Here is a 57,671-nt window from a genome sequence, read left to right on the forward strand (position 1 = left end):
TTTATTTATTATACTAAAAACAACTAAAATATTTTAGTTGTTTTTAGTATAATAAATAAAAAACTTAACAACTTTGATAGTTTGTTAATGATAAATCTCTATATCCTAATTCCTACTAATCGTCAGACTTCTTTATAGAATTTACCTTTACACCAAATTTCTCAAAGCTTTCTGGCATAAGCACAACATCAATACCTGAATTTAAGGATTTTTTAATTGCATCTACTAAACTAAAATTATTCACAATTGCTCCCATATCATACGCATCTGTAATTATAACACTACAAATATTTAAATTATGCCTTATAATATTTACAATATCTCTTGACATACTAGTTACATCTCCAGAAATTTTAGGTACAAGTACATGCGCAAGCATAATAAATTTTGCTTCCTTTCCAAAAATAAATGGTACAAAATTATTTATCATCAAAAAATTTTTACTATAAGGCAGTAAAGCTAAATCTTTATGAGTATCAACTTTTGTGCCTCCAAGTCCAGGAAAGTGTTTCACTGCAGCAAAAACACCTTGTCTTTGAATTCCATCGATAAATGCCTCTATCATAAGACCAATATTATAAGATGAATATCCAAAGGTCCTACTACCTAAAGGACTATCGGGGGAAAATTTAGCATCTGCTACAGGTGCCATATTTAAATTGATACCAAGGCGTCTAAGCTGTTTGCCAAGAATTTCTCCAATCTTATATGCAAGTTGAGCATCTCCAGTCTTACCAACAGACTCCATAGCAGGAAATTTATAAACCCCTAACTTCTCATTCTCACCAGTCCTACTAACCAGTCCTCCTTCTTCATCAACAGCAATAAAAATATCAGAACCAAGATATTTCTTTAATTCGCTAATTAATTTTTTGGTTTGTTGAGCATCCTTAAAATTTTCTCTAAATAAAATAATTCCTACTGGGTTTATCTCTTTTAGCTTATCAATCGCATCTTTACTAAGCGATTGTACAGCGGTAGGATTAGAAACATTTCTAATACCAACAAAAAAATAACGTTCCCTCAAAACGTTACTAAAATCAACCCTTCCTAAAAATACATTAATATCTACAAGATCAGACTTATCATTTTCAAAATAACTATATTCTATTTCAGGAACAGCCCCTAATAAAACTAAACTATGAAATAAAAGTCTAAATACTAAAAATCTAAACATTCCATCTCCCCCCTCCAAATACCAAACCACATTTATTCTTTAACACATTACTAAGAGCATTATTCAAATATTTGGAAATATCAGAAAGACTACCTAACAAAAACTTACCATTTATATAATCACTCATAATAAGAACATCAACAAACAATTTTGCAGGCAAGAATCTATCGCCTCGATCGACCTCAAAAATCAACGGATTATCTACTATCTTTATAACTTCCCAAGTTATCTGTTCAATTGCAGTATATTTGCCAAACTCTTTATTCTGTTCAACAACCCTTATAGGCATATTTAATATTATTTCATCGATATGTTTTATCAAATATTCTAAATTAAAAAGACCGGTAGCACAATTAAACAAAATCTTGTTCCCACTATACTCAGCTTGTAGTATAATTTCTTTAGAAATTGTACTACCAATATCAACACAAGCCAAATGATCATCATCTAAGACTAAAACCCCTCCTTTTGTATCCAATGAGGTTTTAACACTAAATTCAAAGCCAGCAGAATTGTTTGTTATAGCCATTATAGCAAGGGCTTTTAAGTTAACAGTAAAACCAATATTATCAACATTACCAATATAAACAAATTTTTTTCCGGAATTATAAAGTTTTAAATAAACATCCCTTAGAACTTTAAAATTTTGACCATGACCAGCAGGCAAAGCTAACAGAGTTTTCTTACCATGATTATTATAATTAAAATACTCATATTGACCGTTGTCTAGTTTTTTATAACAATAAATCAAAGGCTGAATAGCTGTAAAAATATCTTCCTTTTGCAAGCCACAATAATTTAAATCTTTAATCAAGGAATCATCAAAAATATTATCAAAAAAATTAGAAATCAATTTATAAGTCTTAAAATTTGTCATCTGAAAAATAGAAGGCTTAATAGTTTTACCATAAAGATCACAATACTTCTTAGAAAGCATTAAAAGATGTCGTATTTTTAATGCTAAGAATGAAAATCCATAACTACCATCTTTATTAATATATGCAGGTGTTATTCCCTTTGGCAAATCTCCAAAAGACTCCCTAGCCTCAAGTATTTTATCTTTGCACAAAAAATATAATTCTTCATGAAAATCACTATTTTTCAATATATCAAAATAACTAGTTGCAGAACCCCCATTTAGAATACCAAATGAAAGATAAGGATAAAGCAATAAGCCTAGTTCTTCTAGCTTATCACCAGTAAAAACATAAAAATCACCTTCTGATGACAACACAAATCTTGTAAAATCATCAATATATTTCCTTAAATTATATTCAACAAGTTCTTTCTTAAACTTTAATTTAATAGGAGTATCAGCAAGATTTAAAATATTACTATGATTCTCATCAGGAAAATTTTTAAAAGACATGTTTAAAGTCTCAAGTTTATGCTTATTAAGCATATCAAGCATTCTTTTCGAAAAGATCTTATCTATCACTTCACACATACTAAAAACCTCATCTAACACAAGGTAAACAACAACTAATATTTTAAAGCATCATAAGTAATGATTCTTATAATAGAATATGTTAATATAATTATGCTACTACAATAAAGAAAAAATATAAACATATAATAATAAAAAGGAAAATATGCTAAAACACTATGTCTTAAACATGCTAAACTTAAAACATGCTATCAATGAAATGATATTTTCACCTTCAGGATTTAGAAAAATATTTGCAAAATCAAAAGATGAAAATTCAACAGATTATGAAATAAATGATGATGACAAAATACTAATTGCTCTTATAACCTTTACAATATCAAATTATCTCAAAGACAAACCAAAAGAATATATCAATATAGGACTAGATTCAAGAGCAACTGGAAATATAATCTCAGAGATAACAATCAAGACACTAATCTTAAATAATGATAATGTCAATTTTTTTGGAATACTCCCAATACCAGAAATCCTAGCTCACACAAAGATAAGCCAAAATTCAAAAGGATTTATATACATTTCCGCAAGTCATAATCCCAAAGGATATAACGGCATTAAAACAGGCTTAGATGATGGAGGAGTATTAAATTCAAATGAAATAAAGAAAATAATATCTCAAATCAAAGTCAACATTAAAAATAAAAATCTAATAAATAATCTAATAAAAAAGCTACAAAATTTTAATACTAATGCTTCGCACTTAAAAACATATGAAACAATTATCACTACACAGAACCAAAACAAACTAAAATCTTATAACTCATATAAATCACTAATGCAACAAATAATATATTCAGATAAACATAATCAAAAAAATATTGATATCTTAAAAGAAAATATCAAAAAAGAACCCATAGGAATAATAGGTGAAATGAATGGTAGCTCTCGTATTAACTCAATCGATAAAGAGATAATTGAATCTCTGGGAATAAAATCAGAATTTCATAACACTGAAATTGGTATCTTTAAACACGGAATGACTCCTGAAGGAACCTCTTTAAATATGTGCAAACAAATACTAGAACAAAAGTTTAAAAAAGACAATGATTTCCAATTAGGATATGTCCCTGATTGTGATGGAGATAGAGGCAATTTGGTTACTATTCAGAAACAAGAACAAGCAACTATTATTGCACCACAAAAAATATTTGCACTATCAGTACTCTCAGAACTTAGCTATCTATACTATATGGATATTAAAGATAACTTGGCCGTCGTAGTTAATGATGCAACCTCACTAAATATTGAAAAAATTGCCTCTTTATTCAACACAAAAGTTTACAGAGTTGAAGTCGGTGAAGCCAACTTAACTGAAATGGCCGACATTTTACGAAACCAAGGATTAGTAGTAAAAATTTTTGGAGAAGGCTCAAATGGAGGAAATATTACATACCCCTCAAAAGTAAGAGACCCACTAACAACTGTCCTTAGTATCATAAAACTTCTTAAAATTAAAGATCTTTATAAAATATGGTGTAAACTTTCCAATAATTCATATAATGAACACTACACTCTAGATGATATATTACAAACAATCAATTTTTATAGCAATGTAGAAGTATCATCAGAAAAAGCTATACTCCAAATAAACGTAGACAATCAAGAAATATTAAAAACTAACTATGAAGAACTATTAAAAAAAGAATTCATAAATCACAATAACATATTACACAAATTACCAATACATAATTACGAAATTATCAATTATGAAGGTATTACACAAAACATCATCAGAACAGGTGACTCCTCAGGAGGTTTTAAAGTTTTATTTAAAAATAATAAATGGGATATAATTGCAACTTTATGGATGCGAGGTTCAAAAACAGAACCAATATTTAGAGTACTAAGTGAAGTCATATCTGAATACAAGGACTTACTATATCCTCTCTTAGAGTTTCATAAATCTTTACTACTCTCTGCTAACTCACATTATTCATCTTGACAACAACTTATTAATGAACAAAGATTTGAAAAGACCGATACAGACTATAAATATAAACTCAAAAAATAGATTGTATAAATATCTAAGTTAAACTTTTAAATACTAATTAACCTAATTAACAAACAATAACCCCCATAAAGGGGGTATTAGATTATTATCTCAATTTTAGACCTACGCTTACACTAACTTCCTCTCAATGCATCCTTGCCTACTGAGCAATTTTCTTAAATTCAGCTTCAGCAGTACGATTCAAATTAATAAATTCATCACTACCAAGCTTATCATATAGTAAGTCTAAATTCTTTAACGCAGCCTTTAAAAACTGATCATACAAAGCTTTCTGTCGATCAAACCGTTTTCTCAACAAAGTCTCTCTTGCAGGATCACCTATTTCTACCTTATCAACAAATACATCAGCTATGTATAGTTGCCGCATAACACCTCTCATATGTTTCAAACAATTTTTAATATTAGCAGCACCAAAAGGAGGAGCAACTAGTAAATCATAAAGCTTATATTTAGTGTATGGTTCTATGGTTAATCCAGAGTAATCATAGTTATTAACAAGCAGATATAAATGCAACATATATCGAATAGCTCTTTTATCATAAATATCTAGATTAAAAGTATCATATATTTTAGAAGCCACCTCTGCAGATTTTTGAATTTCTTTAAATACATCCTTTACCTTTACACTCCGTTCAACAAGATCATTATACGCCTTTGAAGGATCATCACAAGCAACTTTTAACACTTTTCTATACCAATTTTCGCTTAACTCTATCTCAAAAAAATATCGTTCAATTGCATCTTTTATATTACTCACAGCATCCTCTGCTTCAGCTTGTGACTTTAAAACTTCTAAAATACTTCCAGCAACTGTCTTAAGACCGCTCTTACCAAAACTATCTATCAAACTATAAAACTCATCTAAAGCATACATTTTATAAAATTCTCTATATAAACCATATACACCCGGTATAAAATATTTAAAGTTCATTAACGTATCTTTTAGATATCTTATAGCTATATTTTCTTCATATTGTAACCCAAAATCCTCATAAACATTTTCATCAGACTTAATCTCTTCAATATCATCCCTTTTGATATCTGCTTCACCTTTATCTTGACATAAATTACAACTACCTAACAATAAAAGTAATAATAATATTTTAATTTTATCTATCCTCATATCTAATTCCTCTATTAATTCTTTAGCACACTATACACAAAAATTTCTTAAGGTTTTATTATATAGTCATAGGACTACATAATGCTATGCAATAATACCGCTACCTTCATAAATACCCTCCCCCTAAATCAGATAATACTCAAATTAATTACTTCTTATTACCGTAAAAATTTGACTAAAAAATCACGATTCAGACTATTCAATTTACTATCAGCAAGCTTAGCATATAAAATCACCACATATAGATTCATTGCATGCTTTTGATTAAAAAAAAACCGTAACCAATTAAGATTACAAACACCATTTTAATAGTAGCCAATTCATAAATATCTCCTCTATTTACTTCAAATATAATTAACACATTAAATATTGATAATTAGTTAAAAACTTTTAAATAATACATTGATTATAATCAAATAAATACTAAGTTACAATAATACAGATATCCTAACAAATCTCCGACTAATTAAAAGATTTAGAATTTTAATAACCCGACAAACACAAGCAACACTAAAAACTTTTATAGTGCAACCTCACTGATATATTTTGATTCTATAATATTTATGTGACATTAATGAACATTATACCCTTAAAAAATGAACACCTCGTAAAAAACCCCTTTAAAAAAAGGGAACATTTACAATAATCAATAAAATATTTTGAATAAACGATCTTCCTTTTGAAAAATTAAAGTATTTGGTAATTAATTATTAATTCAAAAGCTATTTATTTCAAGTTATTTGAAAAAATTTTAAAAGCTTTTTAGGGAACTCACAACACCTGGGAACTAGATATTATATAAAATGAATAAAATAGCTAATTGATATTTAATCCCATTCAATTAAGCATCATTAATAATGACCTTACTTTTTCCTTCCACCATATTGATATTTAAACAAAAAAACATATAATATCAAATAACACATAATATCACTTGAGAAAATATTACTAAATTATTTAATTAAAATTTGTTAAAGTTAATAAACAAGGAGAATATTGTGAGAAATTATTTCTTTATCAAATCTTTTTTAATAATTTTTTCTTCAACCTCTTGCAAATCAGACCTTAACGAGAACAAAACAAATCTATTTAATCAAAAAAATCAAGCAAATTGGACACAATCAATACAAAAAGACGATAGAATAGAATCACTACAGACAAACATAAAAGACAAACGTCAAGAAAAAGTCCCAACTAAGGAAACACAGATATTAGTAGATTCTTTAAAAACACAGATTCAAAATGTCACAGCCTTAATAGAGAAAGACAAAGAAAATATTCAAAAAAATGAACCCGCAGATCAATTTGGAATGAAAAATGGAGCATTTAAAATGATTACAGGCAATCCTAGCACGAAAGCTTACAACAATCCTGATAGTCAATGTAATAGAAGGCAATTTTATTCATCTATAAATTATGACGAAGAAAAAATTAGACAGCTTGGAATGATTCTTAATCAAATAACGGCCGATACCACTAACAGAGGACAATTGCATATAGATATTACAAATGCAGGAAGAGCCTATTCCCAATTTTTATTTGAAAGAGTAATCGATAAAACAAAAGAAGTTCAAGAAAAGTTAAATTTATTGCCCCTTAAAGACTTAAAAAAAATTACAATTAAAATTGATGCAATTATAAAACTAAAATTGTTGTGGCAAAACACTGTGGATAACATTATAAATGACTATAATAATGACACAAATGGAATTAAAACCGACAGCCAAAAATTAATTGAACATATAAAAGAAAAATATGGCAAAATACTTAAACAAAAAATTCCTAGAATCGGCATAATAGCTAGTGAAATTAACAAAATTTTAAAAACACTAAAATAACAACACTAAAGTTTTCTTAAAATGTTTACAATATTTTTACTTATTTGATTAATTTTATATAACTCAACTGTAAGATCAAATCCATAGTTACTAGTTATGTGGGATACTATTTTAGTTTTGTCAGTTTTAATATTGTTTTTATCATTAATATAATCGTTGATAAGACCCCCAACAATTCGTCTCCAAATTTTCCTTACCATTTCAAGTTGATCAAATTTGCTCTTAAGTAATGCTAAGTCATTGAAACTTAAAGACTCAAGTTGATCTTTTTTAGCAATAAGTAGTGAAAATAAGATTTCAAAGTAATTATAAACATACACTACTGATACATTTGTGATCTTTGTAAGCATATCATTCTTTATATAAGCAGTAGCTGCTGCTACTTGATTAAGAACTGTTCCGAACTCTCGAATTGTTTTTTCATCATACTCTAAAGATAAATAAAATCTCCTCCTAAGAGACTTATTAACATCATCACTTGCTTTTTTATTATTTATCTTATTATAAAGTATATCAAATGCCTTACTACCATTACCTGTCATACCAAATTGAGTAGCATCCTCGACCCAAGAAGAATTGTTATGTACATCTAATATAGGTTTAATATTACGAGCCCTTTCCATTAGGTCATCTATGAAGGCTTTTCTTAATTTTCTTACCGTTTCTAACTCTAAGCTATCAAGAAATTTACGCAAGCCTACTATGCCTGTCTCTGGAAATAGTTTAAGGTCTGCTTCGCAATTAGTTAATGTAAATATTAATACAATAATAATATTAGTAATATTAAAAGACGTGATAAAAAAATAAATTTTCAAAACATTCTCCTTGCTTTTTAAAGACAATAATAAATTAGCTTAAAATCAAAAGGTTGTTGTTTTAAAAGTTTATTTTAAGGTAACCATATTAAGATAATCTTCTTAAAACAGTTATCTCAATCCTAAAGAAAAAATAAAAAGATTAAGAGTTTAATAGAAGAAAATAAAAAACTAAACTGACAACATTAAGCATATATACAACATACAAAAAGATAATAAAATAAAAAATTTCTCAATTTAGTACAAAAGAGATAAACCAATTATTTAATATCATCACATATGTAAAAGTATAACACAAAAGAATCACACAAATTAACAATATCTTAAAAATAAATACAATACCTTAATCAAATTTAATATTTATTATAATATAATGAATAAATCATAATGCTTGCAAATACGGTCATATTGATATTAAAACCAAATCAATATATAATAATATAATATTTTTTATAATTAATAATTAATTACACAACAAGCATTATTAAATAAGTATAAACATATTATCAACGAATCAATATTGTCAAATAAATATGTTTAATCTTAAAAACAAGGAGAGTATTTTGAAAACTTATTTTCTAACCACATTTTTTATTTTAACAAGTTTAACTTTTATTGCTTGTAATTCAAATAAGGAATCAGACAGTAGTGATAGCAATACTATCATCAAAAAATTAAAAGACTATCTTAAAGAAGAAGAAGCAATATTACAAAAACATGCTGATCAAAATTGGATAGAACCTGAAAATCAATATGGCCTATCAGACCATATTGATAAGAATAAACTATTTGATGTAATTCAGTATGCCGCTGATAATCAAACATCTATAGCTTACAGCACTCATGATGCTATGTCTCTAAATGCTAGACGAGAAATATACCTAGCCTTTGAATATGATTCACACAACATCAAAAGCGTATTTAAACAATTTGCTAATAAAATCGCAAGACATATAAAACAAATTGAAATCAGCACGACAAGTAATGATATTGAAAAACTCAATACAAGAATAATAAAGTCTCAGTTAAGCCTTCTCTTAGAATATATTAGAAAATATGCTAAAAATTACTACATAGAAATATTTGGTACATTAAATGATAAAAAAGATAAGCTCAATCAGTTAAACCTCAACGATCTAAGAGAACTAGAAGCCAAGTTTGTGACAGTTAGATCAGCAAAGGCAAAAATCAAACAAGAGGCAGAAGTAATCAAAAATGAATTCGATAATAATATAGAAATTAACTCCACTTCAAAGCATAGACTTAGAAGTAATGCTAACGCCAATGAAATAGCATCTTATCTACAAAACAAACAATCAAAATTTGAAAATAATGCGCAGAAGATAGAAGATACAGTTGCTGACATTAAGAAGATCTTAAACAGGATAAAGTAATATTATTATATACCCATATATAACCATATATATAACCATTTTGTAATAAAGAGAAGAACACTGTTTCTTCTCTTTATTCATTAAAAATGAGCACTCAAATACAGTTATGTAAAGTAAAGAGAATATTTGAATTTTTATGAAAAAAGATTAAAAAATAGTGTATTTACTTGCTTCTAGTAGAGTTAGCTTATAGAAATTTTGTATTTCATCCAAATAATAAAATCAGATTGATTTTAAAATCAAAATGAATGTATAATATTTATTATAACACTAAAACATTAATTCGTATTTTTAACAAAAACAAGGAGGACGTTTTGAAATACAGATTTCTAACTCCTTTTCTTACTTCCATCTTATCACTCTTAACTTTAGGTGCTTGTAATTTAGACCCTACCAAGCCAAATGACACCTTAAATAATCACCCAAAAAACATATCCATCAACAAATCAAAAATAGAAACTAACGCTTTAAGTATAAAAAAGAACTTAATACATAAAATAAAAAGTAAAGTCACAATCAACTTAGAATTAATAAATAAAAAAATAGCAATCAGCACCAATAAAATTGGAATACAAAATGCTATCTTTGATGAAAATTACTATAAAAATATGTACCATCAGTTAACTAAAATACATTCCATAGACAAAGACAAAATAAGATTATTTAGCGCATCTTTAAACCACAATTTAACAAGATTGAAAGAAATGGAAAAAATTCTTATTCAAATAAGATCTATTAATACCCAAGACGGTAATAAACTCTACAAAGAAATTTTAGAAACAGGAATAGAATATAATCAAAAGACGTTCGAAGACTTAATACAACAAATAAACAAAGAACAATACAAGCTACCTTATTTTAATACTGCACAACTAAAAGAAGTTACGAATAATCTTGAGACAATTGAAAACTTAAGAAACACTTGGATAGAATTTATAGATAGTATCATTAATGATTACAAAAATGATACAGCAATTCAAAAAGATACAATAAAATTAATAACGCACATAAACACGCAACATAAAGCAAGAGAAAATAAAATTCACAGTATCAAAGATGTAGTTCAAAAGACTAAAAAAATGTTAAATGTATTAAAATACCAATATTACATCAATAAACAAATTAAACAAAATTAAGATAAAATTTCTTAAAAATACTCTTCTTCTCAATCAGACTTTACATCAAACCATCAATAAAAAAATCACTAAATGATAGACAAAAATTTTCTTATTTCTATACAAAATTAACTTGACACTAAAATTGTATAGTATATAATCTAATAAAAGAATGATTATTAAATAATAATCAAAATTAAATAAGGAGAAATATTTATGAGAAACAATATTACAAACAAAATTTTCATTACATTTGCTTTAACAGCACTTATACTAACTGGATGTGATCCAGGCAGCAGATGTGATCCAGACAGTAAACTTAACCAAAAAAATAACTCACCAAATATCGCCACAAACTCAATTAATCAAAAAGATAAAGCACAAAAAAACAACGTAATAAGTATTCTTAAGAAAAAAGTTACAGACGAACAAACCCTACAAAAAGGAAAGACTGAAGACCCTAATCAATATGGAATGAAAACAAACTTATTTCAAAAATTAACTCATACTAAAAATCAAAAAACCTATGATGATAAAGCTAATGATACTTTAAGAAAGCAATTCTATGCATCCTTGTCTTGGGTTAAGAAAACAATCGAAGATTTTGGAAAGATTATTGCTCAAATTGAAGGTGATAGCACTCACAAAGGTACTTGGCCTCAAGACCTCATAAACTCAGGACAAAATATCCAAGAAGAACTTGAAAAAGCAATCAACAAAATAGATTTAAAAAAAGACAAGCTTGAATCTTTAAGTCTTGAAAAGCTAAATGAAGTTAAAACCAAAGTTGACGAAATTGAAAAATTAAGACAGACTTGGGCACAATTTGCAGAGGATATTATCAAGGATCACACCGCTGATACAGGTCAAATTAAAAATGACGTTCAAAAACTAGTAGCTCATATAAAGACAAAATACGACACAAACATTAAACCTGAGCTTGATAACATTAAACAAAAAGGCAATGACATTCAAAAAATATTAGATGAAATAAAATAGCACAATAATATAAATTTAAAATATCACCATAATCTAAAGGGAAGAAAAGATATTTTTTCTTCCCTTTCTAATTAATAAACTTACAACTAATACTTCAGATAAACACAATAAAAAGGAAATTATAACATTTTTATTAATTAATAATGATTTTTTAAGTTATATAATTTATATTATTATATTATAATAGTTATTAAATAATAACTATTATAATATAATAATATAAAGGAAGGAGATATACTTATGAGAAACAATATTACAAACAAAATCTTCAGTATATTTGCTTTAACAGCATCTATACTGTTAAGTTGTAACCCTTACCCCCTGGATCACATAAACCTTAAGACAAATGAAACTCAAAGTAATGACACAACAAAACTGAAAAATATAAATACAAATCCACAACTATCTAATATCAGTGATAAAAATGCAAAGCAAGCACAAGATCAATCAAGAAAATCACAAGAAATAGAATCAGAAGTAGACAAAACAGCTCTAATAAATGAAATAATAAGCAAAGCTCAAACTAACTTAGCTTCAATAAAGAAATATAATAACAATACCGAAGATCCTGAACAATATGGAATGAAATGGGGAGCGTTTAAAATTTTAACTAACAAGGACAATAAAGAAACAATAAATTCTAATCAAAATACACACATGAGAAAGAAATTTTATTCATCCTTAGAGTGGAAAGAAGAAAGAATTAAAAAGCTTGGCAAAATCATTAACATAATAAGCAAAACTAACACCAGCGAGTTGGCAAAAATACTCATACTAACAGGAACAAATTATGCTTACATACGTTTTGAATGGGGAATGGAAATAATAAACAGAAAAAAAGACAATCTTAAGACCTTGACACTTACAAAACTCAAAGAAATTAAAAGTAATATTAATCAAATTGAACAACTAAAACAGAAATGGATAGACACTATAGATAAACTCATTGCCGAGTATGAAGATAATACTAATGAAATACAAAATAACAACCAAGAATTAATAAATTACATAAACTCTCAGTATAGAACTATACTTGAAACCGAACTTCCTAACATTCAAACACTAGCTAACAATATTCAAAATATTTTAAAATAAGACTTTAAAAATAACATAAAACTTAGGGAAGGAAATTATTTTTCCTTCCCTAATATCTAAAAACTATAAGTTTAAATTAAAGTGTCATCCCACATATCAATCAGCTATTATTATCCTAACCAACATCTAAATTACACATAAATACAAGTTAATTTGATTAAATAATAGCTTAATCTCTTTATCCTCATATAAAACTCTTAAGAAGTAGTTTACCCTTCATTAATTAACTTGTATACCTTGCTCCCCTAAGGATAAACTAAACCTTACATCAAACATCCAAACAATCTCACTATATCAATGAGTTCAATTTTTCAACTACTGATTCTCCTATTGCTCTAAGAGCAGTGATCATTATTCTGCTTTATTCAACTGATTAATCATTTCAGGTCACAAGATAAAATGAGAACAGATAATACAAAAAATATATACCGAATTTTCATCGATATTGCTCCCTTTTTTAAGATTTTCTACTATACAAACAATAATTAATCTTATATAATACATATTACATTATGATATTTATACACATAAAACAAATATATCTAAGAGTTGAGGATTTTTGTTTTGTCCATTCACAAAAAGTAAAGATTAAATATCAACTTGGATACCCAAATTGGTAGGTGGCTTAACCTCTTTCTTTAAATCTTTACTACATATCTCAAATATATGAAACAAGCATATCAATAAAAAAATTAATTAGGCCTATTTAAGGCCTTCCAAATAAAAGTATTTTTTTAAAAAGATACTTTTATTATTATAATTTTGATGATTATATTATTCATGTCAATACTTAACCTTTATACAAAATATCAAATACCATACAATATCTCTTAAGCTTAAGTTATTAACACATTACATAATTTATGCTAATCACATACTACAAAAGAATTATATTATCACTCAAACCTAACTACTTTACAAAAATAAATTAGAATAAATCAAATAATTAATTGCAGCTAACATTATATTGAGACGATTAACTGAAGATGCTATCAAACCATTCGGATCAACAATTTTCCCCAATGCTACCACCATGCTAGCTTTATTATCTTTACGTCTTTGTGCCAAATACAAGCAATCACATATTTCATCAAAAATGTTATTTTTCAACTCCATAAACTCATCCAACTTAAATCTAATTTTATTAATCTCATCTAAAGACTTTTTACCAATTAAATCTATATTTTTATCACTGAAATTATGAGCTAAGTTCATATAGACAATATTTGAAACACCACATAACTGATTTAACACACGTACCATAAACTCTGTTTCACTATTTTCATAGTTACTATCTCTAATGTTAACTGATAAATTAAAATTTTTAAATATACTTTGTAGAATTTTAATCTTTTCAATATCTTTTCCTAAGATCAAATAAATTCTCTCTCTTACTAACGGCGTATTATAATAGAGTAATTCCTCAGAGACATTTTGTCCACCAAATAAAGAACCTTCTGGATCGAATCCTGCTCTTTTAGACTCAACTTCATCTAACGTAGAATAAAGATCCTCCTTACAAAATTCTAATCTAATCTTAAGTAGTCTATAAGCTTCATTCCTATCCGATGGTTGTCGCTTATATTGAAAATCAACATCTCTAGCACCATCTCTAGCACTTTTATTATCACACACATCATCACCTGTCTTAATCACATCATTTGGCACTACCACTACTTCCGAGTTAGATACTTTCTCAACATCTTTATTACCACTTATTCCTGAATTCACATCTCTTTTAGAGAGTATATTACCTAAATCTATATTACCATTCTTTTGACGCACTGCTAATGATTCTGGATCGCATCCTATCATCATACTTACAACACAAATTAAACAGATTATACCCAATCTTTTCATTCACTTCTCCTTATAACATTAAAATTACATTGATCAACTTGTAATTAATATAATTAATAAATCAATTTATAATTAAATCAATTTATTATTTTATAAATTTATAGATTGATAAAATAATTTACGCATCACTCAGAATTTAATGACTAAATAAATTCATTGAAAAATTTATCTTCAAATTCTTATTCACCTAAATCCTATAATCTTACACAGAGATACATTGATATACTAAATCAGAAAAACGTTTGAAATAAATAAAACTTAAATCTGGTCATATATAATTAATATTTTTAAATTCATCATTACTTTTTTAATTAACACTTTGGCAAATGACAAAATAAAAACTATGTTCTATATCTTCTCCCAAGGATTACATTCCAAATAGATCCAGTTTCGCCTGCATCAGTAATCTTTTTAAGTTCCTACAATAAAGCTAATCATCCAAATTTTTTGCAGATAACAATAATTAAGCCTTAATCTTAGCAATAGAATCATCCCTTATCTTCATTATTGTCTCCAGTTGGGGAAACTTTTAAGTAAATTCTTCTATAAACTAAAAATTAGCCAAATTTTCCTTATCTAAACACTCATGTAAAATCTTATAGTCAAAACTCACAATATCAAATAAAATGACAAAGAAATCACTAAGAATCCATACTTAATTGAACTTAATTTATGAAATGTTGTATAATCGACTGGCCGAATTTCTCTTACAAATTTACTATGTATGACTTCCAATCGATCCTTATATTAATCTAAAATTAAAGATTTAACCCCCCGATTTAAGCTTAATTCCTTGCATAGACCCCATAAATTTATAATTCCGACGGAACAACTCGTAGGAATTACAAATTTATCTGGAATACTAAAAAACCTGTAAAAACAAAGATCTCTAATAGAATCTCTTTCGCTCTATAATTTCACTTTTATATCCCTACTGCTCCAATCTGTTAACAAGCCACCCCCATCTCCAGATTAACTTATTTACGATAATGAAAATTTTAGCATTAGCAATCTTAAAAAGAGACATCAACATACACCTGACCGTATATCATAATATAATTCCCCATATATCCTTATTTTGTCAATAAAATTAACAATTTACTTTATAAAGTTAAGCCACCACCTGAGCAAAACGACTTTCTTAAAAAACCATAAAAAGACACTTTTTATTACTAACTTTTATTCCTAACCAAAACTTATCCAAAAGATCGTAATAAATTATACACCGACTATTATATAATTACTATTACATAATACATAATACATCTTTATATTTATTATTATATACGAATTAACATTAATTATCACAATTAATAGCACCTTAGTTAATATTTTTGATTAATTTCTTACTCAAGTACCTTGAAATGTATCTCTATTTTAAATATTTGCTGCGCTTTTCATTAAAATATCACTAGTTCCTACTACTTTCTTTAGAGTTAATATTAAGAAATCTTCTATCAAACTTTATTACAATTAACTAGACATACCCTTTTGATAACTGTTACATACATCTTATGCTGAAACATATATTCAACAGTTGAATATACAATAATCAATGTTAGAGATATTTATTATTTAAGTCTTTTACTTTTACTTTTACTTTTATATCTTTTGATATACGTTAATTAACAATGATAAACAAGCAAACAATATTATAATAATTTAATATGATAAAAAGCCAGCCTACGGCTTTAAATTAAACTTTTAAAATACGTAAACTGGATCAGGTGATGGCTTAACCTTTATATTTATTATACTTAAATAATATAAGATTTGCAACCCAATCGCAGTTAATATCGAATTAAAAAGTTGCAGTTAATGCAAATCACCAAATATAAGCAAGTAAACTTAAGCTGTAATGTTATACGCTTATATATTGCTTTTCAAGTTAATACCAATAACATAAATTGGACTATCATGAGTACCAATACAAATATTTCTTAATTTTTTACAATTTACCTTATTCAATACACAAAGTCACACTGGAGGCTGAATAAATACAATGCTCCAAATAATAATTATTCTTATTGTAAGTTTAGAGCTTAATGAATCTTTAAGCAACCTTAAGTTTGCAAGTAATACAGATTTCATATCAGATCTTATCTTTCATTCATCAAAGCATATAAAAAACTAAATCCATGCAAAAACCTATGCATATACAATGTTTGTAAAATCATAAAACATTAATAACTAATAATCTTAATAATCTAACTAAAATAAATTCTCCATCAATTTTCTTATCCTTTTTACTAAAAATAAAAAGGCCAGCCTACGTCTTCAATTGACGTTTTAAAGTACGCAAGCTGGATCAGGTGGTGGCTTAACCTGTGATATTTATTATACTTAAACAATACAAAATCTGCAATCAAATTTAATTTAAAATTGAATTTAAATTTAAAACTGCATTAAATATCAAATAACAATTAAACAACTTTAACCAATTAACACATACACACTGACTAAGAAAGTTAGTGTATTAATTTATAAACTTGCTTCTTAATTAAGTTGTTCCAACCTAGCAAACCTAAATTCACTTCATCAGTAGAAAAGATTCTCTCATAAAGAAATCCTCCTTCTAAAAGAACAGATTGAAGATACAAAACCAATGCTTGAATATTAGCATCTGATGCTAGATCTATGACAGCCAATCCCGCTGCTCCATGCAATACTTTCTTAATTTTTTGTATCAAATCATTACGGTCTGATAACATAGTATCTAACATATCCTTAAGAACGAGCATACCTTTTAAATCTTTGCTAGCCTTAATTGCCGCCAAATTATCTTTACTTAAAATTTCACCCTCATCATTTACAACTTCACTTACACATTCCCCACTATCATTTAGCCTCAGCAATACCAGCAAAGCAATACTCCAATTCACAGACTGATCACCAGAACTCATTAAAGCATTTACTATCTTGGCCAAGTCACTCAGAGCAGAAACATCTCGCTTTAAACTAACATAGAGTTTATGCTTATTTTCTTCTAGCCCTCCCATATTATCTTTTAAATAAATAGGTGGAACATCAACTAAAACCCGAAATATACTATCAAATTGCGATCCATCAAATCCTTCAGGTATGAAATTCAAGGAAACTTTAATTTCATCAACACTTTTGAGTAACTCATCATAAATTTGATCTACTAACGACTTATATTTCTCTTCCTTACTCTCAATTATCTCTTTATTATATTTCTCCTCCTTACTCCCAACTATTTCTTTATTATATTTCTCTTCCTTACTCCCAATTTTTTCTTTTTGATTTAAAGATGATGAAATACCACTACCTTTATTAACTGAGTAAATATTATCTGTCAATCCAGTACCCGTTACATCAGTACCCACTGAACAACCTAGTATTAAACTTAAGAAAACTAAAATATAAAATCTAATAATAACTTTTTTCATTAAATAAACCCTCCTTTCTTAGCTCCAAACACTAAAAAGCAATACCGTAACACGCAGCATATAATACAAATAAGATATAAAATAAATATACCGCTATTATTAAATTCATACAATTAATATATTGTTAATTAAAAAAATTTATTAATATACAATTTACTAGACATACACTGGATTAAAGAAAAATATTTAAAAGGATTGTAAAATCAATAACAATTTTTCTAAATAGGCTTGATGCATAAATTCCTTTTTTAGCAAATAAGCCAAAGTTTTTATCCTAATCCTACTTTGATATGCTTATAAATATTCATTTTTATATAATTTGACTCAATTATGCTATACTAATATTAAAGGTGGTAATTAAGTAAATATTTCAAAAAACTTATAAAAAAGGAGAAATATATGAGAAAGTTTAATTTAATATTTTTATTGTCATGTCTATTAAGTATGATATCTTGTGATCAAGAACAAAGTGATTCAACATTTTCAACCCTAGATGCAGATTTCAAGTTAAGGAAAATCAATATTGCAGAAAATAATCCCTTAAAACCACACAAAATTGATAGGGCAAACCCGAATGAAAAACTGCAACCCCAAAAAGGACAACTTCAACCAAACAAAAAAGATTCTCTAGAATATAATCCAATCGAAATAAAGAAGGCCCACACCAAACTTTCAGAAAGTGTGAGTAAATATAAATCGGAACTTATAAATGAAAAGAATGAATTTTATCTACAAAGCAACTTACTAAATATTCCTTTCAAAGATATAGATTCAAGATTTATTTCTCCAGAGGAACAATCAAATATCTATCTTTCCTTGGGATATAATATTGAAGTTAGTAAAAAGCTGAAAGTACTCTTAGGTAAGCTAAACTTAAAAAAGGATTTTAGTTTTGGAAGTAATAATGATATTGAAATTGCTAATAACTTATTAAATCTATTATGGCAAATTGGTAGTTACACCAAAAAGACTATCTATGTTTATTTAGATAGTGACAATCTTAATCAAATTAAGAATAGAAAGACTGTAACGGAGATAAATGAAATTTATAATTCTTTTGAAAATTTTATTCAAGAAAAAAATAAAGCAATAAAGATAATTCAAGATCAAATAACATCACTAGCATTAAAAAAAGATAAGCAAGCCATATTAGATGAATTAAAGAGAACTGTTGGCTTAAATGGTTCTAATGGTGCAGACATTCAGAAAGCGTCTTACTCTATTGTAACTATGGCAGATACAATAAAAGCATTTCTTCAATAATATTATTTTATTAGATAAATTGAGGGAGTTGATACCAACTCTCCTCTTTGTATATAGTAATTTATATTTTTACTATATATAAACTCCCATCTTTAGATATTGTTTATTACTCTTTTGTACTTTTTATACGAAATAAAAAAGTACAAATTTTTTTATTTTTTTATATAAATAATTCAGTAAATGTAATTATATTGAATTATGTTTAATAGTAAATATTGATACATCTCCTTAAAAAGGGAAAAGTCTATGCAAAAATTATGTACGATATTTTTATATATCTTTAGTCTAATATCTTGCAAACAAGGTGAGCTATCAAGTAAAATAATCACAGCTCTTCTCATTGCCCATAGATCGGAAGTTAAACCTTCAGTTATAAATAAGTTAAAAGATAAAGATCATAAGGTTGGAGGTAAAATGAACGAGTTACAACAGCCTGATATTAATACAGAAAATATAGAAGAAAAACAAAAACTGATTTTAAAAAAGAAGGCACAAGAAGCTTATACTAAGTTTGAAGATAGATTAATAAAATATAAATTGCAACTTATAAATGAGCGTAGTCAACTTAATCTAAAGAATTATGAATTAAATATTCCCTTTAAAAAGATATCACCAATCTTTAATGAAACAGAGCAACAGGAAGACATTTATGCTGCTTTAGGGAATGACATATCAATCATTACAGACTTAGAAAAGATACTAAATATATTAGATTTAAAAAAGTCTGCTTCATATACCTATGGCGACACAAAAGTTGCTATTCATTTTCTTAATCTTCTACTGAAGATTTCAGAATATACCAAGAAACTTATTAACACTCATTTAAGCAGTACTACTCTCAAGCGCATTAAAAATAGCAAGAGTGTGGAAGATATTATTGTCATTTATGATCTTTTAGAAGAATTTATTAAGGAAAGAGAAAACGCAATAAAGACAATTCAAAATCAAATAACATCACTAGCATCAAAAAAAGATAAGCAAGCCATATTAGATGAATTAAAGAGAACTGTTGGCTTAAATGGTTCTAATGGTGCAGACATTCAGAAAGCGTCTTACTCTATTATAAAAATAGTGGCTTGCATGGCATATTTAGTTAAATAGTCTACTTAAAAGTATGTATCTCCTACGCATACACTTTACTCCAAAAAGATGTACTAATCCTTCAATCAACTCTCCTTTTATTTCAAAATATGAAGATTCCTTTTCCACTTAACTAAGACTCCAAATAGTGACTGCAATCTTACCCATTAAGCTAATTTCCTGTCCAATTTCTCCTTCATTATTAGTAATTTCCTTCATTCCTGATAACACAGCTTCTCTAGTAATCCTTGATTCTAAGAGTGCTATGTGAGATTTAATATTCGATATACAAACTTTTCTTAAATTAATAAATTCTTCTAGGTAAAAATAAATCTCATTAATTCTTACCTCATCCTTATTAACTTTAATTTTAACCAATTTTTCACCATTTAAATAATAATTCACAAGCGTTGTAGTATAATCTGAAATATGATTTAAAATCACCAATAAACCATTAGCAATAGCTGCATCAGTATTTATAAAATAAGAATTATTTAAATCTAATTTACCAAAAACTCTCCCTAATTGCTCAATAACTTCACTATCATATCCCAAGCCAGCATAAATCTTATCTTGTTTATCTAAAGTAGTAAAGTCTTGAGAGATTTTTTTGAAAGGAATATTAAACAAAAGCCCACCTAAATTAAAACTATTGTGTGCTTCTTCAAGTTCTTCTCTGTAAGCAAGTAATCTCATCTTTAATGCATAATAAGCTCGGTCTTTAGCACTTATATCAAATGCTTGTTGCATAGATGGATTATATTCTTTATCTTTTGAGCAAAATTCATCTTCATATTCCTTCCCAACTTGTCTATCCTTTACAATTTCTCCTAAGTTACAAGACATTACACTCATGATTAAATTGTACCTTTTCATATACTTCTCTCTATTATAGATTACATACTAACATAATAGTTAATACCATATGATATGTAATACATATTTATACTAAGTATAATATCTATAATAAAATTTATCCATAATTTCAATAAAACTAAATGAAAAACTGGCATTTCAATTACAATAAACCTGATTATAATCTTCCCAAAATCCTTCTACTACACCCAACTGCACTATAAAACATCAAAAAAAAGACTTAAAACAGCCTATTTTAGATCTTAACTCTTGAACAAAATCTCAAACATCATGCTAAGTTCTATCAAAGTATTAACTTTCCGCTTAATATATCCATATTCACCAAAATCTTTATTTAACACAGCTATTATTTTCTCTTATTCAGTTATTAATTTTAATAATTCTACACTATCCTTAACTACAATTATTAAAGTATCTCTAATTTCTATAATGATTATAAATGCTATTCAACTTATTACCACTATTCCTATCTATAGACCCTACTTTATACCCATATTTACCTGTATCTCTGTTTTTACCTTCAATCATATGCTTTTAGTTGTGCTTATAACTCCATTTTTAACTCTATTCCTACTATAGCCTAGCTAATCTGACTTTAATTGCACATTTAACTTAATATCTGAAAATACTGCCTGACCTTTATCACCGACTGTTTATTGCTTTCAGACCACATCCCATAAATTCATACCTACATGTACCATAATTCATATGCAATAATAATTTTACACTAATATTTGAGCTAAAAACCACTCAAACTAAATATTATCAACAAAACATGAAACTATCTCTACTCTTGACTTCATAATGGAATAATATAGCATAATTTTTTCTAGCCTTGGAGTATATCGGCTAGAAAAAATATGTGGATCAATATAATCACCACGCCTAAGCACATTGCTTTCCCCAACAATATTATTCGTAAGGTTTTCTAAAATAACATCCCTACTAAAACTAGTTGATGCTATGAACATTAATGCACTTGAAAGTTCACTTATTAATCTATCCCTACCAACTACAGCTGCTTGAAAATAAGCAACTATTTTATTAAGATCTTCATTAGTTTTACTAAACCTAAGTTTCTCTAAAGTTGCCTCTCTTAACTTTTCATTTACAAGTGTCTTAAGCAAAGATGCAGTATCTGATAAATACCCTAACAATTTAGAAGTCTTAATTAAATCTCGATTAAATAAATTAATCTTTAAGTTCAACTTGTTAAGTATAATCTCCAAACTATTAATAGCCTCATTATTATAACCTAAACCTTCATAAATGAAATCTGCATCCTTATAGACTGGAAATATTTCTGATATAGGAAAATTAAATACGGGCTTTTGTCCTCCTTCTAAGACTTTAAATGTTTTACTATTAAGGCTTTCTCTACAACTATTTACAGCCTTATAAAGTTCATAAAAAGCTACATGTCTAGGATACTGAACTGATGGTTTTGGCATCACTTCTCGATCACATGGACCTAAATTTTTTATCAAGTTGAGTGAATCTATAGTATAAAACCCGGGACCGTATAACTTCCTTTGACCACAAGCCAAAGTTACCAATACCCATAATATCACACTAACCTTTCTCATAGAATTACCTTCATATACAAACGCAAATACAAACTACCACACAAACAATAACTGAGACATAACCTAATCTATAACTATATCTTTATATCCTCCTCCACAGCTCCTACCAACTGACCAACTAAATCTCGAATATCTTTTACTAAGTAATCTATAGCACCTATTTTTTTCCTAATTTTTCCATCATTAATAATCTTCTTAAGTTCAGCTTCCATCGCTTGTCTATCACCTCTTACTATTGCTGCTCTCCTTATAACCTCTTTAAAGTCTCTTACTAAATCATCTTTTGCCTGCATAAACTCTAATAGATAAGAAGTAATCAGCACAATATGATCAGCCATTACTACGTTGCTATCCTTCATAATTATAATTATATTTTCATCACTCAAAGTCTTCTCTAGCAAGGAAACAGAACTCATCAAACGTTCTAAATTGAATAATAACATAGAAACTATCTTGCTATTTCTAGCCTTCTCATCAGACCCAGAAAACCTTGAGTTAAAGCCTAAGTCAACAAGTACAAGCATTAATAAATTAATAATTTCATGATCATATCCTAAAGACATGTAAACATTATATTTCTTCAAAGCATTACTATTTTCTAATCTCTTTACAATCCCACCATAATTTTCTAATTTTGGGGCAATCAAATAAACAGAATCACTAGCTAAAAGCGAAATACCGCACAACTCTACTACATTATTTAATTGACTTGATAAACGTTTACTTTCAACACTTTTAAAATGATCTACTAATAACTTGAAATCATCACAAACCTCATTTTTCATACTTTTAACAAATGGTTCTAACTCACTTTCTGACAACAACAAGTCTCTCGATCCATCACTGTACAATTTTATTTCTCCATGATTAGCAGCACATCCTAAAACCAAACTCATAGCATAATATACTACCATACTAAACTTCATCCATTATACCCCTCACAACCTTACTCGTAACTTCTCCTTGAACTCATAGAAAAAGAAAAAGAGAAAAATATTATTTTCCCTTTTTCTTAAACAACAACCATCTCAAGATCAACCAAATTTATAATATCAAATAAAGAATCATGAAGATTACGAAGAAAAGTCCTAAGCCTCACATCACGACTATTAAGAATACTTATCTGTAATGTCCTTATCACATCATCCTCACTAGTTTCTGACGCAGCTGATATAATGCCATTCCTAACTTCCGGTGTCAAACTTTTTACCATATCTATAAACTCAACTAAATTCGCAGTAATTATCACAAGGACATCTTCTTCTCTAGACTTAAGCATCTCTAATTTGGAATTATTAAAAACATCTTCAAAGAGAGTTTCAATTGAATGCGCTACATGTTTAAAACTGTTTAATAAATTAACTACAACTCTTGTACTTCTAATACCTATAGTAGGAAAACTTACTTTCTCAATTATTTCACCCAAGCTACGAATAACTTCACCATCATATCCTAATGCTTTATAAACTTCCTCCAGATCTGATGGATAAAAAATTTCATTTAATACTCCCTCAAGATGAACATTAATTTGCTCCTTTGTAGAAAGAAATGCAGCACGTTTATTTTCAAGTTCTTGTTTAAATCCCAATAATACCTTTTTAAGTTCATCAAAAGCTGGATTATTTTTATTCATATATTTCTCCTTTTATTACACATAACACCTTGCATCACATACATGGCATAATTAACACAAATATCTCTCATATAATTAACTTACATGAAAAACAATTCTTTAAAAGAAAATCACATCTACAAAAAATCAAAGGAATAACATTCATCATTAACAGATTATTATAAAAGATCAACTAACTCTATAATATCAAATAAAATATAATGAATATTACGCATACCCCTATTAAGCCTTGCATCTGGACCAGAAATAATTCTATTTAATTCTTTTAATATATCGTCCTCAGTAGTTTTCGACGCAGCAGATATGATAACATCTGTAATCTTAGGTACCAAATCTTTTACTGCATCTCTAAAACGAACTAAATACTGAGTAATTTTTTCAAGATCACTTACATCTCTAAACCTAAGCATCTCTAATTTTGTCTTGTTAAAAAGATTCTCAAAGAGAGTCTCAATTGAATGTGAAACATGCATTAAACCGTTTAACAAATTAGCAACAATCCTTGTATCTCTATCACCCAAATACCTAAAATTCAAATGATCAAATACTCTACCCAAGCTACGAATAACTTCAACATCATATCCTAATGCCTCATAGACCTCCTCCAGATCTGATGGATAAAAAATTTCATTCAATACTCCCTTGAAACGAATATTAAGCTGTGCCTCTTTGGGAGAAAATGCCGATCGCTCATCTTCAAGTTCCTGTTTAAATCCCAATAATACCTTTTTAAGTTCATCAAAAGCTGGATTATTTTCATTCATATATTTCTCCTTGCATTACATATAACACTACTCATTAGTACAAACATAATATATGATTGATTATACAATATAACTTACATTATATAAATAAAACTACAATAAAAAATATCAAATAATTAACGATTTTTATTTTTGGATTAAAACTTTAATTTTTAATCCAAAAACATAATTTAAAAAAAGGAAAAATACTTATTAACAGATTATTATAAAAGATCAACTAACTCTATAATATCAAATAAAATATAATGAATATTACGCATACCCCTATTAAGCCTTGCATCTGGACCAGAAATAATTCTATTTAATTCTTTTAATATAGCGTCCTCAGTAGTTTTCGACGCAGCGGATATAATAACAGCCTTAACCTGAAACATCAAATCCTTTACCATCTCTATAAATCGAACTAAATACTGAGTAATTTTTTCAAGATCACTTACATCTCTAAACCTAAGCATCTCTAATTTTGTTTGATTTAAAATATCCTTAAAAAGAGTCTCAATTGAATATGAAACATGCATTAAACCATTTAATAAATTAATGACAATTTTAGTATCTCTATCACCCACATGTTTTAGGTTTAACCTATCAAATATTGCACTTAATTTACCAATAAGTTCAGCATCATATCCTAACATAGCATAAATTTCATCCCGATCCGATTGATAATAAACAATGTTTTCCAATTCTCCCTTAAAATTAATACCCAACTCAGCTGCCCTGGAAATAAATGCAGATCGTTCATTTTCAAGTTCCTCTCTAAACTCAAATAAGGTTCTTTGAAGTTCACTAAAAACTTGATCTTTATTATCCATATATCTCTCCTTATCTTGTACACATACCATCCATACTAAATGTACATATTATGTCATTAATCACGTTATATAATTAACATTATAAATTATAATGTTAACTTAGTATTAAAGAGATAATCTTTTAACTAAGACTAGCATTAATTTAAATTAACAGCAAAAAATATCTTTAAAAAAGGATACTTCTTTACAATAATAAAAAAGGTCCTCCCCCACCCCTAAAAAATAACCCTCTTGCAAAATATTAACCGTTATTTATAACCTATAGTATTAACAAGCAAAGCTGATACAACAACTATAGAGAATGCACTTAGAAAGATCACTTATTAAGTTAAGATCAATCTGAGAAGATTAAGGAGTTCAAAATACCTATTCACATCAAATCTTATCTTATTTAATGTGAATAGACAAAGCCTATTTACATTAAATAAGATAAGATTTTTATTTTTTGAGTAATGAGCTCAGTGACCCCGAATACATATGTCAACGCAAATTAAACACCAAAACTCTTAATCGCATCAATATTTAATTAATTATAAATAACATCTTCAAGTAAAAGCAATATACATAAAATTACATATTATACTTACATACAGCAAAGCTCACGTAAACTATAAACAAAGGAATAATACACCACTAAACAAAATAACCTTCAGATATAAATATATTATAATTACAATCTAATACTGCCGCATCACACAACTTTCCTTATACCTTATAATATAACAAAAACCTCAAGATGGGCATTATCATAATTTTATATCTTTATTTTGTATCTTTCATTAGCTTCAATACGATTATCACAATCCTTAAGGGATTCTAATAATATTTTAAGAACTCTTGCATGCTCTTGCATATTATCAAAGAAACCAGCAATCTTCCTATCTGAATCAAAAGTTTCTTTTAATAAATCTCCTCCATCTGAAAGTTGCAATTTAGACTTATCTAAACTCTCTGCAACCTTAACCACCCTAAACATAGCCAAGCGTATAAAAGTTTCTCTAGCCTGTAAAAAAAACATCAGATTTTTACCAATAGAAGCAACAACTCCTTTATCTTTAGAACGTTTAATTTTCTCTAAATACGATTTACTAAAATATTCATATACTACCTTCGTGGTAAGATCTGACATCCTATCTAAGAGGGAGACAAAATCATCTACAACCCTAAAATCCTGAGAATGAGGCTCATCTAAGTTTACTGCATCTAATATTTCCATAAATTTATATAAAGGCTCTTCTTTATATTGTAATGATGCAAGAATATTTTCATATGTAGCTAAACTATCTACTACCAAGCTCAGTTTATGAAAAGGAAATTGAAGAGGACGCTCTACTATACTAACCAATTTCTTAAACTCTTTTTTATCATATTTCATCGAATTTGTATAATTATTTAACAAAGATAATATCTCAGAAACTTCAGGAAATTGTTCATTGAGATCCACATCACCATCAAAACAACTTAAAAGTCTGGAAGAAGGGTTATTTAAACCACTGACAGATCTTTCTTGGTTCGCATCATCACCTCCTACAGGACCTCCTACAGGAGTAACTTCTTCTAACTGCCTACAAGCTACTAAAGCTATAATAAACAGCAAAATATAAATAAAATTTAATCTAAATTTTTTCATAATAATCTCCTTTACTTAAAATAAGTAAATAATTATCAAGTAATAAAACTAAAATAATTATAATAATACTTATTAAGTAATAAGTATTATTATAATTTAATTATTATATTAATCAACAGTTTTAATAAAAAAAATATAAAAACATTAATTTATATACTTTTTTGTAGTATATTTAATGAATACTACAAAAAATATCTCTGTTAAAAATCATCAAACTAAACACAGCAAGAATCACACACAAATTCTCCCATAATAACAAAAAATCAAACTTAAATAAGGCATGCTATAACTTTAATTAATAATTTTAATTAAAGTGTCAACCATATCTTTTATCAACTCTGCCTTTCGTTGAGTAAAGTTAACTGCTGCAATGATATCTCCTTTATCACTCATAATTGCTCCCAAATCAGTAAACATGCTTTGTCTATCACCTATTTTGAAGCCTAATATCACATTTTTAATCTTCCCTATAAACTGAACTCTGTTCTGAATAAATTCATCTAGATGATTCTTAAGCTTCTTAAGATCTTTCTCAGACTGACTTTGTGCAAGCTTATTTATAACTGAATTATTTAAATAATCATTTGTAAGCTGTATAGCTGAACTCGTAATATTACTTAAAGTAACCAACATTCTTCCCAAGTCCTGTCTAAGCGTGGCTTTAAATTCACTGTCTGGCATATTATCCAAGTCAAATGAACCAACTATTTCTTCCAACTTATTAACGACTCGAACATCACATCCTAGGGTAGAATAAATATTATTTACTAAAGCTAAATTCAGGAATTCATTACTTACTTCACTGAAATGACTAGGTGATACCAGTGCTTTTAGCTCATTTCCTTTACCATCAACTAATGCTTGTCCGCCATTTTCGTAAATTTTTCTCTCAATTTCTGCGATACAAATTTGAAATTGATCTATTTCATCTACAAGTTGTCTCCTGTACCTTAGTATACTTTCTTTAAGCATAGAATAAACATTACTGTCTTTTATTAGATCACGATTTGAGAGATCTACTGGAGCTAACACAGAAATTACTTCTTTATGGGATACCAAATTGCTCTTCTTGGTATCCCTAATTTCACCCCCAAGCTTTTCCGGTTGCTTAATTTCTTCAACTACTTTTCTTTTTAAAGAATTATACTCACGATCGCCTGATGATTGTGAATTGCAAGATACAACAAGCAAACAGAATAATAAACTGCAAATAAAAATCATTATATTAAACTTTTTCACAGGCACTCCCTTAATCAGAGCTATATACTACACAATATCAACTCTTATATATTAAAATGCAATATTACTATATTTTAATATTATATTAACATACTTAATATTAAGTAAAAACAATATAATTTTAAATCATATTTAAATATTTTTAAACATTAGTCACAATCCAAAAATCCATCTCACCAAATCATATATATGCCTAGCTAACTATTCAATCTGGCCTGAAATATTACTAATAAGGTCAACTTACCGTTTAATCTTGCTATCTTAAGCAAAGATACTACTTAATTTATTCAATATATAAATAAATACTTACTTCTACATACACCTTCTCTACCTGCACCACAAAACCCATAATCACATCGCTTCTTATTTTTACTAACTCATCTAAAAGACAATCAATCTTAGCAATAACACTCTCATTATTGTGCGTGATAACTTTAGTCAAACGTAACTCACTTAGATAATCATTTAAGATGACTTTAACTGAATCTGTAGCATCTTTTAAAAGAGCTAATAACTTAATAGCAACAGCAGTATCTTCATTATCAGCAAGAGAATCTTGCTGATTTAATTTCCCAAACAACATATCTAATTTCTTAATAACATTAGAATCATACCCAAAACTTACATAAATATTGTCTTGTACATCCCCATTTTCATGATCAAAGACTTACGATACATTAAAGAAAGGAATACCAAATTGATAATCTGCCTTCTTAAACTCAATTTCTACAATAATAATCCAAATCCCTTATTGATTTCATAAATTTATTCTCCTCAGTCAAGTTTAAATTATATGTTTATATTACATATATGCAACAAATATAATATAATACATATTATATAGTAATACTAAATACTAAATGTTTATTATACATACCTAACCAATATTAAAAACAAAAAAGGAATCACAATAGACCCCCCTCATACACTCATTTAACAATATGCCTGCTTCATACAGCATAGGCAAGATCACCATTTCTATCCAACAGATTAATCTTTTTATATGGTTAATTTCGAAGGAATGCTGCAAAGATATAGAGATGGGCTTGTAAATGCAAGAATTAAAGTTAAAGAAACTGGATATTAATTTAATATTTAATTTAATAATTTATATAAGCATAGTAATGGTAATCTTTTTATATAATGCTCCCTTTTTAAAATCAAAAAACACTTTAATATTAAATAATACCTAGTATATTTTGATATTAAATATTATACAATAAGATTGTGTTTTTGCAATACTTTCAAGAAAAAATACCTAAAAGATATAAATCTTAGCATACTTTTAGGCACACATAAAACAGAAGGAAAACAACAAAGTAAAGGACAAAAACACTTTCAATCACATTGCATGTGTTTAAAAGGACTTAATTAAAAAGCTCTAGAGTAATAACATTTTTGCTAATCAAACATTATTTAACTAACTTTAAGATCCTCTTAGACATTTCCCTTACTAAACGAATATCTGAATTGATATTCCCATTATTAACAATACTCTTTAATGCCTGCAAAATGGTCTGTTTTTCACTAATCAGATCTATTAGTAAAATTTGTCTTATGATTTGTAAAACCAAATCTTCCTTTCTAGCTATTGCTCTTTTTAAATTGAAAGTGATTAAAGAAATAGTACCTGCATCCTTACTGGCGCTAATCTTAGTTAAATTTGAATCACTCAAATGCTCATTAAGTATTTCATCAATTGGCACTATAATTTTCTTTAAAAGGTATAATAAATCATAAACAACCTTTATATCTCCAGTCATGTCATTAGAGGTTAAATCCAAACTATTTATAATTTTTGATAATTTGTTTACAACTACAGAATCGTATCCCAATGCAGCATAAACATAATTCTTGGCATCTGGATAGCTAAAGATTAAAGAAAATTTATCAAAAGGAATATTAAATCCATAATTGCTTCTTTGAAAATTATTGAATGCCCAGGTAAGTTCATCTTTATATGTTCGTACCGTTTGCTCAAGTATATCATAAGCTCTATCTCTTTCCATAAACTCACTAACACCTATTTTAGACATAAAATTATAAAATAGCATAACTAAAATAATTGTAATGAATGAGATAACAAAACCCGAAAGTATTATAAATATCGTTTTCTTCATCAAACATTCCTTTTTGCAAGACCATACAATATACTATTTAAAAAAATAATGTGGAAAAACAAAACATATAATCATTATTATATAATAAAATTATATTTTTAAAACAATTTAATTTAAAAAAATTACTATAAAGTAATACAAATTTACTAATTTATTAATCATTTTAGAAAATAAACAAATAGATTAAGAAATAAATAAGATAAATCCAACAAAACTTGCTTATCAGAAGAATTTTAGATTTTAATTAAATTAGAAAAGTTAAAAATTATTTAACCAAAAATTAAAATCCTTTTTTTAAAAAAAAGATTTTGCTCAAAATAACAAATATGAAATTAAAAATAATAATTTACACAAAATCATCATCTTCTAAAGGCTCAAATCTCATAGGCTTGATGTAACCATTACCTTTAGTAGAGAAAAAATCATGAGTCTTAGTATTGGTTCTCAGACCATTTAAAACCAAAGGATTAACCTCAATATCTTGGATATCAAAAATAGCATCAAACCCTAAATTCATCAAAGCTTTGTCAGCATTATACCTTACAAAAATATCAACGGCTGCCTCAAGTCCAATAGATGAATATAAGTCTTTAGTATATTTACTCTCTAAATCATAAAGTTTCTCTAAAATAAGCTTGGCTTCCTTTTGCGCAAATGCTTGTTCTTGAAAAGTCATCTTATTAAACTCTTCTTGTGCCAAAAGACCAACAAAAACTCCATGCACAGACTCATCTCGCAATATTAAATTAATAATCTCACCGCTATTAATCATCTTACCCTGACCTGCAAGATAGAGGGGATAAAAAAATCCAGAATAAAACAAAAAAGTCTCAAGGAATACAGAAGTACATAAGGCCTTATATAAACTCATCCTATCGTTTATACTATTATATTTACCTAAGATCAAATCTAACTTATCTTGTAAATTTCTATAAGTTTTTATCCACCCAAATATACGATCTATCCGGTCCATGTTGGAGAGACTTGAGAATATGCTACTATAACTCTTAGCATGCATATGCTCCATAGCACTCATAAACCCAAGAACTGGTTTATAATCTAAATTATCTATTGCTAAAGCTATACGTGGCATACCAACAGAACCTTGTTCTGTATCCAATAACGTAAGTCCACCTAAAACCTTCTCATAAACGTCCTGTTCTTCGTCATCTAAAGTCTTCCAAACCAATTTATCATCAGAGATTGGAATCTCCTCATCTACCCAAAATTGCCTTACGTTTTGATCCCAAAACATCTTGGTATAACCATTGTTTAACCTATTCCAGTTTATGGCATTTCTATTTTTCACTAATAACTCTCCTATATTGCACAAAGAATACATTCATCTACTGAGAGATTTTTATTGCGCGTATAATATAAACTCTTAAGTCCCTTATTTTTAGCATAAATGTAAAGTTTCACAAGTTCCCTAGTAGTAGTTTCATTTGTCACATAAAGCAAAGTACTAATTCCCTGATCAACATGACGCTGAGCCTCACTTACAAGATCAATCAACTTTTTCATGTCCATATAATATGCTGACTTAAAAAGTAGAGCATTCTCCCTACTAAGATATGGCATTGGATAATAAGTTGTAGAATTACCATAAACCCTAGCCTCAACAGGTTCAACAATAGGCATAAGAGATGTCGTTGCATTTTGAATATAAGATATACTCTGAGTTGGTGCCACGGCCAGACGATAAGAATGATAAAGCCCATGCATTTGTACATCACGCTTAAGGTTTTCCCAATCACCCTTGCCAGGAATTTTTAAAACACTAAATATCCTTTCTACTGTTGCTGTCCTGGGAAAAAACTCTTCATTTAGATACATATCAAAGTAATTACCATTATAATACTCACTTTTTTCAAAATCCTTAAAAGCTTGACCCTTATCCTTTGCAATATTCATACTACTCTTTAGGGAATAAAAATTTAATAACATAAAAAAGGTACGAACAAAATCTAAAGCCTCTTCGCTCTCATAAGGAATCTTATTTTTAATTAAAAAGCCATGTAAATTCATAACCCCAAGACCAACGGAATGATAATCATTATTTGCCTTTTTTATACTTGGAGCATTTTTAATCTCAGTCTTATCAACAACATATGTTAATGCCCTCATAGCAACATCAATAGTATATTCCAAATCGCTATTAACCACATTAACAATATTTAATGAACCTAAAATACAACTAATATCATATCCAATCAAATCTCCCTCACCATAATCACCAATGACTGATGGAGTTTGAATTTGAAAAATCTCTGTACAAAGATTAGACATCTTAATCTTTCCAAGACCTTTTAAAGGATTTCTTAAATTACATGCCGTTGAATACATTATATAAGGATATCCAGATTCAAATTGTAATCTAGCAATATAAACTAACATATCTCTAGCTGAGATCTCTTTTTTTAAAATATCAGGATTACTTGCAAGAGCATCATACTCCTTATCAAAATCAATCTCATTCATCAAGCGACCAGTTGCCTTGTAAAGCGAATATGGTGCAAAAGCATAATAATTTTGCCCCATTTTCGCAATATCAAAAAACTTATCCGGGATTATTACCCCTAGCGATAATGTCTGAACACGACTCTTCTCATCAGCATTAATCTTTTTTGTGTCTAGGAAATCTTCTATATCATAATGAAAAATATTTAAATATACAGCCCCAGCACCCTTTCTTTGTCCCATCTGATCTGCATAGCTAAATCCATCTTCTAAAAGCTTCATAACAGGAATAATACCTTTTGCAATATTACAAATTCCCCTTATCTCCTCACCTCTGGCCCTAATATTTGAAAGATTTAAAGCCACTCCTCCACCAATTTTCGAAAGCTGCATAGCAGAAGAAATATTAAAAGTAATACTATTAAGTGAATCTCCAACTTCTAACAAGAAACACGATACTAGTTCACCTCGAACCTTTTTCCCAGCATTTAAAAATGTAGGAGTTGCAGGTTGATATCTTTGCTTTATCATCTCCAAAGCAAGCTTTAAAGCAAAATCAAAATTACCACTAGCAAGAGAAAGACTAACTGCAATTATTCTATCTTCATAAGATTCCAGATAAGTATCTCCATCATTCATCTTAAGTGCATAATCTTTATAAAACTTAGAAGCACTCATATAAGATTTAAACTTAAAATTTTCACCCCTAACAAGTTCATATATCTCTAGTATTTGCTCTTCAGAATAGTTTTCATAAAAATCTTCATATAAATTATTATCAATAAGATAATGCATTCTTTCATTTGGACTTTTAAATTTTAAAGACTTGCTCTTGACCTCCTCTAAAAAAACACTCAAAGCCTCAAGATCTTTCTCTAACCTGTAAAATCCATCTTTTAAAACCATAATTTCATTATTTAACTCTAAGTGCCTCATTTCTAATCCTTCCTACAAAATTCTCAACATCACGAGATGTACCTGAAAGTTCAAATTTTAATATTTCTTCAACATTATATTTACTTTTTATTAAGTTAACGGCATTGCAAAAGGAATCACCCCAATTTCTATTTCCACTCCCAGCAACTCCAACCATAAGTTTAAAATTACGCTCTAAAAATTTTTCTACCTCAGTTGGAATTCTGCCAAACGAAATTGTATATGTAAGCAACACATAAGACTTATCCACTATCTCCTCACCCGTAACTATTCGAAAAGTATCTTTGATTCCCGTCTTAGCAATAAAACGTTCTATATTTCCTGTCTTTGAAGCATAAATCACTAAAATATACCTACCCTCTTATGGTCAATTATAAAATTATAAATTTAAAAATTAAGTTTTTTATAAATTAAGTTTTTCTTTTAACCTGTTTAAATTTTTCTCTGGCAAATCCAATTTGGTCAAATCTAATGCCTTTCGGATCTCACACACCTCTTTATTTGAAAGCATAACTCCTTCCAAAATATGTTCTTTAAAACTAGCAGTTGCTAATGGCACTACCAAACTTACAATATCTAATATAACACTAGCATATTCTCTAATTTCCTTTTGTGCATGCATTGATATCCTAAGTTTAATAAAACGAAACAAATTATTCAGATCAATTTGCCAGTACCACTCAGTATATAAACTTAAAGGCAAAGTTATCCTTGCAAGTTCTCGAGAGACATCTCTCTTAATCATATCGTCATAAATCTTATAAGCAACTTTATAACCATCATCTAACCCACCTAAAAACGATACAGCAACATCATCATCAACATCATCATCCGAGCGACCCTGCTTATTAACCAAACTTTGCTTCTTAATATCTTCCTTACAAGGAATATAAAACTCCTCTCTCATTAAGCTATAGCGCCCCGAGACTTCATTAATCCTTGATGTTCTATGCCTCATCCACTGCCGTGCTACAAATATTGGTGCTTTAACATGAAAGGTCAAAACCACTTGCTCAAGTGGACTTGTATGTTCATTTCTTATTAAATAGTCAATAAGAGCAGCATTATCTCTTTTTGCTTTAGAATCTCTATAAGAAACCCTAGCAGCATTTACTATTCTATTATCACTACCCATATAGTCAACAAGTCTTAAAAATCCTTTATCTAAAACCTTATATTCCTTGTCTAATATTTCTTCCGCTGTCTTCACGTAATCGTGCATATACCCATCCTAATTAATTAAAATTCTTCCCCCCAAAATACTCTTTGAAAATTACGCCCTCAAGTGGCCACACAGATTATAAACAAACCAGATATCAAATACTACACATAAATGCTCTATATATGATTTAAGAATAATATCACAATAATATCACAATTGTTCCCATAATATCAAAATAAAAGTTAACAGATAAATGTTAGCATAAAACTACCGATTATTAAACAAGCATTTTCTGCAGAGTCTGTTCATCTGAGCACTAATAAACCCAATACAACAACATGAATAAGAAATAAATACAAATGAACATTAAAATGAAAAACATATTTTTTAGTGATACACTTCTATGCTTGGGAGGCCCAAAATTGAGAAAAATAATTATTTTGATACCGTTCTTTATAACATGTTGTTCTTTTAGTGATGATAATACAAACATACAATCACAAAATCAACAATCATTAACTTACAGTGACAACTTCAATACATCAAATGAAATGTTATATGACAATAACTCAAAGTATGCAACATTAATAGAAGATCATTCCAACTTTGAACTACTTGAAGGGACCCAAGAAAGATGTATGTGTCTACTCTGCACATGTTGTTATGGGTACACTCACAAAAAATGCCAAATCACTTGGATAAAAATCAAAGCTAAGGAAATCCTTGGAAAGAATGTAAAACCAATAGATTCACTGAAAAACAAGCTCAGATACTCATACTCAGTATCACCTATCAAGTACAATGGAAATTATAGCAAATACGTCATGCCTTTAATATTGTTCGAAAGTTTAGTTGATCATATTGAAGTAACCTCATTTAAATTAACACATCACAAAGATCTAGACTTCAACAACAAAAACGTTTTAGGTGGAATTATGCAAGGTATACCAAAAGTAGAAAAATCATCTGAGAATGGATATAAAAACGTATATCCCTATGGAATACTAAATACAGTAAATCCAACTGGTGGAGAAGAACTAACATCTGCTTTTGCAACTCTTTACAGGAATGGCAAATGGAACTTCATGGAAGCAGAAATAAAAGTCAAAGATACAAACACCAATCAAGAGACAACCCATAAAATACTCCTAAACAGTAAATTATTCTATAAATTTTTAAAAACAGTTATAACAAAATACCCAGAGACAACAAATGCAAACAATAAATTTCTAGTCCCAATTAACTAAAGTGCCAATTAACGGTACTATCAGACAACAATTAAACAAACCTACACTCATTACTTGAAGTTTAAAAAGTAAGTTTAGACATATTCACTTAAAATAAATTTCAAATAACAAATTTTTAATAACTTTTAATAATTTTTAATTATTATTCTAAATATTTAGACTTATTGAATACCATATAAACTAATTTGTTTTATTAAAGAAAATAAATTATATTATATTAACTAGGATAAATAAGTTTTAAATATTTTTTAGCAATTAAAAGGAGACAAGGGATGAAGAAAATAATCTTTATATTACCAATTTTTATAACATGTAATGTATCACAAAATGAGAAATCAAAATATCTCTCTGATAGCAATAAAAATAATAAATATGCCAAAATGACCCTCAAATATAATATTACGGAAGCAAATCCCAACACCACAGATTCATATCAGTACAAACCAGCAGCACTTAAAATATCTGAAGGTACCCTAAATGTATGTTTACAACCACATTTCCACTGGTTTCATATCAGTAATGAGTCATGTAAAATTACTTGGGCAAAAACTAATGTGCAAAAGATTATTGGACCAGATACAAAACCACTAAAAGAACTACAAGGCAAACTCAAATACTCATATGCAATAGCACCGATTAAGAACAACGAAAATTACAGCAAATACGTCATGCCTTTAATATTATTTGAAAGCTTAGTTGATTACATTCAAGTAACCTCATTGAAATTAACTTCTAACAAAGACCTAGATCTGGATTTCCACAAAGGAGATTACCAACATCTTAGAAATAGTATCGTCAAGCAAGTAAAACAAGCAATTCAAGATTTAGGATATAAATCTGTACACATTTACGGAACACTACATGCAAGTAAACCAAATGGTGGAGAGGAATTAATATCTGCTTGTGCAAATCATTACAACAATAACATATGGAGCTTTATGGAAGCCGAAATAACTATTTATGACAAATTAACTAGGCAAACAACTACTCATACAATACTTCTAGACAGTCAGTTATTTAATGAATTTCTAAAAATAATTATAACAAACCATCCAAGAACAACCAATGCAAACGATAAATTCAGAGTACCTATTTATGAATAGGAAATGTAGCATATTGTCATCGATCTTATGGTAATTACTAAAACTAATTGTAAAAGAATCTCCACTTAAGTTTTTGTGAATTATAGGTAGAGATTCTTCGATAACTTTAGTTAATAGATAAAATTTAATACTCATGCAAAGTATCATATATCTGCCTTTTCAATAATGTAAAAAATGCTGAACAATCAGACGATTTAAGGACCCGATATACTTCCTTATAACTACAACACCCAATACAAGACATTTTCAAAATTTTTAAATATTCTTTCTCCTTAGCAGCAAGTTGGACTTCAAAATTATTCTTTTTAGGATACTTATCTGAAAGCCCATAGATAATGTCTAAGATTTCATCTCGTACTCTCAAAGTCGAAACTATATCAGCAATTATCTCTTTAGTTTTAAAAGCATCAAGTACAACCAAAAACTCATAAAACTCATCATCACTGAACGTATATACATCTAGCATATCTGCTGCAATTGTAGGATCTGTTAACGCACTTCTTAAAAATCTGACTGCTATCCTTTCCTTACTTGTTAAGTTAAAATCTGAAATCAAATTTTCTAGTGAAAAATAATCAAAGGTAAGCCCAATGTCCATGTCAATGCTAGCAATATCATCAAAATTATCATCTATTTCAAAATCACTGACATTGTCTTTACCCTCACAATAACAAAAAAGAATCATCAACAAGATAAAAATCTTTGAATTTCTCATATTGCCCATAATTTAACATCTCCTTCTAAATGAAAAAGATATCCCACTAATTAATTAAAACTTAAAATAATAGCTCTATCTATTAATAGAGCTATAAAAATACAAATTTATCAACTCAATAAAATAATTTTTTCAGATTTATAAAACAAAGATAAAATTGAAAGGTACTTAAAATATTAATAAAAATACAAATATTTAAATTCAAGAAACACCTGCAGTATTTCCCGTTGCAAGAGTAGGAGATCCACTGGCATTTACATAAGTTATGCTACCAACACCATGCGTATGACTCTCAAATAATTTACCATTAATATACACATTGCCTTTTAATTGAATGCTATCTGCCTCAATAACTAAAGATTTCACAGAAATCCTGGTATTCTCTCCCTTGAATACTAAATGCTTAAAATCCAAAGAAGTATTCTCACTAGTCACATCAAATTCTTTCGAATTGAAACTAAGCTTATGCACATCAATGCCCGCATACTCAAGACTCACTGCATTTAAGATATAAAAATAGTGTTTATCAAAATAATTATTGTCTCTTTCATTAAAGATATTTATGCTGCTTTGAAGTAGTATTACCTTATCACCTTCCTTAAGATCAAGTTTAAGGCTTGAGATATTGCGACTCATAATATCAAGATCTTCATATTCTTCAATTGTCACAATCCCTTCTTGTATCTTAAAATCAAATTCTTTAATAACTCCAATTCGACAAATAAATACATTATCATGCAAATACATCTTAGCATCCTCAAGTGCCAAATCATTACTCAAACTTCCCAACTTTCTGGAAACTTCATAGTTCTTATCCATAAATTTATCCTACCTATAAAACATTAGATTCATCATAAAGCCTCAATTTTAATGTACAATCACCAACGTTGCTTAAACTGGCACCGGTCTCTTGGACAACAGCCTTAACAGATCTCCCATATCGATCCACAAACTGCACACAATCTCCAACCTTAATCTTGTTTGTAAAAAAAAGTGAAGCATTCCAAAAATTAATGATAGATTTACCTACAAATCTCACTTCTCTTTGTGGAACAAATAAAAGTGCAAAATCCTCTAATCTTTTATAAACTTTCTGCCCAAGAAGCCCATCAAAATTAATAAAAACAAATCTAGTATCAACCTTAAAGCGTAAATCACCAACATCAACAAAAATCAAATGTACATATCTTCCAATAAGTTTTTCCACAAACTCTTTTAAAGTAGAAGCATAAAAACTTTCACTTATGATGCGCTCTCTATCTTGCAAGCTCATGTTAATAACTGCTTGATCTGGAAATGCCAAATTTATTGCCTCATGCAAAGACTTGCCTATGTAATCTTTAACATCAAGTTTTTTATTAAAAAATGTATCGTAAGATAACAAATAAATTTCATACTGGCAAATAAAATCACCATTTTCAAAATCGAAATCAACAGGCGCACCCAAATATCCAGACATAATAAATTCGTAAGCTAAATCATCTTCATAAGTAAATTTTTTATAGTATATTCTAACAATATCTCCACGCCTCAAAGATTCATTAAAATTCAAGGGCATATTAAACAATCGCAATTGTGCCTTTTTACATTGCAAAGCACTTACAAGGAAATTCTCACTACTAATTACAATATGAACAACAGGCGCACCATATCTTGTCTCTATCGTCAGCTTGGGTTGATGATTCCTAATATCACTATCAGTACCATAAAACTCTATTTTAAAGTCATACTGAAATAACAACATAAATTCTTTATCAACTCCAATTAAAGATCAATACTCATCTATACATCTACCTGCATACTAAACCCCAAACAATATTAATTATTATCTTCCTCATAGCCTGATCTCAAATTAACAGAATTATCATCAAGTGGTCTAACAATAGGTCTTACAAAACTTGGCCTTATATCACTACCCGGTCTTTTAGGAGCTGGTCTAGTACTGCTTGGCCTAAGATTTCCTTGCTTAATACTACTTGGCTTTAAACTTTTTGACATATGACTTCTTTGTACTTGATTTGCCTGTTGTTTACTGCCTAATTTACCATCATTTTGTCTAATTACAGGTCTTTGAGATTTATATATCCCTTCATTCTTGCTATTATCCATCTTCATGTCACTTGATCTCTGGATCATTTGTCTTTGGTTTGCTTGTTTTTCATCATCATTTCCCTTCATAGATCTTCGAGCTCCATATCTCCTGTTACTCGAACCTTGTCCCGTCTGTCTTTGGACTACTTGTCTTTGATCATCTGCACTGCCCTTTGCAGTACCTAACTTTATATCAAGCTTTTGTTTAATATAATTCTCAACAAACTCAATCTCTTTAAGCTGCAATTTAATGTATAATTTAGTATAATCCGGATTTTTAATCCAAGTCTTGTTACTAAAACTTAAAACCCTATGTCTATACTTACCAAATTCATTTTCCATAGGAATTTCTATTAACTGTTTAAACCTATTATCGGTCTCTGTAAAAATGTCATCATCAAAATACTGACCATATTCTTTTAAAAATTCATCTTCCACTTGCAGAAAAATTTCATCCCGTATCATATTTACAAGGCACCTGTAATATCCCTCAAGATCTGCTATTTTCTGCAAAACTTGTTTTGCCTTAACATTTTTATTTGGATCATCAACATTTACCAGAATATCATCTACAACTTCATAACTAGAATCATAAGCTTCCTCAACTTCTCGACTAAAATTCCAATTGGTAAAATCAAAAGGCCTTATGAAAGAGGCACTAAGATTATTCAAGAATGAAAAAAATGAAAAGAATAAAATAATATACTTAAATTTAACCATAAATATTCTCCTAAAAAAATTACTATATAGTTAATATTCTAACCTTTATAAGTAGAAAAATTAAAAGTTTTTACTATTTTAATTTGCAAACTAACATCAACCTCATCAATAAACGAAGTACTTTTAATTTTTAAAGAATTAATAATAACAGTTTCATGAAATCCTACCGAAGGACCATAAATGGTGTAATAAATACCTTCCTTAACTTTTTCCCTAAATTGCATCTTTACAAAATTAGAACTAAACTCTAAAACACTATTTGCAAAAGGTGTTAGTTTTAAATTCTCAATCAAAACCTTATCATAAATAGAAGATAAAATACCATTTGTAATGGTAATTATCCCTGGATTTGCAGTAACATTATAACTTATGAATTCACTATGCCTAGTATTAAGATCAACAACAGCTCGCTGACTACTAGTACTACTTAAATTTTCCTCAATAGCTCCTGCCTTTGGAAATACAAAAAATACTTGAGGTAAATATAAAAACCCCTTAAAATCAGGACGTGGAAAGAGAGCAATATAACTAGATGAACTTGAAAGACTTAAAATATGATTTACAACCTCCAAAATAAGTGCTGTTACATCCTTAAACATGTCAAAATCCCTTTATTTTTAAATATACTTAAAACATAATATTTCAAGGAATACGTGAAATTTCACTTCCCATTTTATAATCATGCATATTATTTGGCGAAGAATCACCTTGCATTTGAAAAATTACAGCATCTGTTAACGCATTAATAGCACTCTCCATATTATTAAAGTAAGTACTCAAAGGTTCAATGATACTTTTCTCCAAATCTATACTACGAGCCCAACTTAAAAGTTCTTTCACATCTTCTAAGAACATATGCATATCATTCTTATTAACATCACACATCAATCTCAAACTGTCCAGTTTCAAATCACCTGCATCAGGACTCGACCCAGTCAAGCTTGAATCTAGTCCTAAACCTAAGTTTGGATTTGAATCTAAACCAATTGCCTTTTCAAGACGCTGCTTTAAACTTGCATCAAGACCCATTCCCGCACTCAAAAATTCAGAAAGGTTTTCTTTTAAATGGTCGCTCATAAGATAAGGTAAATTTTCCTTACCTTCCCTAAATAAATCGTAAACAACAGACACAGCATCATCATTACCTTCCAGACAAGTACTGCTTCCTTTTAAAGAACTAGCAAATCTAACTGCATCAAAGAGAGTACTAGAAGTACCTGATGGTTCAGTTTTAGAGAATAATGACTTAAAACCACATGTCTTACGAATAAAATCATTCATGTCAACCTGAGTATCAAATTTACCCGTATCTAAAAGTATGCTCTTGATAATTTTACTCTCAAAATTACTATAAGTAACATCATTAATCCTACCCTCAACATCATCTTCTTTATACTTAAATTTAGAATTATCAGAAACTACACTTAAGTTTAAAAAAGAATCTGGATTAAAATTATTCAAAGACTTAAAAATATACGGTTCTAAAATACTCGCACTTAAATTTAAAAGTGAACTTGAATGAGTATTTAAATATGAATTCATACTTAAATTAGAATCCCTATCATTACCAACAGGAAAGCTTAATGTCTGTGAAGGCGCTAGAGGTAAACATGATATTAAATTTGAAAATGCAAGGTCAATTAAATTACCTTCTAATCCCATACTATCCTTCTCTTCTTGAATGTCTGCAAATTGATTGAAAGACCCTGAAACTGGAATGACTTGCAAATCAACATTAATACTTGGTAACTCAAATAAAAATTTATCTTTCTTAAAATTATCATCTAAAACACTCTCTAATAAATTACTAAATATCTCAGGCTTAACTAAAATAGAAGCTAACTGTTCTTCTAGAAACTTAATACTACTTGTAAACTTTAATTTCAAATATTCGTCTAAATTAGTATTTAATCGTGGCAAAAAAGACAAATTTTGCTCTGAATCTTGTATTTCACCTAAATTCATATATAAAATCCCCTATAAATTTGAAACGAACAAGTTCTCATATACTTCCTTTTTAAGCTTTAAATTAGCAATTTTATTAATTTCTAAAAGCTCAAGGTATTTAAATCGCTTAATCTCATCTAAGGTACAAACCCCCATTAAAACCGGCAAATAATATTTGCAAGCCTCACTTCTTAAAAACTGCAAATAATCAAAATATTCACTTAAAATTACACTACGATTCATGAATTATCCTTAAAATTTAATATTTTACTAAGACTAATCTAGTCTAGATACCAGATCATTGTAATTCCACCTATCATCAATATGTGGATACTTAATAAAAGTTCCACCAGCATCTTGAAAACTCTCGATATACACCAAACTGGGTTCTTTAAGTCCTGCTATTTTTTCTACTAAAGAATACTGAACAGCAAAAAAAATAGTAGGTAGTAAATATTTATACAAAAAGGAATGCTCTCTGTTAGTACTAATAATCTCATAAAACTCATCAAAAAAGGTAGAAGATATCATTAAGGAGCTTATTTTTTTAATAACCGATATATTATTAAGTTCCCGTCTTAAAGTCTCTTGACTTGCATCAAATCCCAAAATAGAATCCCACTCATACATGGGAATATCCCTTAAAATATACTCATAAGTCTTAAGCTTAGCCAAAATCTTTAACTTATATCTCATAACCTAATTCCTTTCAATTTCACAATTGATTGCATGTATTACAAAACTTACAGCCTCATTATTACTTGTATAACTCCGACTTGGAACTTCTGAAAAAAAAGCACTATTAGAAATAATCTTAAGCCCCATCTGGTCATTAAACACTAATGGCTTAAGTTTATCTCTTTTAGGAGTAGCAGAATAAAATTGCTCATTACTAAGCTTAGTCAAAGCCTTATAGTCAAATGAACCCTTAGTAATCTCTAAACTAAATATATGAACAATGGTTCTAGGATCCCTGAAACTTGGAATTGGAATATTCCTATCTTCAGTGCTAGCAGTCGCCATCACATTTGGAGAGGTCGAATACTGTAACTTCCCCCTATCTATTAAGATACCTGCAAAGCTAAAAAACACCAAATCTAATGAATAATAATCTTTCATTAATCAGCCTCCCTTCTTAAATAATCATTAATATCATCACTACCTATGTTTAAAACTACACTCTTAAAACTGTCATTATATTTAATACGAATAGATAAACTTAAACCCAAAACATTATCTGCCTTAAGTCCAAATTTAATATCACCAAAAGATACAATAAGTCCACGTTCTTTAAATTCTTTAAACAAACATTCAAGTCCTGCAGTATAGGCATTAGGTTTCCCATCAGAAAATTTTAACTGGCTAAGTTTACTATTTTGCCTATTATTACCATTCCAAATATGAATAAGTTCACGAGTCGCTTCGTTTTTCAAAAGATAATACGTAAACATTTCATCAATTGACCTACCTGCACAATCTACTCCCTCCTTGAAAGCCAAAACTCCATCACGACCAGTCTCATTTAACAAAGAATAAAAATTAATATTATTTCGTCTCAATTCACTAATTAAAGTCGCATCATAAACTGGTTTTGATCTCAATGTCATTCCATAAGGGTTAGTAGCATGAAAAATATTAGCCTCGTGCAAATATTTAGCTATAAACTTAAGATGCAGATTATCACTACCACTATCATACATCAAAATGACCCCATCCCTCTGGCTTACAGGTAACACATCTAAAAACTCAGGAAGTATCTTAAGCTTAGTTGAAAATACTACAAATTTAGCAATGCCTTTAACCAAATTACAAGCCTCTGCAAAATTCTCTTGCAAAGAATTTACAAAGACCACAAACGGATGTATATTTTTCGTTAAAAATTCAACTACTACCTTTATATCTCGGTAAATAAAAAAATCAAAAGATTTCAGGCCTCCTTCGGCAAAAAAATCACTGCAACTTGCTGATAAAAACTCATACTCTTCAGATGCTACCTTGCGCTTATCTTCATCTGCTTTAAACTTCTGTTTTATTTCAATAGATTCTAAAGTCTTTCTAAAGCTTGAGACATCCAAAACAAAATGTCCTTCTTTAAAAACTTCACTTTTATAAATAAGCAAAGGATTATAGTAACCAATGCTATCTAATTTAACTGTATCTTCAATTAAATTGACACTAATTGTATCTTGCGGCATATTATCTCCTATTTTAAATTTATTCAATTTTAATTCTAACTCTTGGTCTCAATAACCTGTATGTCCGCTCTGTAATGCTGACTTAAACCCAAAACTGCTTTTTGATCATTACAAGAAATATTAACAAAACCTCCATTGATCAAATCGCCCATGGATTTCAGGTAATAATTCAACGACAAGTTATATTTTCCCTCTATAGGCTTTGAAAACTCAAATTTACAAGAATTTTCATGCAAAAACCCCAAAAAATATTCATAAAGCTTATGCAAATTAACATAAGTCTTCAGTTCACCTGACGTCCTTACAAATCCCAAAAAATAAATAGTAAACTTTAATCCAAACTCATTAACATTTTCATAAAAACTCCCACTCCTTAAACTTCTTGGCTCAAGGCAATCGAAACCTGCAGGGTTTATGACTATAATGTAAGAATAATTATCTTCTAAATCATTTAAACACAGAGAATTATAAGAATTTATAATCTCTAACCTTAAAGAAAAATGTTTTAAGTAATTCTTAAAATGAAGAAATATTTTTATTAAAAAAGATTGTGATTCATATAAATTAAGCAACACAAACACTCTCCTTAAGGTAATGCTCTCTTTAACCAGACATTAAAGTTTCCTAAGCATCAAAATGGTATATCCAACTTTTCCATAAAAATACACATCAAAATACTTAACCAAACTTATAATCTCCATCCAATTATCACCTATTAAAACCTGATCTTCCCGGTTAAAATCAAGGGTACTCAAAGTATAGACCTTAGCACGAATTTCTCTTATATAGACATTCGAATTGAAAAGTTCAATATTCTCTTCACTTTTAAGTAAAAAGACTCCTTCAAACTTAGTAGAATTTTTTCTATCGATCTTTTTCTCATAAGAAGCATTGGTTCTATTTTTAATTAAGTCTCTTTTAAATAAAAGCATGGGCTTTGAATACCTTTTAATGCTATCAGTTACAGCCAAACCAATACCAACCATCATATAACCCCTATTAATGCCCTCTTACAATTCTTAATATCTTTTACAAGATTATTGAAAGCAACACAGAAATCCTTACTTAAGGCCTCATTGTGCAATACATAATCTGAATATTCCACTAATATCTCATTTAGTCGCTCAGACTTAACTTTATTAAAATCAAAATGTAAAAGCCTGCCTCTCTTTTTAAGCTCACATCCAAGAAAATAATAGATAAGCAAAAATACCTTACTCATACTTAAATCTTCAAGACCTAAACCCTGACTAAGTAAAACATCCTCAAGTAACTCCACATACACTTTAAATTCTTCAAAACCAAGTTCCTCTGACTTAAGCATCAGGAAATTCAGTACTTTATCATAAATTTTATCCAAATATCCGCTATCCATTAATCAAACCCAATTGATCTTAAATCTAAGTATTGACTTTTCACTTGCAAGAATGCTTCCAATAGAAAAGTCTAGAAAACTAGTCCTAAAATTACTACTTGACATCTGTGTATATGCATTTAAAACAGGAGGATGACCATCTTTTAACAACAAGAGCTTAGAACTTCGTGGATAAATTAACATCTCATCATTTAGTAAGTTCGTAGTCTCAAGCTCAATATCAGCATCATTATTTATTGCCCTTAAAGAGTCGAATAACATATCCTTATATGAATAATTATTATGACGCAATCTCTCAAGCAAGCTTGCTTTAATTCTAGGAGTTGTTAATACTTTAAAAGGAACTCTCCTTTCATCTTCTAAATTAATTTGGCCTACCTCAGCATTAAAAGCTCTTACTAAGTCTGAAGGTTGTGAAACACTTATAGTCTTATCTATTTGACCCGGAAGATTAAGCAGTCCATACATGGTCTCACGGTTAGTCTCATCAACAAGAAGGGTTCTATGATTCTTTTGATCACTTGAAAAGCACAAACCACCTCTCAGATAATGTGAACTTAAAAGTTTATGTATCTCAGACAATGAATACCTAAGCCCTTCTCTCATATTAATATTATTAATCGCCTGGATATCCAATTTCCCATCAGGTGCATAATATGTAAAGGCATACTGAAATGGTAAATAATTAACAAGAACCACTTGTCTTTTAAATTTTATAGTAGACACGGTACTAAAATCATTTACCTTAAGTGTCGGAAGATCTACTATACTTGAATTCCACTTTATAACCTTTTCGCTTGCAAACGATAAATCACTACTCTCTATCTGTTCATTATCAAAAAAATGATAATATTCAGGAATTGGTTTATCAAAGGTCAAAGCATCCCTAACAGTATTGATAAATTCTTCATTATTAAATAGACTTTCATTCAATGTTTAGTTTCTCCTTAAATTTTTAACTAATTTTTTTAATTCAAATTCGAATAAATAATAAATACCCAAATCAAATCTGTGTAACAGGCTTACTGATGAGCATAACCTTTGTACCATAAAATCCAGGCCTATCTCTAAATTCTAAAGCGTCACTTAAAGCCATTGCTTGCATATAAGTAGCATTATCACTAATCTTTGCAAGTACTCCCTCATTATCAAAAACTAACTTATCGCCAGCTTTAACACTAACATCTGAGAGTAAAACACATTCAAAACTACTAGCAATTGATATAACTGTTGCTATCTTTGTCATGTCATCATAATCTATGCAAATTCCATAAAGATCACTACCACCGCCACGTGCTATACAAGGTGACATACTATTATCAACAACTAGTTTAACTCCACGTTTATAGCAAAAATCAACAGCTTGATAATTTTCAAACTTATCTGCTAGAGAATATTGCAATCCTCCTTTATGGGAAAAATAAATATCAAATGATCCAAACTGACTGGACTTATCAAAAACCGCCGGATGCGTGCTATAACTTTTAAGTTTTTCTAAGACTGATGCTTGCTTATTTACCTTAAGAGATGCAAGTTCACTCTCCAGTCTACTCTTCTCTTGAGTCAGTTTAGCTAAGCTTGCCTCCAACTCACTTTTATCTGGCATAAATACTCTCCTTTAAAATTTTTTAAATTTAAATAAATATTAAAATAACTTAAGATTTAACAGCATAAAAGTCCTGCCTAATCTGAATCCACTCATTAAGCATTGCTTGCCTTAAATCTTTATAATCCTTTATTGTATTATTCATATTTCGTAAATTTAATACCTCCCTTGCATTCCCTTTATTAAAAGTCATTAGACTATAGGAATTATTACTATTCTTGGATGAATCAATATTTACACTTGCAAGCCTTAATAGCATATCCTTAATACCAGCATTTAAACTTAAAATATCAAGATTACCTGCAACTGCCAATATCTGTTTCTCATCAACATATTTTTTTATAATCTCACATGTTTGAATATCTAAAACCTCAACTAATGAATGTCCTCCATTTAAAAGCTCCTGAGTACTATAACTTAAACTTAAATTATCATCAGCAAGCCTAGTAATCCAAACAGCCCTAGCTAGTAATGCATCATTATGAGTATCATTAACATTAATATCACCACCACCCTGGCCTACATTACTAATCTCACTAGTATTTAAACTCTGATTAAGACTAATACCTTCTTTAAATTCATCTGAAACATTTATACCGACCGACTCGCTCTTCATCAATCAAACCTCCTAAAATCTAAAATTAAAATGTAAATTACTCTTTAACATCTCTATCTCATCACTACCTAAAGAATTTTCTCTTATAATCTCTAGATATTTAGAATACATATCAAGCAATCTTATGTCCCTTTCTAATTTTTGATCATCACTTAATATAACTAAATCATTAAAACGCATGTTAAGTCTGTAATGCTTATTAAGCTTCAGATTAACTGAAAGTACCGCTGCTTCTTGAACAGTATGCAAAAAATCAACATAGTTAGCTCTGTCACCCTTACCATCACTTCCTAAACCCTTTACCTGTTCATTAAAACTCCTAGTTAGTGGTTCTTTAGTATCAGCCCCTATCTTTGCTTTTACAAGCTCAAACGCATCCTTTAAAAAGGACAGATCATATTTGACAACTTGTATGCTTGCACCCTCATCAGCACTGTAAAATATTCCTTCATTACAAAGACCGCCTCTTAGCCTCTCAAACACACGATCAAGCTCAAATCCAACCGTACCTAAACCTTTACTTAGGTTGTCACTATTTTTAAAAAAAGTAGAAAATAATCCCTTACCCTTAGTACTAAAATGACTGATCTGACTCCTAGCATCCTGCAAAGTCTCTAAAAGCTCAACTAATTGCTCATCTTTATAAAACAAAAAATTATATTGACCAATACGCTTCTCAATCTCAGAATATATCTGCTCCAAAAGACAAATGCTTAAAAGCAAGCTTTGAGTATAAGCTGGAGTATGCTCCCCTAGTATATAATCAAAATTTTCATGAATTATAACTCGACTCTTGTGCAAGACAATAGACGTACCATCATCCTGCAAATACTCTAAATAATCATTACTGTGATCATCTCTTATACGCTTATAATCCAAATACTTAAATCCAAATGGTAATTCATCATTAACACTCCTGCTTAAATCTTCATCTAAAACTTTAGGCTTAATTAAAATATATCCTGCTCCATGAAACCTATAGCTTATCATAGCCTCAAGAAGTGCTTCTGAGAGTTCCAAGCTTAAGGTTTGCAAATTATTGAAATCAAGCGTAGAAGAATCCAAAACTTCTAACCTAATTCCAGGCCTTAATGCATCCTCTGCCGAGTTCTCTATATAATTCCTAAAAAATAATGAATATCTGTAAAGCTTTAACGGATCAATTGCATACTTATTAAATAATACACGTTCAAAATTATTCATACCTTTTTTAAATATCACACATTAATTATATCAATAATATTTAACTATGTAAACTATATATAAGTTAATAATTAATATTACATTATTGTTTTTTCTATTAAATTCTCTATAACTTGATACTAGTTGACTCACAAATTAGATTTTAATACAATCTTAAATCACTCTTTAAACAAATTAGCCTATCTAAACTTACCTCAAGGTCTCTCTTTTTTTTTTAAAAGTGCTTCATCTAATATCATTACCACAAAGAGAATAATTCTTATAAAAACAGTCAAAATAATAAAATTAATTTTCATTAAAAAAGTTAAAATAACACTAACAGATTTCACAAATGCAATACAAACAATACAAATTACTTGAACAAAAGAAATTAAAATACTCTTAATAGTCTCCACAATTATTAACTCCTAAAATTATTATTAAAATTACAATTTGTTAAGAGTGAAAAATAAATATATTATACCCTTACAAAATTAAATATATGTCAATATCACAGACACCAAAGTTACAAAAATTAAAACTAAAAAAATTTAAAAAAGTAAAATCATTAAAAATGATTTTACTTACAGAAATATAGATACTTTCTTAAATAATAAAGTAACACACATTATACACTAATAAATAAAACTCATTTCTCTTAAAAACACAATTAAAATCCATGGTTTTTTATAAAATTATCTGTCTCTAAAACAAACTCCTTATCATAATGAGAAGTCAGAGTAACTTTAATCCTATCTAGATTTTTAAGTTTATCAACAAATCTCCTCCTAAGAGCAATAGTAAAAGTATTGTGAACTGGAACTGGAAAGAGAATTTTTAAAAATTTCTCATTAAACCTAGGATCTCCCATTTGAAAATCCTTAATCGTTGCAAGTTGTGCACTAGGCTCATAAAGCTCAAATACTGACACTTCTGCTTCTGCACCATCAAACACTATGCTTTTAATATTCACTGCTCTACACTCACCAGCTATTGTAAATTTTAAAAAATAAGCTGGATAACCTTCTAAAATTGCTTTTGTGTAATCCCCTTTGTATGGGTCTGATTTTATCTGTTCCTTAGCAACCTTAGTCATACTTTGTTCCCAAAAAGAAATACGACTTATGCTACCAGATTTAAATTCTTTAGAATATCGTTTATAGCAAAAAAAATTATTCTCACAATACGATTCCACATTTGCCGAGATCAAGAATATAATCAATACATAAAATAAAAACATATGACACATTATCGTAATCAATCGAGTAAATACCATGTATCTCTCCTAATCACACGAATATATTAAGTTAATAATTCTAAAATATTAACCAAACTACTCAAATTTGCTGAACTAACTTTAAAAGAATATCGCTTTTCAAAATTAGTTCCCGACTCAATGCACACAACAAAAAACTTCAAATATCCACCCCTAGCTTCCTTAATCAATTCTCTCCACTCTGACTTGCAACGCTTAAAATCAAGATCAACACTATAAATCCATTTTCTATTCTTATTAAACATACTAAATGGCATATCCTTAACATATGAAGTTCCAATACAAATTGCATTATCGTTTAATCTAATCATCTTTATTTTAAGAGCTTGATCACTATTAAGCTCAACATTTGCACTTACATAACCACTATAATCACTATAACTAATTGAAAAGAAATCACCGTTATTAGTTAAATTCAATGAAACGCTCCCTGAGCCATTCCTATCGCCTGCATAATGTACTTTAAGCTCTTGTGTCTCTTTAGCAAATACATCACAAAATACAAGCAAATTAATTGTCAAAAATAATGCTTTTAAAAAAAGTTTTCCTGCCACCATAAATCGAAGAATCTTCATTAACAAAACATTAATCCTTAATAGTTAACCATACGCTAAAGTTTATACTTAAAACAGATATTAATCAATAATTTTAAAAAAAACCTCACAAAACAATATAATCTATATTTTGAATATGTACATTACCCTTAAAAAATATATTCTAATGCTTAAAACAATAAACTCAAAGAAAACTCACTCACAATCCAGAAACAACAGCAACGATTATCCCCTAAATCACATCAGATGTAACTCTCTTGTCAACATTCCCTGATCTTAAAAGATTTTTAAATACCAAATATTAACTCTTCAGCAACAAAAATTGAATAAATAAAAATATATCCTAAAGTTTTCACAAACCCTAGGATACATATCAATTTTAATTAACTTATCAAAGTTTAAGTTCAAGATTAGATCTTATAATGTAAAAAATTTACACTCACCTCACCTTGTTCTTCAACTTTTCTTTTAAAGCTCTAAATAATTTAACGTTAGCTTGACTACTACTATCAGTAATCTCAGGCCCACTACTTCTTAATATCTCTTTCACTAAGCTGTACATGGAAACTGAATAGTGTCCCAAATCTGATAAATCATAGGAATTCGAACCTTTGTCGTGCCCAGCCATTTGACCAAGAAGACCGATAATTTCTTTCAGCCTCCTTTTGTTATTCACGCTTAACCATTTAGCAAATTTCAAAGCTCTTTCATCAAAATCAACTTCTTGCGACTTCTGCACACTAACAGTTTTCTGAGCGGGTTTTTGAGCGGCAACAGACTGCTTAGGACGGCTTTTTAACGATTTTCCACGTTTTCTTTTCCTAGCAGCACCCGGGCGTAAAGCTACACCATTTTTAGTAATCTCATTTTCTTGATGAACAGATGATGGAACAGCAGCTTTGACATCTGAAACACTAGTATCAACGCCACTTGATTCTTGAGCAGCATCAGTACTACTATCTGTTGTAACTTCGTCTGAAACTGAAACAACACTATCAGAACTATCCGTATTTGATACTACAGTACTTGATTCTACTGTATTTGTTGTCATTTGTTGTGGAGTATTAGATAAAGCAACACTAGATGTATCATCACCACTTGAATCTTTACCTAAAAAACTACTTCCTAAGTCCTGAAGAAGAGTAATAGCAAACGATCCTGCTTCTTGAAATACATCCATAGCAACTTCAATTCCTTTCATAGAAATAGGAGCAATATGTTCTACACCTTGAAGCATAACTTTAAAAAAATACTCTAAAACATGAATGCCAGCTTTAATTCCGTCAATAGTCACTTCATCAGAATCAATATCTTTAATCACAATATTCAAAGCCTCAGAAATTGCTAATCCTAAACTAACAACTTCCGAGTTCTGACTATCAGCATCAGAAACTATTTTTTGATCTATTGGATTACTGAAAACACCCATAAATCCTTCACCAGGTGCATTATTACAACTAAGTGACAACGCACTTAAAAACACAAAGATATTAAACCTTCTCATAAAATTTTTATATATTAACCTCCTCAATGAATTTAAATATTAACGTTCTTTAAGTATGCAATCATAAATGACAAATTATATAACAATAAAATCATATTTAAAGGAAAAATTTCAAATTTGCATAATAATTTATAAAAGATAAAGCTACCTGTATGTACACCACATTAAATACAATATATAAACAGACTTTGGACATTAACTAAATTAATGATTGAATTTTAAAATCTTAGTTTCGATTTAAAATATTAAAATGACTCTTAGACAAGAAGTTCTCAGTTTCAACACTATACTCCACATCATCATTAGAAACTAAAGTAATTTTAAATTTCACCTGCTCACGTAAAGCCCTAAACAGTGTTTCATTAAGTTTAAGAGTCACCTTATTAACCACCCTAACTGAATACTCACCTAAATATTGCTCATTGAAATCATTACTGCCATCAATTTGAAAATATGGTATATCTAGTGAATTAAATTCTGAATTAGTTATTTTTTGATTATAAAAACTAGCATCAACCCCATCAAAAATCACATCTTTAAAACTCATTAAACGTCCATTATCAACTAGTTCAAGACATAAAATAAAAGACGGATAGGAATCAAAGAATTCTCTCTTCTCCTTATCCTGCAAAGCCTCAAATTTTTTAGAGTGTTTATTAACATACAACGCTTTAAAAAAAATATGCTTTATATTACCTGAACTAAAATCTTCTGCATAAGTACGCTTGCCTATCACACTATCATATTCATTTAAACCATAGCGCGTCTTTACCCCAAATAAGCTATTAAAAATATCCCCTCTTAAGAACAGGATAAAAAAGAAAATGAAAAATATAAAAAAACACGTAAGTACAAAAACATATATTTTAAATATAAGTGACTTAATCTTACCCATCTATTCCTCCACCAAATACATTTTAATAATTACTAAAAAATACCAATTAACAACCTCAATAAGCTCTAAACTTATCAACAATATCAAAAAATTTCTGAGCACTATCAATACTAAAGCTAAAAGAAATATTTCTCTTAACACCACTATCACGCTCAACACACTCAACATCAAATCTTAAACCTTCATTTCTCGCAACTTCTAATAATCCTAAATGTTCACCTAATTCGGTATTTAGATGAATCAAAAAGCCTGTCTTATCAATTGAATCATCAAAAGGCAAAAAATATTGCTTATAATTCAATTCTAACTGTTTTCCATCATAAGATGACCTCAAATATTTATGCTCAACTGGAATACCATTAAAAGCAACCTTTAAAAGATTAAGGGGTTTACCAGTCAAAATATCAAAATCAAAAATAATATGCCTACCATTATCCTTCTCATGCCTATAAGGATAACTTACATGAACTAAACCTGATTTATTATTTAAAACCATCTTTACACAAACTGTACCGTCATTAACATTATGTAAAATCTCAATCTCTTCTGAAGCTAAAACTGAATCTGAACAACTAAAAATTACAAATGTCAACATCAAAATAAAATTCAAAAACATAATTCCTAACCTTGTAATGTAAGATACTATTAATAATTTCAAAATAACCACATCTAAAAGAAATAATCAAATAATACCTCCTAAATACAAATAACAAAATAAAAATTTTACAGCAATTATAAACCTAAGATGATAAAATTCCAAACTTATGAGATAATAAAAACTTAACAAAAAGAAAAACTAATACCTTAGGAAATAAACAATATGAAGTAACTTATAAATAACTTCAAGGAGAAATATTTATGAACATAAAAATATTATTATTAATACCCATCTTAATTTTATATATACAATGCAATGATGCAGCATCTCAAAAGTTGATTGACAATTACAAAGAATCCAACCCAAATCAAGTTCAAAAGAAGAACTACTTAACACCACAAAACAAGAACGGTACAAAATATAACACTTATTCTGATTTCTTAATACAAGAGAAAAAAGAACCATATGAAACAATAGAAGGCATAAAAACAATAAAGATTTCTCTTTTCTCAACGATTCCTGTTTACTCAATAAATGCAAAATGGATTAAGAACAAAGCAATAACTATTATGGGACTAGAGGGCAACCCCATAAGTGAATTTAAAGATAAACTCAGATATTCCTACTCAATATCCCCTATTACAGAAAATGGAAATGCTAGCAACAATATCATGCCTATCGTACTATTTGAGACAACTAAGAATGGTGGTAAAGATCTGGAAGTTACAAGCTTTTCTTTAATAGACAATCCTGAACTGGATTTCAATTCAAGACATGTCTCCATACTTTACAAGCCATTACAGACAGAACCTTCAGAAGAACCTGGATATCTTAATGCAAATCCATTTTGGATAGCAGGTGAAAATGCTAAAACAATACCAGCCCTTACACGAGATAAATACATAAAAGCTAAAATAGAGGTTAAGAATAAGAAAAACAATACTATCAATCAACATACAATATTGCTCAACACTACTTATCTGACTAAGTTAATCAAAGAAGTACTTAGCAAATATCCAGAAATCAGGGCAACTAGTCCTGATTTTAGACTTTAACATAATTTAATAATAAAATAAATAGAATTTAACATATCAAAAGATAAAAAAACTAAGATTCTACACCACAGCTTCATAGACTACAGTGTAGGATCTTATGTCATAACAACGCTAACTTAGCAATTAGCAAAGCTGCCATTTCAATACTTTGTAATATAATTAACTTACTTAAACATAACTCTTAATAAATACTGTAAAAATGATGACAAAGCTATTTCTCCACTATTAATCCACATTTTCAGATTTAAATGAAAAAACTACAAATAACAAACAAAAGCAGTTTAAGAGCTAATTTTACTTGAACTACCTACATTATCAATTAAGTCATCACCTTCTTAGATACTCAAACTACTTGTCATCATCCATTGTTAATAACAAATGTATATCAATATATGAATTGATCAAGCATTACCTAAAAAAATTTAAAATCACAATTTAAATTGCAATTATAATCAAACAAACTTTTAAAAGTTATATTTTCTAAAGATGTATAATTAAAATACATCCAATAACAAATAAAAATACAAGATTTAATAGAAGTAAAGAAAACATAAATTATATTTAGAACATTGCCAACTTGTATTAATAATCTATTAATATAAGTTATTTATTAATATTACTTACCAACATAGAATACCCTTGTACTTTAATATCAAAAATGATAGCATAATATTACAATTAATAAAATAAATTTTATTATCGAGTTACACACAAAATAATAAGTAGGTAACACGATAAGAAGGAGAATATCTAATGAAAAGAATTATTTTAAACACCATAATGGTAACAATAGCTTCATTAGCTATACTAGGTTGCTGTCCAGACAAAACTGATCCATCACTATATGGTACAGGAAAAGGCAAGGCATATATAAAAGTTTTCCCAGATTTATCAAAACTAACACCCCTTGCTAAAAATTTTGAAGACATTAAATCTCTCATACCTGACCCATCTGCAGGTAAAACTTACAAAGAAAATAAGTTAAACGATGCATTTAGAGCTATATCAACTTATGAAGAAAGGTTCTTGAAAGCACTAGCCGCAAAAAAGGCATTAGAAGTTGCTAAAAAGAATAAAAATGCAAATGTTACAGAAATTGATAAAGAATTTGTAAACGTAATAAAATATCTAAAATTTGTAGATGGTG

The 57,671-nt window shown here is 28.7% G+C and carries 56 protein-coding genes (1 of these 56 running past the window's edge); 13 read left to right on the forward strand and 43 right to left on the reverse strand.

Features of this window, described 5'->3' with window-relative positions; translation table 11 throughout:
• Positions 1-115: 115 nt before the first annotated feature.
• Together N187_RS04250 and N187_RS04255 are read right to left on the reverse strand one after the other, a co-directional pair.
• Positions 116-1,177, reverse strand: coding sequence for a glycoside hydrolase family 3 N-terminal domain-containing protein (locus N187_RS04250; RefSeq protein WP_075550291.1), 1,062 nt, complete (start codon positions 1,175-1,177; stop codon positions 116-118).
• Positions 1,170-2,624, reverse strand: a complete 1,455-nt coding sequence (locus N187_RS04255; protein WP_025419241.1) for a UTP--glucose-1-phosphate uridylyltransferase — start codon at positions 2,622-2,624, stop codon at positions 1,170-1,172. Before N187_RS04255 ends, N187_RS04250 begins: the two co-directional genes overlap by 8 nt.
• Positions 2,625-2,769: 145 nt before the next feature.
• Between N187_RS04255 and N187_RS04260 the strand changes: the two genes are divergently transcribed.
• Positions 2,770-4,566, forward strand: a complete 1,797-nt coding sequence (locus N187_RS04260) for a phosphoglucomutase (protein WP_025419998.1) — start codon at positions 2,770-2,772, stop codon at positions 4,564-4,566.
• Between the two features lie 208 nt (positions 4,567-4,774).
• Here the strand turns inward: N187_RS04260 and N187_RS04265 are convergent, their stop codons facing one another.
• On the reverse strand, positions 4,775-5,758 hold the full coding sequence (locus N187_RS04265) for a BTA121 domain-containing protein surface lipoprotein (RefSeq protein ID WP_075550336.1): 984 nt from the start codon (positions 5,756-5,758) through the stop codon (positions 4,775-4,777).
• Between the two features lie 998 nt (positions 5,759-6,756).
• Here N187_RS04265 and N187_RS04270 point away from each other — a divergent pair.
• The gene (locus N187_RS04270; protein ID WP_075550337.1) at positions 6,757-7,596 is read left to right on the forward strand and encodes a complement regulator-acquiring protein; all 840 of its coding nucleotides are present in this window, start codon (positions 6,757-6,759) and stop codon (positions 7,594-7,596) included.
• A gap of 5 nt (positions 7,597-7,601) precedes the next feature.
• On the opposite strand, the gene N187_RS04275 is transcribed toward N187_RS04270, so the two are convergent.
• The gene (locus tag N187_RS04275) at positions 7,602-8,411 is read right to left on the reverse strand and encodes a complement regulator-acquiring protein (RefSeq protein WP_075550338.1); all 810 of its coding nucleotides are present in this window, start codon (positions 8,409-8,411) and stop codon (positions 7,602-7,604) included.
• A gap of 563 nt (positions 8,412-8,974) precedes the next feature.
• On the opposite strand from N187_RS04275, the gene N187_RS04280 reads away from it, so the two are divergent.
• From N187_RS04280 to N187_RS04295, 4 genes are all read left to right on the forward strand, one after another.
• Positions 8,975-9,805, forward strand: coding sequence for a virulence associated lipoprotein (locus tag N187_RS04280; protein WP_075550339.1), 831 nt, complete (start codon positions 8,975-8,977; stop codon positions 9,803-9,805).
• A 314-nt stretch (positions 9,806-10,119) separates the two neighbouring features.
• Positions 10,120-10,941: a complement regulator-acquiring protein gene (locus N187_RS04285; protein WP_157883981.1), complete on the forward strand. Its 822-nt coding sequence runs from the start codon at positions 10,120-10,122 to the stop codon at positions 10,939-10,941.
• A gap of 195 nt (positions 10,942-11,136) precedes the next feature.
• The gene (locus N187_RS04290; RefSeq protein WP_075550340.1) at positions 11,137-11,919 is read left to right on the forward strand and encodes a complement regulator-acquiring protein; all 783 of its coding nucleotides are present in this window, start codon (positions 11,137-11,139) and stop codon (positions 11,917-11,919) included.
• A gap of 240 nt (positions 11,920-12,159) precedes the next feature.
• Entirely contained in the window at positions 12,160-13,014 is an 855-nt protein-coding gene (locus tag N187_RS04295) for a complement regulator-acquiring protein (protein ID WP_075550341.1), read from the forward strand.
• 915 nt (positions 13,015-13,929) lie between these two features.
• Here N187_RS04295 and N187_RS04300 read toward each other — a convergent pair.
• A complete protein-coding gene (locus N187_RS04300; protein WP_075550342.1) occupies positions 13,930-14,874 on the reverse strand; it encodes a hypothetical protein in 945 nt (314 codons plus the stop codon).
• A 2,002-nt stretch (positions 14,875-16,876) separates the two neighbouring features.
• Here N187_RS04300 and N187_RS05005 point away from each other — a divergent pair.
• Positions 16,877-17,008: a hypothetical protein gene (locus N187_RS05005; RefSeq protein ID WP_257787722.1), complete on the forward strand. Its 132-nt coding sequence runs from the start codon at positions 16,877-16,879 to the stop codon at positions 17,006-17,008.
• 334 nt (positions 17,009-17,342) lie between these two features.
• Here N187_RS05005 and N187_RS04305 read toward each other — a convergent pair whose 3' ends face one another.
• Entirely contained in the window at positions 17,343-18,284 is a 942-nt protein-coding gene (locus N187_RS04305) for a hypothetical protein (protein WP_075550343.1), read from the reverse strand.
• 399 nt (positions 18,285-18,683) lie between these two features.
• Between N187_RS04305 and N187_RS04310 the strand changes: the two genes are divergently transcribed.
• Both N187_RS04310 and N187_RS04315 read left to right on the forward strand, forming a co-directional pair.
• Positions 18,684-19,547, forward strand: coding sequence for a hypothetical protein (locus tag N187_RS04310; RefSeq protein WP_075550344.1), 864 nt, complete (start codon positions 18,684-18,686; stop codon positions 19,545-19,547).
• A 246-nt stretch (positions 19,548-19,793) separates the two neighbouring features.
• Positions 19,794-20,648: a hypothetical protein gene (locus N187_RS04315; protein ID WP_075550345.1), complete on the forward strand. Its 855-nt coding sequence runs from the start codon at positions 19,794-19,796 to the stop codon at positions 20,646-20,648.
• Between the two features lie 108 nt (positions 20,649-20,756).
• On the opposite strand, the gene N187_RS04320 is transcribed toward N187_RS04315, so the two are convergent.
• The 14 genes from N187_RS04320 to thyX form a co-directional block, all read right to left on the reverse strand.
• On the reverse strand, positions 20,757-21,503 hold the full coding sequence (locus tag N187_RS04320) for a hypothetical protein (RefSeq protein WP_075550346.1): 747 nt from the start codon (positions 21,501-21,503) through the stop codon (positions 20,757-20,759).
• 755 nt (positions 21,504-22,258) lie between these two features.
• Entirely contained in the window at positions 22,259-23,089 is an 831-nt protein-coding gene (locus N187_RS04325; RefSeq protein WP_075550347.1) for a hypothetical protein, read from the reverse strand.
• A gap of 74 nt (positions 23,090-23,163) precedes the next feature.
• Positions 23,164-24,015, reverse strand: coding sequence for a hypothetical protein (locus N187_RS04330; protein WP_075550348.1), 852 nt, complete (start codon positions 24,013-24,015; stop codon positions 23,164-23,166).
• Between the two features lie 86 nt (positions 24,016-24,101).
• Positions 24,102-24,722, reverse strand: a complete 621-nt coding sequence (locus N187_RS04335) for a hypothetical protein (protein WP_075550349.1) — start codon at positions 24,720-24,722, stop codon at positions 24,102-24,104.
• Between the two features lie 158 nt (positions 24,723-24,880).
• The gene (locus N187_RS04340; protein WP_075550350.1) at positions 24,881-25,486 is read right to left on the reverse strand and encodes a hypothetical protein; all 606 of its coding nucleotides are present in this window, start codon (positions 25,484-25,486) and stop codon (positions 24,881-24,883) included.
• A 203-nt stretch (positions 25,487-25,689) separates the two neighbouring features.
• Positions 25,690-26,298 carry a hypothetical protein gene (locus N187_RS04345; RefSeq protein ID WP_075550351.1) on the reverse strand — a complete coding sequence of 203 codons (609 nt, stop codon included), beginning with the start codon at positions 26,296-26,298 and terminating at the stop codon, positions 25,690-25,692.
• Between the two features lie 754 nt (positions 26,299-27,052).
• On the reverse strand, positions 27,053-27,928 hold the full coding sequence (locus N187_RS04350; protein ID WP_075550352.1) for a hypothetical protein: 876 nt from the start codon (positions 27,926-27,928) through the stop codon (positions 27,053-27,055).
• Between the two features lie 291 nt (positions 27,929-28,219).
• Positions 28,220-29,167: a hypothetical protein gene (locus tag N187_RS04355; protein WP_025420047.1), complete on the reverse strand. Its 948-nt coding sequence runs from the start codon at positions 29,165-29,167 to the stop codon at positions 28,220-28,222.
• 283 nt (positions 29,168-29,450) lie between these two features.
• Positions 29,451-29,750, reverse strand: a complete 300-nt coding sequence (locus N187_RS04360) for a hypothetical protein (RefSeq protein ID WP_041178739.1) — start codon at positions 29,748-29,750, stop codon at positions 29,451-29,453.
• Positions 29,751-30,579: 829 nt separating this feature from the next.
• Positions 30,580-31,203: a hypothetical protein gene (locus N187_RS04365; RefSeq protein WP_162271519.1), complete on the reverse strand. Its 624-nt coding sequence runs from the start codon at positions 31,201-31,203 to the stop codon at positions 30,580-30,582.
• Positions 31,204-31,633: 430 nt separating this feature from the next.
• Positions 31,634-32,629: a class 1b ribonucleoside-diphosphate reductase subunit beta gene (nrdF, locus tag N187_RS04370; RefSeq protein WP_051483131.1), complete on the reverse strand. Its 996-nt coding sequence runs from the start codon at positions 32,627-32,629 to the stop codon at positions 31,634-31,636.
• Complete coding sequence (gene nrdE / locus N187_RS04375) at positions 32,608-34,683, reverse strand: class 1b ribonucleoside-diphosphate reductase subunit alpha (protein ID WP_025420044.1); 2,076 nt, start codon at positions 34,681-34,683, stop codon at positions 32,608-32,610. Before nrdE ends, nrdF begins: the two co-directional genes overlap by 22 nt.
• Positions 34,661-35,026: a class Ib ribonucleoside-diphosphate reductase assembly flavoprotein NrdI gene (gene nrdI, locus N187_RS04380; RefSeq protein WP_418214816.1), complete on the reverse strand. Its 366-nt coding sequence runs from the start codon at positions 35,024-35,026 to the stop codon at positions 34,661-34,663. Before nrdI ends, nrdE begins: the two co-directional genes overlap by 23 nt.
• Positions 35,027-35,086: 60 nt before the next feature.
• Positions 35,087-35,905 (reverse strand): FAD-dependent thymidylate synthase, encoded by an 819-nt coding sequence (gene thyX / locus N187_RS04385; protein WP_025420042.1) that lies wholly within the window; start codon positions 35,903-35,905, stop codon positions 35,087-35,089.
• Between the two features lie 362 nt (positions 35,906-36,267).
• Between thyX and N187_RS04390 the strand changes: the two genes are divergently transcribed.
• Together N187_RS04390 and N187_RS04395 are read left to right on the forward strand one after the other, a co-directional pair.
• Positions 36,268-37,092 carry a S2/P23 family protein gene (locus N187_RS04390; protein ID WP_025420041.1) on the forward strand — a complete coding sequence of 275 codons (825 nt, stop codon included), beginning with the start codon at positions 36,268-36,270 and terminating at the stop codon, positions 37,090-37,092.
• A 272-nt stretch (positions 37,093-37,364) separates the two neighbouring features.
• Positions 37,365-38,195, forward strand: coding sequence for a S2/P23 family protein (locus N187_RS04395; protein WP_025420040.1), 831 nt, complete (start codon positions 37,365-37,367; stop codon positions 38,193-38,195).
• A gap of 124 nt (positions 38,196-38,319) precedes the next feature.
• On the opposite strand, the gene N187_RS04400 is transcribed toward N187_RS04395, so the two are convergent.
• From N187_RS04400 to N187_RS04510, 23 genes are all read right to left on the reverse strand, one after another.
• Positions 38,320-38,919, reverse strand: a complete 600-nt coding sequence (locus tag N187_RS04400; protein ID WP_233275081.1) for a BTA121 domain-containing protein surface lipoprotein — start codon at positions 38,917-38,919, stop codon at positions 38,320-38,322.
• A 192-nt stretch (positions 38,920-39,111) separates the two neighbouring features.
• A complete protein-coding gene (locus N187_RS04405; protein WP_025420039.1) occupies positions 39,112-39,729 on the reverse strand; it encodes a DUF777 family protein in 618 nt (205 codons plus the stop codon).
• A 13-nt stretch (positions 39,730-39,742) separates the two neighbouring features.
• Positions 39,743-40,654: a DUF693 family protein gene (locus tag N187_RS04410; RefSeq protein WP_025420038.1), complete on the reverse strand. Its 912-nt coding sequence runs from the start codon at positions 40,652-40,654 to the stop codon at positions 39,743-39,745.
• A gap of 74 nt (positions 40,655-40,728) precedes the next feature.
• Positions 40,729-41,721 carry a hypothetical protein gene (locus tag N187_RS04415; RefSeq protein WP_233275080.1) on the reverse strand — a complete coding sequence of 331 codons (993 nt, stop codon included), beginning with the start codon at positions 41,719-41,721 and terminating at the stop codon, positions 40,729-40,731.
• 38 nt (positions 41,722-41,759) lie between these two features.
• Positions 41,760-42,320 carry a DUF792 family protein gene (locus N187_RS04420; protein WP_025420036.1) on the reverse strand — a complete coding sequence of 187 codons (561 nt, stop codon included), beginning with the start codon at positions 42,318-42,320 and terminating at the stop codon, positions 41,760-41,762.
• 43 nt (positions 42,321-42,363) lie between these two features.
• Complete coding sequence (locus tag N187_RS04425; protein ID WP_025420035.1) at positions 42,364-43,686, reverse strand: hypothetical protein; 1,323 nt, start codon at positions 43,684-43,686, stop codon at positions 42,364-42,366.
• A gap of 12 nt (positions 43,687-43,698) precedes the next feature.
• The gene (locus tag N187_RS04430; protein ID WP_025420034.1) at positions 43,699-43,911 is read right to left on the reverse strand and encodes a DUF1322 family protein; all 213 of its coding nucleotides are present in this window, start codon (positions 43,909-43,911) and stop codon (positions 43,699-43,701) included.
• A 33-nt stretch (positions 43,912-43,944) separates the two neighbouring features.
• The gene (locus N187_RS04435) at positions 43,945-44,364 is read right to left on the reverse strand and encodes a DUF1473 family protein (protein ID WP_025420033.1); all 420 of its coding nucleotides are present in this window, start codon (positions 44,362-44,364) and stop codon (positions 43,945-43,947) included.
• 3 nt (positions 44,365-44,367) lie between these two features.
• Positions 44,368-44,787, reverse strand: a complete 420-nt coding sequence (locus N187_RS04440) for a DUF1463 family protein (RefSeq protein ID WP_025420032.1) — start codon at positions 44,785-44,787, stop codon at positions 44,368-44,370.
• Complete coding sequence (locus N187_RS04445) at positions 44,787-45,863, reverse strand: DUF787 family protein (protein WP_025420031.1); 1,077 nt, start codon at positions 45,861-45,863, stop codon at positions 44,787-44,789. Before N187_RS04445 ends, N187_RS04440 begins: the two co-directional genes overlap by 1 nt.
• Positions 45,864-45,898: 35 nt before the next feature.
• Positions 45,899-46,438, reverse strand: a complete 540-nt coding sequence (locus N187_RS04450; RefSeq protein ID WP_025420030.1) for a DUF764 family protein — start codon at positions 46,436-46,438, stop codon at positions 45,899-45,901.
• Positions 46,439-46,477: 39 nt separating this feature from the next.
• Positions 46,478-46,849, reverse strand: a complete 372-nt coding sequence (locus N187_RS04455) for a DUF1506 family protein (protein WP_236844020.1) — start codon at positions 46,847-46,849, stop codon at positions 46,478-46,480.
• Entirely contained in the window at positions 46,849-47,238 is a 390-nt protein-coding gene (locus N187_RS04460) for a DUF3890 domain-containing protein (RefSeq protein WP_025420028.1), read from the reverse strand. The genes N187_RS04455 and N187_RS04460 overlap by 1 nt, the downstream gene beginning before the upstream one ends.
• Before the next feature lie 3 nt (positions 47,239-47,241).
• Positions 47,242-48,171: a hypothetical protein gene (locus tag N187_RS04465; RefSeq protein WP_025420027.1), complete on the reverse strand. Its 930-nt coding sequence runs from the start codon at positions 48,169-48,171 to the stop codon at positions 47,242-47,244.
• A gap of 70 nt (positions 48,172-48,241) precedes the next feature.
• Positions 48,242-48,844: a DUF228 domain-containing protein gene (locus tag N187_RS04470; protein ID WP_025420026.1), complete on the reverse strand. Its 603-nt coding sequence runs from the start codon at positions 48,842-48,844 to the stop codon at positions 48,242-48,244.
• A 49-nt stretch (positions 48,845-48,893) separates the two neighbouring features.
• Positions 48,894-49,460 carry a DUF1357 family protein gene (locus N187_RS04475; RefSeq protein ID WP_025420025.1) on the reverse strand — a complete coding sequence of 189 codons (567 nt, stop codon included), beginning with the start codon at positions 49,458-49,460 and terminating at the stop codon, positions 48,894-48,896.
• Positions 49,461-49,472: 12 nt separating this feature from the next.
• Entirely contained in the window at positions 49,473-50,663 is a 1,191-nt protein-coding gene (locus N187_RS04480; protein ID WP_025420024.1) for an anti-CBASS protein Acb1 family protein, read from the reverse strand.
• A gap of 194 nt (positions 50,664-50,857) precedes the next feature.
• Positions 50,858-51,058: a hypothetical protein gene (locus N187_RS04485; RefSeq protein ID WP_025420023.1), complete on the reverse strand. Its 201-nt coding sequence runs from the start codon at positions 51,056-51,058 to the stop codon at positions 50,858-50,860.
• Between the two features lie 254 nt (positions 51,059-51,312).
• On the reverse strand, positions 51,313-51,918 hold the full coding sequence (locus N187_RS04490; protein WP_156922717.1) for a hypothetical protein: 606 nt from the start codon (positions 51,916-51,918) through the stop codon (positions 51,313-51,315).
• A 26-nt stretch (positions 51,919-51,944) separates the two neighbouring features.
• Positions 51,945-52,475 carry a hypothetical protein gene (locus N187_RS04495; RefSeq protein WP_041178738.1) on the reverse strand — a complete coding sequence of 177 codons (531 nt, stop codon included), beginning with the start codon at positions 52,473-52,475 and terminating at the stop codon, positions 51,945-51,947.
• 436 nt (positions 52,476-52,911) lie between these two features.
• Positions 52,912-53,976 carry a hypothetical protein gene (locus N187_RS04500; protein ID WP_025420020.1) on the reverse strand — a complete coding sequence of 355 codons (1,065 nt, stop codon included), beginning with the start codon at positions 53,974-53,976 and terminating at the stop codon, positions 52,912-52,914.
• Positions 53,977-54,202: 226 nt separating this feature from the next.
• Entirely contained in the window at positions 54,203-54,871 is a 669-nt protein-coding gene (locus N187_RS04505) for a hypothetical protein (RefSeq protein ID WP_025420019.1), read from the reverse strand.
• Positions 54,872-54,926: 55 nt separating this feature from the next.
• A complete protein-coding gene (locus tag N187_RS04510; RefSeq protein ID WP_025420018.1) occupies positions 54,927-55,487 on the reverse strand; it encodes a hypothetical protein in 561 nt (186 codons plus the stop codon).
• A gap of 242 nt (positions 55,488-55,729) precedes the next feature.
• Here N187_RS04510 and N187_RS04515 point away from each other — a divergent pair, with 242 nt between their 5' ends.
• Both N187_RS04515 and N187_RS04520 read left to right on the forward strand, forming a co-directional pair.
• Complete coding sequence (locus N187_RS04515; protein ID WP_025420017.1) at positions 55,730-56,524, forward strand: S2/P23 family protein; 795 nt, start codon at positions 55,730-55,732, stop codon at positions 56,522-56,524.
• A gap of 753 nt (positions 56,525-57,277) precedes the next feature.
• Positions 57,278-57,671, forward strand: partial view of a hypothetical protein gene (locus tag N187_RS04520; RefSeq protein WP_025420016.1) — the 5' portion only. Its footprint extends 65 nt past the window's final position; the window shows 394 of its 459 coding nt (coding positions 1-394); the start codon lies at positions 57,278-57,280; its stop codon lies beyond the right edge, outside the window.

Source organism: Borrelia anserina Es (genome assembly GCF_001936255.1).
GTDB lineage: Bacteria > Spirochaetota > Spirochaetia > Borreliales > Borreliaceae > Borrelia > Borrelia anserina.

Coding starts and splice junctions, on each gene's coding strand:
- N187_RS04250 (WP_075550291.1), bottom strand. CDS start 1,177: ATGTTTAGATTTTTAGTATTTAGACTTTTATTTCATAGTTTAGTTTTA.
- N187_RS04255 (WP_025419241.1), bottom strand. CDS start 2,624: ATGTGTGAAGTGATAGATAAGATCTTTTCGAAAAGAATGCTTGATATG.
- N187_RS04260 (WP_025419998.1), top strand. CDS start 2,770: ATGCTAAAACACTATGTCTTAAACATGCTAAACTTAAAACATGCTATC.
- N187_RS04265 (WP_075550336.1), bottom strand. CDS start 5,758: ATGAGGATAGATAAAATTAAAATATTATTATTACTTTTATTGTTAGGT.
- N187_RS04290 (WP_075550340.1), top strand. CDS start 11,137: ATGAGAAACAATATTACAAACAAAATTTTCATTACATTTGCTTTAACA.
- N187_RS04295 (WP_075550341.1), top strand. CDS start 12,160: ATGAGAAACAATATTACAAACAAAATCTTCAGTATATTTGCTTTAACA.
- N187_RS04300 (WP_075550342.1), bottom strand. CDS start 14,874: ATGAAAAGATTGGGTATAATCTGTTTAATTTGTGTTGTAAGTATGATG.
- N187_RS05005 (WP_257787722.1), top strand. CDS start 16,877: ATGCTCCAAATAATAATTATTCTTATTGTAAGTTTAGAGCTTAATGAA.
- N187_RS04305 (WP_075550343.1), bottom strand. CDS start 18,284: ATGAAAAAAGTTATTATTAGATTTTATATTTTAGTTTTCTTAAGTTTA.
- N187_RS04310 (WP_075550344.1), top strand. CDS start 18,684: ATGAGAAAGTTTAATTTAATATTTTTATTGTCATGTCTATTAAGTATG.
- N187_RS04315 (WP_075550345.1), top strand. CDS start 19,794: ATGCAAAAATTATGTACGATATTTTTATATATCTTTAGTCTAATATCT.
- N187_RS04320 (WP_075550346.1), bottom strand. CDS start 21,503: ATGAAAAGGTACAATTTAATCATGAGTGTAATGTCTTGTAACTTAGGA.
- N187_RS04325 (WP_075550347.1), bottom strand. CDS start 23,089: ATGAGAAAGGTTAGTGTGATATTATGGGTATTGGTAACTTTGGCTTGT.
- N187_RS04330 (WP_075550348.1), bottom strand. CDS start 24,015: ATGAAGTTTAGTATGGTAGTATATTATGCTATGAGTTTGGTTTTAGGA.
- N187_RS04335 (WP_075550349.1), bottom strand. CDS start 24,722: ATGAATAAAAATAATCCAGCTTTTGATGAACTTAAAAAGGTATTATTG.
- N187_RS04340 (WP_075550350.1), bottom strand. CDS start 25,486: ATGAATGAAAATAATCCAGCTTTTGATGAACTTAAAAAGGTATTATTG.
- N187_RS04345 (WP_075550351.1), bottom strand. CDS start 26,298: ATGGATAATAAAGATCAAGTTTTTAGTGAACTTCAAAGAACCTTATTT.
- N187_RS04350 (WP_075550352.1), bottom strand. CDS start 27,928: ATGAAAAAATTTAGATTAAATTTTATTTATATTTTGCTGTTTATTATA.
- N187_RS04360 (WP_041178739.1), bottom strand. CDS start 29,750: ATGTTGTTTGGGAAATTAAATCAGCAAGATTCTCTTGCTGATAATGAA.
- N187_RS04365 (WP_162271519.1), bottom strand. CDS start 31,203: ATGTCTAAAATAGGTGTTAGTGAGTTTATGGAAAGAGATAGAGCTTAT.
- nrdF (WP_051483131.1), bottom strand. CDS start 32,629: ATGTATTCTTTGTGCAATATAGGAGAGTTATTAGTGAAAAATAGAAAT.
- nrdE (WP_025420044.1), bottom strand. CDS start 34,683: ATGAGGCACTTAGAGTTAAATAATGAAATTATGGTTTTAAAAGATGGA.
- thyX (WP_025420042.1), bottom strand. CDS start 35,905: ATGCACGATTACGTGAAGACAGCGGAAGAAATATTAGACAAGGAATAT.
- N187_RS04395 (WP_025420040.1), top strand. CDS start 37,365: ATGAAGAAAATAATCTTTATATTACCAATTTTTATAACATGTAATGTA.
- N187_RS04400 (WP_233275081.1), bottom strand. CDS start 38,919: ATGGGCAATATGAGAAATTCAAAGATTTTTATCTTGTTGATGATTCTT.
- N187_RS04405 (WP_025420039.1), bottom strand. CDS start 39,729: ATGGATAAGAACTATGAAGTTTCCAGAAAGTTGGGAAGTTTGAGTAAT.
- N187_RS04410 (WP_025420038.1), bottom strand. CDS start 40,654: ATGTTGTTATTTCAGTATGACTTTAAAATAGAGTTTTATGGTACTGAT.
- N187_RS04415 (WP_233275080.1), bottom strand. CDS start 41,721: ATGGTTAAATTTAAGTATATTATTTTATTCTTTTCATTTTTTTCATTC.
- N187_RS04420 (WP_025420036.1), bottom strand. CDS start 42,320: ATGTTTAAGGATGTAACAGCACTTATTTTGGAGGTTGTAAATCATATT.
- N187_RS04425 (WP_025420035.1), bottom strand. CDS start 43,686: ATGAATTTAGGTGAAATACAAGATTCAGAGCAAAATTTGTCTTTTTTG.
- N187_RS04430 (WP_025420034.1), bottom strand. CDS start 43,911: ATGAATCGTAGTGTAATTTTAAGTGAATATTTTGATTATTTGCAGTTT.
- N187_RS04435 (WP_025420033.1), bottom strand. CDS start 44,364: ATGAGATATAAGTTAAAGATTTTGGCTAAGCTTAAGACTTATGAGTAT.
- N187_RS04440 (WP_025420032.1), bottom strand. CDS start 44,787: ATGAAAGATTATTATTCATTAGATTTGGTGTTTTTTAGCTTTGCAGGT.
- N187_RS04445 (WP_025420031.1), bottom strand. CDS start 45,863: ATGCCGCAAGATACAATTAGTGTCAATTTAATTGAAGATACAGTTAAA.
- N187_RS04455 (WP_236844020.1), bottom strand. CDS start 46,849: ATGGTTGGTATTGGTTTGGCTGTAACTGATAGCATTAAAAGGTATTCA.
- N187_RS04460 (WP_025420028.1), bottom strand. CDS start 47,238: ATGGATAGCGGATATTTGGATAAAATTTATGATAAAGTACTGAATTTC.
- N187_RS04470 (WP_025420026.1), bottom strand. CDS start 48,844: ATGCCAGATAAAAGTGAGTTGGAGGCAAGCTTAGCTAAACTGACTCAA.
- N187_RS04475 (WP_025420025.1), bottom strand. CDS start 49,460: ATGAAGAGCGAGTCGGTCGGTATAAATGTTTCAGATGAATTTAAAGAA.
- N187_RS04480 (WP_025420024.1), bottom strand. CDS start 50,663: ATGAATAATTTTGAACGTGTATTATTTAATAAGTATGCAATTGATCCG.
- N187_RS04490 (WP_156922717.1), bottom strand. CDS start 51,918: ATGGTATTTACTCGATTGATTACGATAATGTGTCATATGTTTTTATTT.
- N187_RS04495 (WP_041178738.1), bottom strand. CDS start 52,475: ATGGTGGCAGGAAAACTTTTTTTAAAAGCATTATTTTTGACAATTAAT.
- N187_RS04500 (WP_025420020.1), bottom strand. CDS start 53,976: ATGAGAAGGTTTAATATCTTTGTGTTTTTAAGTGCGTTGTCACTTAGT.
- N187_RS04505 (WP_025420019.1), bottom strand. CDS start 54,871: ATGGGTAAGATTAAGTCACTTATATTTAAAATATATGTTTTTGTACTT.
- N187_RS04510 (WP_025420018.1), bottom strand. CDS start 55,487: ATGTTTTTGAATTTTATTTTGATGTTGACATTTGTAATTTTTAGTTGT.
- N187_RS04515 (WP_025420017.1), top strand. CDS start 55,730: ATGAACATAAAAATATTATTATTAATACCCATCTTAATTTTATATATA.